At 60.0% G+C, this 56,472-nt stretch carries 53 protein-coding genes and 1 pseudogene (1 of these 54 running past the window's edge); 19 read left to right on the top strand and 35 right to left on the bottom strand.

Annotated features, from left to right (window positions below; translation table 11 throughout):
• Positions 1-157 precede the first annotated feature (157 nt).
• Both ACZ89R_RS04580 and ACZ89R_RS04575 read left to right on the top strand, forming a co-directional pair.
• A complete protein-coding gene (locus ACZ89R_RS04580) occupies positions 158-478 on the top strand; it encodes a hypothetical protein (protein ID WP_429546547.1) in 321 nt (106 codons plus the stop codon).
• A 6-nt stretch (positions 479-484) separates the two neighbouring features.
• Positions 485-1,681: a reverse transcriptase domain-containing protein gene (locus ACZ89R_RS04575; protein ID WP_429547907.1), complete on the top strand. Its 1,197-nt coding sequence runs from the start codon at positions 485-487 to the stop codon at positions 1,679-1,681.
• A gap of 287 nt (positions 1,682-1,968) precedes the next feature.
• On the opposite strand, the gene ACZ89R_RS04570 is transcribed toward ACZ89R_RS04575, so the two are convergent.
• Complete coding sequence (locus ACZ89R_RS04570) at positions 1,969-2,934, bottom strand: GlxA family transcriptional regulator (protein WP_429546548.1); 966 nt, start codon at positions 2,932-2,934, stop codon at positions 1,969-1,971.
• A gap of 108 nt (positions 2,935-3,042) precedes the next feature.
• Between ACZ89R_RS04570 and ACZ89R_RS04565 the strand changes: the two genes are divergently transcribed.
• The 4 genes from ACZ89R_RS04565 (at position 3,043) to ACZ89R_RS04550 (ending at position 6,335) form a co-directional block, all read left to right on the top strand.
• Positions 3,043-3,354, top strand: a complete 312-nt coding sequence (locus ACZ89R_RS04565) for a putative quinol monooxygenase (RefSeq protein WP_429546549.1) — start codon at positions 3,043-3,045, stop codon at positions 3,352-3,354.
• Positions 3,355-3,396: 42 nt separating this feature from the next.
• Entirely contained in the window at positions 3,397-4,026 is a 630-nt protein-coding gene (locus tag ACZ89R_RS04560) for a YbhB/YbcL family Raf kinase inhibitor-like protein (RefSeq protein ID WP_429546550.1), read from the top strand.
• 589 nt (positions 4,027-4,615) lie between these two features.
• The gene (locus ACZ89R_RS04555) at positions 4,616-5,635 is read left to right on the top strand and encodes an alpha/beta hydrolase (protein ID WP_429546551.1); all 1,020 of its coding nucleotides are present in this window, start codon (positions 4,616-4,618) and stop codon (positions 5,633-5,635) included.
• Positions 5,636-6,140: 505 nt separating this feature from the next.
• A complete protein-coding gene (locus ACZ89R_RS04550; RefSeq protein ID WP_429546552.1) occupies positions 6,141-6,335 on the top strand; it encodes a hypothetical protein in 195 nt (64 codons plus the stop codon).
• Positions 6,336-6,758: 423 nt separating this feature from the next.
• Here the strand turns inward: ACZ89R_RS04550 and ACZ89R_RS04545 are convergent, their stop codons facing one another.
• The 7 genes from ACZ89R_RS04545 to ACZ89R_RS04515 form a co-directional block, all read right to left on the bottom strand.
• Complete coding sequence (locus tag ACZ89R_RS04545) at positions 6,759-7,355, bottom strand: sarcosine oxidase subunit gamma (protein ID WP_429546553.1); 597 nt, start codon at positions 7,353-7,355, stop codon at positions 6,759-6,761.
• 3 nt (positions 7,356-7,358) lie between these two features.
• Positions 7,359-10,256 (bottom strand): 2Fe-2S iron-sulfur cluster-binding protein, encoded by a 2,898-nt coding sequence (locus ACZ89R_RS04540; protein WP_429546554.1) that lies wholly within the window; start codon positions 10,254-10,256, stop codon positions 7,359-7,361.
• Entirely contained in the window at positions 10,253-10,552 is a 300-nt protein-coding gene (locus ACZ89R_RS04535; RefSeq protein ID WP_201062395.1) for a sarcosine oxidase subunit delta, read from the bottom strand. Before ACZ89R_RS04535 ends, ACZ89R_RS04540 begins: the two co-directional genes overlap by 4 nt.
• Positions 10,553-10,565: 13 nt before the next feature.
• Positions 10,566-11,807, bottom strand: a complete 1,242-nt coding sequence (locus ACZ89R_RS04530; protein WP_429546555.1) for an FAD-dependent oxidoreductase — start codon at positions 11,805-11,807, stop codon at positions 10,566-10,568.
• Positions 11,789-12,694, bottom strand: a complete 906-nt coding sequence (gene folD / locus ACZ89R_RS04525) for a bifunctional methylenetetrahydrofolate dehydrogenase/methenyltetrahydrofolate cyclohydrolase FolD (protein ID WP_201062393.1) — start codon at positions 12,692-12,694, stop codon at positions 11,789-11,791. Before folD (ACZ89R_RS04525) ends, ACZ89R_RS04530 begins: the two co-directional genes overlap by 19 nt.
• Complete coding sequence (purU, locus tag ACZ89R_RS04520; RefSeq protein ID WP_123366043.1) at positions 12,691-13,557, bottom strand: formyltetrahydrofolate deformylase; 867 nt, start codon at positions 13,555-13,557, stop codon at positions 12,691-12,693. Before purU (ACZ89R_RS04520) ends, folD (ACZ89R_RS04525) begins: the two co-directional genes overlap by 4 nt.
• 241 nt (positions 13,558-13,798) lie before the next feature.
• A complete protein-coding gene (locus ACZ89R_RS04515) occupies positions 13,799-14,398 on the bottom strand; it encodes a helix-turn-helix domain-containing protein (RefSeq protein ID WP_003200568.1) in 600 nt (199 codons plus the stop codon).
• A 283-nt stretch (positions 14,399-14,681) separates the two neighbouring features.
• Between ACZ89R_RS04515 and glnT the strand changes: the two genes are divergently transcribed.
• The 5 genes from glnT to ACZ89R_RS04490 all read left to right on the top strand — a co-directional run bounded on the left by glnT (position 14,682) and on the right by ACZ89R_RS04490 (position 20,592).
• Positions 14,682-16,016, top strand: coding sequence for a type III glutamate--ammonia ligase (gene glnT, locus ACZ89R_RS04510; protein ID WP_429546556.1), 1,335 nt, complete (start codon positions 14,682-14,684; stop codon positions 16,014-16,016).
• A 72-nt stretch (positions 16,017-16,088) separates the two neighbouring features.
• Positions 16,089-16,994, top strand: a complete 906-nt coding sequence (locus ACZ89R_RS04505; RefSeq protein WP_201062391.1) for a class II glutamine amidotransferase — start codon at positions 16,089-16,091, stop codon at positions 16,992-16,994.
• Between the two features lie 11 nt (positions 16,995-17,005).
• Entirely contained in the window at positions 17,006-17,689 is a 684-nt protein-coding gene (locus ACZ89R_RS04500) for a GltB/FmdC/FwdC-like GXGXG domain-containing protein (protein ID WP_429543348.1), read from the top strand.
• Between the two features lie 20 nt (positions 17,690-17,709).
• Positions 17,710-19,038, top strand: coding sequence for an FMN-binding glutamate synthase family protein (locus ACZ89R_RS04495; RefSeq protein WP_429546557.1), 1,329 nt, complete (start codon positions 17,710-17,712; stop codon positions 19,036-19,038).
• A gap of 228 nt (positions 19,039-19,266) precedes the next feature.
• Complete coding sequence (locus tag ACZ89R_RS04490) at positions 19,267-20,592, top strand: ammonium transporter (protein WP_429546558.1); 1,326 nt, start codon at positions 19,267-19,269, stop codon at positions 20,590-20,592.
• A 53-nt stretch (positions 20,593-20,645) separates the two neighbouring features.
• On the opposite strand, the pseudogene folD (ACZ89R_RS04485) reads toward ACZ89R_RS04490, so the two are convergent.
• From folD (ACZ89R_RS04485) to ACZ89R_RS04445, 9 genes and pseudogenes are all read right to left on the bottom strand, one after another.
• Positions 20,646-21,576: pseudogene (gene folD, locus ACZ89R_RS04485) on the bottom strand (bifunctional methylenetetrahydrofolate dehydrogenase/methenyltetrahydrofolate cyclohydrolase FolD).
• 87 nt (positions 21,577-21,663) lie between these two features.
• Positions 21,664-23,343 carry an APC family permease gene (locus ACZ89R_RS04480; protein WP_429546559.1) on the bottom strand — a complete coding sequence of 560 codons (1,680 nt, stop codon included), beginning with the start codon at positions 23,341-23,343 and terminating at the stop codon, positions 21,664-21,666.
• 75 nt (positions 23,344-23,418) lie between these two features.
• Entirely contained in the window at positions 23,419-25,761 is a 2,343-nt protein-coding gene (locus ACZ89R_RS04475; RefSeq protein ID WP_429546560.1) for a DUF1989 domain-containing protein, read from the bottom strand.
• A gap of 15 nt (positions 25,762-25,776) precedes the next feature.
• On the bottom strand, positions 25,777-27,144 hold the full coding sequence (locus ACZ89R_RS04470) for an NAD(P)-binding domain-containing protein (protein ID WP_429546561.1): 1,368 nt from the start codon (positions 27,142-27,144) through the stop codon (positions 25,777-25,779).
• Positions 27,145-27,183: 39 nt separating this feature from the next.
• On the bottom strand, positions 27,184-28,050 hold the full coding sequence (gene purU / locus ACZ89R_RS04465) for a formyltetrahydrofolate deformylase (RefSeq protein WP_414883654.1): 867 nt from the start codon (positions 28,048-28,050) through the stop codon (positions 27,184-27,186).
• Between the two features lie 31 nt (positions 28,051-28,081).
• Complete coding sequence (locus ACZ89R_RS04460; protein ID WP_429546562.1) at positions 28,082-29,212, bottom strand: aminomethyl transferase family protein; 1,131 nt, start codon at positions 29,210-29,212, stop codon at positions 28,082-28,084.
• A gap of 34 nt (positions 29,213-29,246) precedes the next feature.
• Positions 29,247-30,263, bottom strand: a complete 1,017-nt coding sequence (locus ACZ89R_RS04455) for a heme-dependent oxidative N-demethylase family protein (RefSeq protein WP_429546563.1) — start codon at positions 30,261-30,263, stop codon at positions 29,247-29,249.
• Between the two features lie 9 nt (positions 30,264-30,272).
• Positions 30,273-31,202: a PDR/VanB family oxidoreductase gene (locus ACZ89R_RS04450; protein ID WP_429546564.1), complete on the bottom strand. Its 930-nt coding sequence runs from the start codon at positions 31,200-31,202 to the stop codon at positions 30,273-30,275.
• Positions 31,199-31,711, bottom strand: a complete 513-nt coding sequence (locus ACZ89R_RS04445) for a dimethylamine monooxygenase subunit DmmA family protein (RefSeq protein WP_201062380.1) — start codon at positions 31,709-31,711, stop codon at positions 31,199-31,201. The genes ACZ89R_RS04450 and ACZ89R_RS04445 overlap by 4 nt, the downstream gene beginning before the upstream one ends.
• Before the next feature lie 223 nt (positions 31,712-31,934).
• Between ACZ89R_RS04445 and ACZ89R_RS04440 the strand changes: the two genes are divergently transcribed.
• The 3 genes from ACZ89R_RS04440 to ACZ89R_RS04430 are packed head-to-tail and all read left to right on the top strand — an operon-like array spanning position 31,935 to position 34,467.
• Positions 31,935-33,080, top strand: coding sequence for an ATP-binding protein (locus ACZ89R_RS04440; protein ID WP_429546565.1), 1,146 nt, complete (start codon positions 31,935-31,937; stop codon positions 33,078-33,080).
• Positions 33,049-33,720, top strand: a complete 672-nt coding sequence (locus tag ACZ89R_RS04435) for a response regulator (protein WP_429546566.1) — start codon at positions 33,049-33,051, stop codon at positions 33,718-33,720. Before ACZ89R_RS04440 ends, ACZ89R_RS04435 begins: the two co-directional genes overlap by 32 nt.
• Positions 33,721-34,467, top strand: coding sequence for a PAS domain-containing protein (locus tag ACZ89R_RS04430; protein ID WP_429546567.1), 747 nt, complete (start codon positions 33,721-33,723; stop codon positions 34,465-34,467).
• Between the two features lie 115 nt (positions 34,468-34,582).
• On the opposite strand, the gene ACZ89R_RS04425 is transcribed toward ACZ89R_RS04430, so the two are convergent.
• The 5 genes from ACZ89R_RS04425 to ACZ89R_RS04405 all read right to left on the bottom strand — a co-directional run bounded on the left by ACZ89R_RS04425 (position 34,583) and on the right by ACZ89R_RS04405 (position 38,503).
• A complete protein-coding gene (locus ACZ89R_RS04425) occupies positions 34,583-35,218 on the bottom strand; it encodes a hypothetical protein (protein ID WP_429546568.1) in 636 nt (211 codons plus the stop codon).
• Between the two features lie 45 nt (positions 35,219-35,263).
• Positions 35,264-35,929, bottom strand: coding sequence for a hypothetical protein (locus tag ACZ89R_RS04420; protein ID WP_429546569.1), 666 nt, complete (start codon positions 35,927-35,929; stop codon positions 35,264-35,266).
• A gap of 69 nt (positions 35,930-35,998) precedes the next feature.
• Positions 35,999-36,709, bottom strand: coding sequence for a hypothetical protein (locus tag ACZ89R_RS04415; protein WP_429546570.1), 711 nt, complete (start codon positions 36,707-36,709; stop codon positions 35,999-36,001).
• Positions 36,710-36,862: 153 nt separating this feature from the next.
• Complete coding sequence (locus ACZ89R_RS04410) at positions 36,863-37,906, bottom strand: LLM class flavin-dependent oxidoreductase (protein ID WP_429546571.1); 1,044 nt, start codon at positions 37,904-37,906, stop codon at positions 36,863-36,865.
• 111 nt (positions 37,907-38,017) lie between these two features.
• Positions 38,018-38,503, bottom strand: a complete 486-nt coding sequence (locus ACZ89R_RS04405; RefSeq protein WP_208667910.1) for a flavin reductase family protein — start codon at positions 38,501-38,503, stop codon at positions 38,018-38,020.
• Positions 38,504-38,828: 325 nt separating this feature from the next.
• Here ACZ89R_RS04405 and ACZ89R_RS04400 point away from each other — a divergent pair, with 325 nt between their 5' ends.
• Positions 38,829-40,235, top strand: a complete 1,407-nt coding sequence (locus ACZ89R_RS04400) for a purine-cytosine permease family protein (protein WP_429546572.1) — start codon at positions 38,829-38,831, stop codon at positions 40,233-40,235.
• Between the two features lie 387 nt (positions 40,236-40,622).
• Here ACZ89R_RS04400 and ACZ89R_RS04395 read toward each other — a convergent pair whose 3' ends face one another.
• From ACZ89R_RS04395 to ribBA, 5 genes are all read right to left on the bottom strand, one after another.
• Positions 40,623-41,777: an ABC transporter ATP-binding protein gene (locus tag ACZ89R_RS04395; RefSeq protein WP_429546573.1), complete on the bottom strand. Its 1,155-nt coding sequence runs from the start codon at positions 41,775-41,777 to the stop codon at positions 40,623-40,625.
• A 17-nt stretch (positions 41,778-41,794) separates the two neighbouring features.
• Positions 41,795-42,604 carry an ABC transporter permease gene (locus ACZ89R_RS04390; RefSeq protein ID WP_429546574.1) on the bottom strand — a complete coding sequence of 270 codons (810 nt, stop codon included), beginning with the start codon at positions 42,602-42,604 and terminating at the stop codon, positions 41,795-41,797.
• Positions 42,605-42,610: 6 nt separating this feature from the next.
• A complete protein-coding gene (locus ACZ89R_RS04385; RefSeq protein ID WP_201121397.1) occupies positions 42,611-43,555 on the bottom strand; it encodes an ABC transporter permease in 945 nt (314 codons plus the stop codon).
• Positions 43,552-44,577, bottom strand: coding sequence for an ABC transporter substrate-binding protein (locus ACZ89R_RS04380; protein WP_123722589.1), 1,026 nt, complete (start codon positions 44,575-44,577; stop codon positions 43,552-43,554). Before ACZ89R_RS04380 ends, ACZ89R_RS04385 begins: the two co-directional genes overlap by 4 nt.
• Before the next feature lie 267 nt (positions 44,578-44,844).
• Positions 44,845-45,954 carry a bifunctional 3,4-dihydroxy-2-butanone-4-phosphate synthase/GTP cyclohydrolase II gene (gene ribBA / locus ACZ89R_RS04375; RefSeq protein ID WP_429546575.1) on the bottom strand — a complete coding sequence of 370 codons (1,110 nt, stop codon included), beginning with the start codon at positions 45,952-45,954 and terminating at the stop codon, positions 44,845-44,847.
• A gap of 71 nt (positions 45,955-46,025) precedes the next feature.
• Between ribBA and ACZ89R_RS04370 the strand changes: the two genes are divergently transcribed.
• The gene (locus ACZ89R_RS04370) at positions 46,026-46,319 is read left to right on the top strand and encodes a DUF1330 domain-containing protein (RefSeq protein ID WP_429546576.1); all 294 of its coding nucleotides are present in this window, start codon (positions 46,026-46,028) and stop codon (positions 46,317-46,319) included.
• A gap of 6 nt (positions 46,320-46,325) precedes the next feature.
• Here the strand turns inward: ACZ89R_RS04370 and ACZ89R_RS04365 are convergent, their stop codons facing one another.
• From ACZ89R_RS04365 to ACZ89R_RS04330, 8 genes are all read right to left on the bottom strand, one after another.
• The gene (locus tag ACZ89R_RS04365) at positions 46,326-46,889 is read right to left on the bottom strand and encodes an NUDIX hydrolase (RefSeq protein ID WP_429546577.1); all 564 of its coding nucleotides are present in this window, start codon (positions 46,887-46,889) and stop codon (positions 46,326-46,328) included.
• A 2-nt stretch (positions 46,890-46,891) separates the two neighbouring features.
• The gene (locus ACZ89R_RS04360; protein ID WP_095129270.1) at positions 46,892-47,644 is read right to left on the bottom strand and encodes a GntR family transcriptional regulator; all 753 of its coding nucleotides are present in this window, start codon (positions 47,642-47,644) and stop codon (positions 46,892-46,894) included.
• Positions 47,645-47,730: 86 nt separating this feature from the next.
• Entirely contained in the window at positions 47,731-48,120 is a 390-nt protein-coding gene (locus ACZ89R_RS04355; RefSeq protein ID WP_008059553.1) for a carboxymuconolactone decarboxylase family protein, read from the bottom strand.
• Positions 48,117-49,592, bottom strand: coding sequence for an NAD-dependent succinate-semialdehyde dehydrogenase (locus ACZ89R_RS04350; RefSeq protein ID WP_429546578.1), 1,476 nt, complete (start codon positions 49,590-49,592; stop codon positions 48,117-48,119). The genes ACZ89R_RS04355 and ACZ89R_RS04350 overlap by 4 nt, the downstream gene beginning before the upstream one ends.
• Positions 49,593-49,662: 70 nt before the next feature.
• The gene (locus tag ACZ89R_RS04345; protein WP_074877285.1) at positions 49,663-50,148 is read right to left on the bottom strand and encodes a flavin reductase family protein; all 486 of its coding nucleotides are present in this window, start codon (positions 50,146-50,148) and stop codon (positions 49,663-49,665) included.
• A 12-nt stretch (positions 50,149-50,160) separates the two neighbouring features.
• Complete coding sequence (locus ACZ89R_RS04340) at positions 50,161-51,642, bottom strand: aldehyde dehydrogenase (protein WP_305384323.1); 1,482 nt, start codon at positions 51,640-51,642, stop codon at positions 50,161-50,163.
• Complete coding sequence (locus ACZ89R_RS04335; protein ID WP_429546579.1) at positions 51,639-52,472, bottom strand: alpha/beta fold hydrolase; 834 nt, start codon at positions 52,470-52,472, stop codon at positions 51,639-51,641. The genes ACZ89R_RS04340 and ACZ89R_RS04335 overlap by 4 nt, the downstream gene beginning before the upstream one ends.
• Before the next feature lie 43 nt (positions 52,473-52,515).
• Positions 52,516-53,106 carry an amino acid synthesis family protein gene (locus tag ACZ89R_RS04330; protein ID WP_018927718.1) on the bottom strand — a complete coding sequence of 197 codons (591 nt, stop codon included), beginning with the start codon at positions 53,104-53,106 and terminating at the stop codon, positions 52,516-52,518.
• A gap of 999 nt (positions 53,107-54,105) precedes the next feature.
• Between ACZ89R_RS04330 and ACZ89R_RS04325 the strand changes: the two genes are divergently transcribed.
• The 3 genes from ACZ89R_RS04325 to ACZ89R_RS04315 form a co-directional block, all read left to right on the top strand.
• Positions 54,106-54,726, top strand: coding sequence for a TetR/AcrR family transcriptional regulator (locus ACZ89R_RS04325; RefSeq protein WP_123494982.1), 621 nt, complete (start codon positions 54,106-54,108; stop codon positions 54,724-54,726).
• Between the two features lie 482 nt (positions 54,727-55,208).
• The gene (locus tag ACZ89R_RS04320) at positions 55,209-55,799 is read left to right on the top strand and encodes a thioesterase family protein (protein ID WP_429546580.1); all 591 of its coding nucleotides are present in this window, start codon (positions 55,209-55,211) and stop codon (positions 55,797-55,799) included.
• A 2-nt stretch (positions 55,800-55,801) separates the two neighbouring features.
• Positions 55,802-56,472, top strand: the 5' portion of a protein-coding gene (locus ACZ89R_RS04315; protein WP_123494981.1) for an OmpP1/FadL family transporter. The gene runs 601 nt beyond the window's last position; 671 of the gene's 1,272 nt are visible here — the first part of the coding sequence; it begins with the start codon at positions 55,802-55,804; the stop codon falls past the right edge of the window.

Genomic DNA, 56,472 nt, shown 5'->3' with positions numbered 1-56,472 from the left:
GTCAATGACGGATGCCAAGGGGGCATGGCCCCGATGCCGCATTGACTGGCGGAGCTTCCGTAGTAGTCCGAGATGGGGAAAGCCCATTACATGGCGAAGGGGAGCAGTTTAAATGTGTTTGCCAAGCGAATTAACTGCCCTAACGAGGTGAAGACCTTTGATAATCAGCGAAATGCAACGCAAGCTGGCCACATGGGCAGCAACAGATCCGCCCCAACGGGTCGATCGGTTGCTGCGCCTGATAGCACAGCCGGACTGGCTGGCAGAGGCAGCGCGAATCACCCTGTCATCAAAAGGTGCCCGTACGCCTGGCGTTGATGGAGTGGACAAAGCAATGCTGCAAGCCAGACTGGCGGATGTATTGCAAAAGCTCAGGGAAGATCTTCTCTCAGGTAACTACCAGCCCCTGCCGGCCAGACGGATTTACATCCCCAAGGCCAATGGCAAGCAACGACCACTCGGTATCCCCACTCTGTGAAATCGTATTGTTCAACGGGCTATGCTGATGGCCATGGATCCCATTTGGGAGAGTAAGTTTCACACGCTCTCGTATGGTTTTCGGCCTGAACGCAGTGTCCACCATGCAATTCGTACTGTGAAGCTCCAACTCACAGACAATACAGAAACGAGGGGCCGCTGGGTTATTGAGGGTGACTTATCCAGCTACTTCGATACCGTGCATCATCGCCTGCTGATGAAAGCCGTACGCCGCAGAATCAGAGACACTCGTTTCATGGAGCTGCTGTGGAAAACAATCAAGGCTGGGCATATCGATATCGGACTCTTCCGGGCTGCCAGTGAAGGAGTGCCGCAGGGTGGAGTTATATCGCCGCTACTGTCGAATATTATGCTCAATGAATTCGATCAGTACCTGCATGAACATTACCTAAACCCGAAGGCCCGAAAAGATCGATGGTACTGGAACCATAGCATTCAGATTGGTCGAAGCACAGCGATCAGAGAGAACTGGCAATGGAAGCCAGCTGTTGCTTACTGCCGATACGCCGATGACTTTGTGATCATTGTCAAAGGCACTAAAGCACAGGCGCAAGCCATCAGAGAAGAATGCCGGAGTGTGCTCGAAGACAGCCTGAAACTAAGGGTGAACATGGAGAAGACCAAAATCACTCATGTGAACGACGGCTTTGTCTTTCTGGGCCATCGGATTATCCGCAAGCGTAGCCGCTACGGCGATATGCGCGTGGTAACGACGATACCGCGAGACAAAGCCAGAAGCTTTGCAGTATCACTGACGGCACTGCTATCAGGTAACTACAGTGAAAGCAAAATCGATATGGTTGAATCGATCAACCGAAAACTGAAAGGCTGGGCGACGTTTTATCAATTCGTTGACTTCAAAGCCAAAGTATTCAGTTATATCGACCGTGTCGTGTTCTGGAAACTGGCCCATTGGCTGGCTCACAAATACCGTTTCCATATCAAGTCCCTGATGCGCCAATGGTGCAAAGCACCTAAGCCTTGCCAAAGTAAGACCTGGGTTTTATTTGGCAAGACTAACAACGGCAAGCTCAGTGGTGAAACATTGTATCGGTTAGTTGGGCAAGGCAAGAAGCTGTTCCGGTGGCGCCTGCCCGAAGGTAATCCCTACCTGAGGTCGGAACCCAGGAACACATGGACCTCGCGCTTCACTGAAGTGGCTGTGGCGTTCGCCAGCGTTTAAGCGGAGAGCCGGATGCATTGTAAGGTGCACGTCCGGTTCGGTGAGGAGAGGCAGGGAAATAGCTCGACTACGCCCTGCCTCTTACTCAACTACGCACGGCCCAAGGCTGGCTGTACCTATAAACAATAGGAACCGCGGGTTCACCGTGTTTCCGAGCAGAGCAATCGTCTTTCGCGAAGACCGCTAAGACGATTCTTGGTCGGTGTTACGCCTGATTCAAAAAGCGAGCGGTGACGACAGGCAGAAAGCGGCCGAGACTGTGTAAAAAACCGTTGCCAGTGTAGTTCTCACCCCTTCGATTGCCGCAAGTCCCGCACGCCTCGTCCGAGCCTCCTGCGCAACAACGTACGAAGGGTCACGCCGTCCGAGTAGCCCACTTCAGCCGCGATCGTCTCAATGTCCTGTTGGCTGGTGCGCAATAGGTGCACGGCGCGTTCCACGCGCAGGTCCTGAACGTACGACAGCGGTGACTTGCCCAATACGGCTTCGATGCGCCGTTGTAGCGTCCTCTTGCTGGTGTGCATCGCCTCTGCCGCGGTGTCGAGCGAGAATCCTTCATGCAACCGATCGCGGACCCAGCGCTCGAATCGTTGCACTAGCGGATCAGCTTGCGCTAGGTGCACCGGGATCATGTATGGAGCCTGCGAAGGACGAGTGTCTACAAGAAGGTATCGCGCAGTCATGTCGGCCAATGCTGGGCTGGCTTGCCCGACCAGCCATAACGCCAATTCCAAGTGCCCCATCGCTGCACCCGCGGTGATTAGGTCACCGGACGGTGCTAGCATCCGAGTTTCGTCCAGCCGCACTTCAGGATAGCGCTGACGAAAAAGGGGGCCCAGCCACCATGCAGTCGTAGCATCGTGCCCATCGAGCAATCCGGATTCGGCAAGCAAGAATGTTCCGATACACGCCGCGCCGATACGAGCACCGCCAGAGTGCCAACGCCGCAACTGCTCCGCTGCGTCTTGTGCCTCCCGCCGCCCGAGCGCTTCTTGCAAGGGGCCGGCCATCTTGGTGCCAAGTGCCGGAACCACAACCCAGTCAGGTTGCCTGACACATGAAATGTCCTCCACTGGAACGCGCAAGCCTAGAGATGTGCGAACCCTCTTGCGCACTCCAACTATGTGGAAGTCGAACCGTGGTGATGGCATCTCCTGCAGTTCCGCCAGCTCGTTAGCAGTAGCGAGCGTATCCAGAACTGCGGCCAAGCCGGTGTCAAAGATGCCATCAATAGCGAGCACTACGAGCTTCATGGCGTAAATGATATCAATATTGTCATTTGCGGCAATGCCTTGAGAGTCGAGGGAAACCTATATTGGTCGCTGTCGGATGTTCGACATCAACCGAAGGAGTCTCCCAACATGATTCAGTTTGCACTTTTCGCGCGTCTCGAAGCCAAGGCAGGTAAGGAGGCCGAAGTTGCAGAGTTCCTGCAGGCCGGCCTGGCCATGGCACTCAACGAGCAGTCAACCCCAATTTGGTTTGCACTGCAACTTTCCCCCACGACCTTCGGCATCTTCGATGCGTTCCACGACGAAGAGGGGCGAAACAACCATTTGAGTGGCCCTATAGCCCAGGCTCTGAATGCCAAGGCGGAGGACTTGTTCGCGACGACGCCCACGATCGAATCGATTCAAGTCCTCGGACTGAAGAACGAATCGGCGCCAGCCTGACTAATCAACTGGTTTTCCCCCTTTAGCAAGAAAGAGAAAATTATGCGCCTGAATGTGTCCACCCGCTTGTCATTTTTCGCGACCTTTGCCGCCGGTCTTGTCTGCGTTGCCTCCATGCCGGTCGTCGCCCAGGAAGCCGAGAGGTTCACGCTCTCCAGCCCAGACATCGCCCCCGGCAGCAAGATTGACAATAAGTTCGTCCTGAACGGCTTCGGATGCTCGGGCCAAAACGTCTCTCCCGCGCTGGAGTGGAAGAACGCCCCGGCGGGCACCAAGTCGTTCGTGGTGCAGGTTTACGATCCGGACGCCCCCACGGGAAGCGGCTTCTGGCACTGGACTGTCTACAATATTCCGGCCTCGGTCACGCAGTTGGCCAGTGGCGCGGGCAACGGCGCTGCGAGTCTTCCGGCCGGCGCCTATGGAGGTACCAACGATTTCCTCGACACCGGGGCCACGGGCGGCAACGGCAACTATGGTGGCCCGTGCCCGCCGGAAGGCGAGAAGGCTCATCGATATGTGTTTACGGTGTACGCACTGGCCGTGGCGGACATCGATGCGGCCGCTGGCATTCCGAAGACCGGAACCGCGGGCTTGCACGGCTTTGTGCTGAACAAGGGCCTGGGCGACAAGATGCTCGGGAAGGTCTCGTTCACCGCGAAGTACGGGCGATAAAGCGTCGACATCGGAGCGCATTCTGCCCTATGGGGCCTTGGATCGAACTCGACGGCACGAAGACACTGTGCGCTTTTGGGCCAAGCGAAAAGATCCCTTTCATGGAGTATTCATCTCTGCCATGGAAGCCTTGTTGAAATCGCTGGCCCTGAAAAGCCCCCGACGTCGTGCACCAGGGCTCCCACCCAAGCAAAGCCGCGTATCAGGCCCGAGAGGACATACATGCGCATTGAGAAAGTTCTTACCATGCCACCGTCACCGGTAGGGCGGCCGGTCGATCTGCCTGACCATGCTGCGCGAGCAGGGGGCGCTGGCCACCCGGGCACGAATCCCGAGCAACTGTTCGCCAGCGACTACAACGCCTGTTTCCTGGGGCCATGAAGTTCATGGCCGCGCGCGACAGGCTTTAGATACCGGCGGATGTGAGCGTGTGTGCCATGGCGGGCATCGTCACGATTGCTAACGGCACCGACATCGAACGCCCTCATCCCGCTCCCCCGTAATCGAACGCGATCCGCAACAACATCGATGGGCGCCCTGACGCTCGGCCGAAACCTTTTTCCCATCCATCGCTCACAAAGGCCTCACTATGAAACTCATCCGAACCATCATCGCCAGCGCCGTCACCGTGGCCACGGCCACCGTCGCACTGGCTGCCGGCACCGGCAGCCCTGGCGTCGAACGCAACACGCAAGCCTTCCTGGAGGCTGTGGCCAAGGCCGGCGGCCAGCCCCTCGAGACGCTCGCACCCGCCGATGCGCGAGCAGTGCTGGCGGCCGCGCAGGCCGGCGCGAAGCTGGCGCCTGCCGACATCAGCGAGAAGACGATCACCGTCGACGGCAAGCCGCTGAAACTCACCATCGTGCGTCCAGCCGGCGCCAAGGGTGTACTGCCGGGCTTCATGTTCTTTCACGGGGGAGGCTGGATCCTCGGGGATTTTCCGACCAACGAGCGCTTCGTGCGCGACTTGGTCGCCGACTCCGGCGCAGCGGCTGTATTCGTCAACTACACACTGTCGCCCGAGGTGCGCTACCCGGTGGCGATCAACGAGGCCTATGCGGCCACGAAGTGGGTCGCCGAGAACGGCGCGCAGATCAACGTGGACGGCAAGCGCCTGGCCGTCGCGGGCAACAGTGTCGGCGGCAACATGGCGGCGGTGGTCGCGCTGATGGCCAAAGCGAAGGGCAGCCCGGCCCTGCGTGCGCAGGTGCTTTTCTGGCCCGTCACCAACGCGAACTTCGAGAACGCCTCGTACGACGAGTTTGCGACCGGCCACTTCCTCACCAAGGACATGATGAAGTGGTTCTGGAGTGCCTACACCACCGACGCCAAGCAGCGCCAGGAGATCTACGCCTCGCCGTTGCAGGCCACACCAGAGCAGTTGAAGGGGCTGCCGCCGGCCCTGGTGCAGACCGCAGAAATGGACGTGTTGCGTGATGAAGCCGAAGCCTATGCCCGTAAGCTCGATGCTGCCGGGGTCGAGGTGGTTGTCACCCGCTACAACGGCATGATCCACGACTTCGGGGCGATCAATGCGTTGACCGGCTTGTCCGCCACGCGCGCCGCGGTGCATCAGGCGAGTGAGGAACTCAAGGCGCGTCTGCGCTGAAGGCTGCTCGCGGGAACGGAGGGAGCCGTTCCCGCGACGCAGGCGCGGTGTACTGAGCGCGAACCAGAGCGAGGGGGCCACACTTCCTTGTCGGGTGGCTCCGGCACACCGTCCGTCATCGCGTTCAGCCCCTGCAGCACTTGCTCGCGCGACATCAACGTACCGCTACGGCTTGATGCCTGCGGCTCCGTCAGTAGCAGCAAGAATATCGGCGGGCCGCGACCATCCACTTCGATCCAAAACGACTTCCCGTCAATCTCTTCTGAGCGACATAGGATTGTCCAAAGATCCGATCAAGGGGTCGATGGCATCGAGACGGTGCTGGACGATATTTCGATCCTGCAAACTGAATCGCGGCACATCCTGCAGGCAGCTTGGTTACTTGCTATTGTCGCAACGACAACCACCTCGCTCGATCGTGTCCCAGCGGCCTAACCTGGCGAGTTTTTGCGCCGCAATACTGCTTGCGCTGGGACGGTAACAGCCCCTAACCTTTGGCGGCGAAATGCTCCGCGGCCGGGGTTTGTTGCGCGAGGCGAGCGCGATTGCCGGTTGTTCGTCGTCGCCATGCACCCAATTTTTCCCAGCCTCCAGGGCCTGGGCGGTGATGGCGTTCATTCCGTTGTGGGCCGCGTTCCTGCAATCTTTCCTCGGCCCTCGCGGGCTGGCCGCAGTGGGCGACCGCTGGGCGTGCCGTTGAGCATGCCTGGCGTCGACATGCTGCTGGATAACCCCGTAGGAACGGCGTTGTGGCTGCATGGAAAGACCCGCTTAAAAGGCTAGAAATGGTGTCCACTTTAGGTGGACACCATCGCCTTTGGTGTTGGGGTCAGGAAGGTGTGTTGCCCAGACGCTTACGATCAAGGTGCTGGGAGCACAAAAGTTGATAGCGCTGATGGGCTGAGAGGCCCTTTATTTTTCCGATTTCAGAAAAACAAATGCCCCGACAAGTCGGGGCATTTGTTTTTGATCTTGGCAGACCGCGTTTTCACACGGTCTGCAATGAGTGGCGTTTTTTTGTGCGTGACATTTGCAAGCGGCATTGTCATCACTGTCGGCATCTGCCCATGCATGTTTGGAACGGAATTTCGTCTCAGCATGCATGAGCAGTAGGGCGGCAGAGTCAGCGCGCTGTCACAGCCGTAGCCAGACCTGAATACTCCTGCATTGCATCCTCCAACGCCCCCCGAAAATACTCCTGTGATGCCCGGTCGCAGAGGATGTGCAAGCTCGCCTGCTGCACGGTGTCGGAATTGATGACGATCACGTTGATGCGTGCCGCCGACGTCTGGGCCACCGATCCCGGGCCGAACGTCTGCGGGCTCAGATCAACCCCGCAGAGCTTGGCCAACACTTCGCTCAGATGATCCCCCGTCAACTGAAAACAGGCATGGCTGTCCTGCCGAGGCAGCAGATAGTTGGCTTGATGGTCGAGTTCCCAACGGGCCTCTTCATCCGCCATTCGTTGGCCCTGATCCTCGGGACTGCCCAGCAGCAGGTATTCGGTCTGCGACAGCCGCGCCACCTGACTGCCATCGGCTTGAATCACCGCACGGTTGGGCGCATCCGGCAGGACGAAGCCGCGGCTGCGCAGGTACTCGGCACTGTGGGCGCCGCGGAAACCGACTCGCGGCAAGTCAGTCAGGTCCGCCAGGCGGCACCCCGGCATCGGTGCCAGGGCTTGCCGGGCGATGCTGTGTTGTTCTCTCAGACTGGTCATGACTCAAAGCTCCTGGCGTTGGTTGTCGGGATCGAAGAAGGGCAACTGCACCACCTCGGCCTGGACCACGATCCCGCCCTCGACGCGGATCGGAATCTGTTGGCCCGGCGCACTCTGGTCGATGCCGGCGTAGGCCAGGCCGATGATCTTGCCCAGGGAGGCGGAATACTCGCAGGAGGTGACGTTGCCGCTGATGTCCGGGCCGTTAAGCACCAGATGGCCTTCCAGCGGTTGCAGGCTGCCTTTGGGCAGGCTGAAACCCACCAGTTTGCGTTTCAGTGGCTGGGCTTCGAGGATGTCCACCGAGCGGCGGCCGACGAAGAACGGCTTGGTGCGACTGACCGCCCAACCCATGTCGATTTCTGCCGGGTGGGTCATGCCGTCGGTGTCCTGGCTGATGATCACGTGGCCTTTTTCCAGGCGCAGCAGGCGCTGGGTTTCGACGCCAAAGGGACGGATGTCGTGTACTTTGCCAGCCTCAATCAGCGCATCCCAAAGCTTGAGTCCATGACGTGCCGAGACGTGGATTTCATAACCCAGCTCGCCGACAAAGCCGACTCGCAACAGCCGTGCCTTGATGCCGGCCACGGTGCCTTGACGGACGCCCAGATAAGGGAAGGCTTCGGCGCTCAGATCGAGATCACTGCAGACTTTCTCAAGCACTTTGCGCGAGTCTGGCCCGGCGACGTTGACCGCGCAGATGGCTGCGGTGACGTTGGCGACGTCCACGTCCAGGCGCCATTGTGCATTCCACTTGAGCATCTGCTGATAGATCCGGTCGACGCCGCTGGTGGTGGCGGTGACGTAGAAATGGTTCTCGGCAAACCTCGCACAGACACCGTCGTCGATCACCACACCATGCTCATTGGTCATCAGCGCATAGCGAGAACGGCCGATCGGCTGTTTGAGGAAGGCAAAGGTGTACATCCGGTTAAGCAGCTCGGCGGCGTCCGGGCCGCGCACGTCCAGGCCGCCGAGGGTCGAGACGTCGATGAGGCCGACCTTGTTGCGCACGTGCAAGGCTTCGGCTTGCATGCAGCGTTCGCGATCCTTGGCGTTGCCGTAGTAGGCCGGGCGTTGCCAGATTCCGGCGGGCATCATCTTCGCCCCGGCTTGCAGGTGTCGGGCATGCATCGGCGTTTGCCGGTACGGGTCGAACGCGCGCCCGGCAACATGCGCCAGCTTCTCCGCAACAAACGGCGGTCGCGCGGTGGTCACGCCGGTTTCACTGATATTGCGTTGTGTGGCCCAGGCCACCAACCGCGCGGTCGGCAGCGCCGAGTGACGACCCTGAGACGGGCCCATGCCGACGGTGGAGTAGCGCTTGACCAGTTGCACGTCGCGATAACCGATGCGGGTGGCGTTGACGATGTCGGCTACTTGCAAATCCTCGTCGAAGTCGACGAAGTCCTTGCCTTTGGGGTGCGGGAAGATTGGCCAATTAAAGTTGACCCGAGCCTCACCGCTGAATGGCGCGCGTTGCGTGCCGACTGTCAGACCCAGCGCGAGGGCGGCTTCGGCACCGGCATTCACACCATCGGCAATCACGTTATCCAGCTGGTGACGACCGTTGACCGAGCCGGCGACATTTAGATTCTTTGGCAGGCCGCTGAGAGTGAACTCGGCACGCTGATCGTCGTAGGCCAGTTTGCCGCCGGCCTGGCACAGCAGTTGATAGACGGGCATGTAACCGGCGGACATGCACAGTAAATCGCACTCCAGGTGTTGCCCGCTATTGGCGACCTGGCCTTGTGCGGTGATCTTGCGCACGTCGACGCCGTTGATATGGCGCATGCCTTTCTCGTGCAGGGCTTCATAGACGGTGCTGTTGCTCTGATGGTAGATCTTGCGTTGCGCCAGTGCGCGCAGCAAGGATTCGTCCGAAGGACCATGGCGCAGGTCCACCACAGCGACGACCTCCACGCCCTGGTCATGCAGATCCAGCGCGGCGAGGTAACCGTCATCGTTGCCTGTCAGCACCACGGCGCGTTTACCGGGTTTGACCGCATACAGTTTCATCAGTCGTTGCGCGGCGCTGGTCAGCATCACGCCCGGCAGGTCGTTGTTGCGAAAGATCACCGGTTGATCGAAGGCCCCGCTGCACACCAGGCACTGGCGGGCGCGGACCTTGTACATTCGTTTGCCCTGAATCACCGGCAGGTAGTTGTCGGTGAACCAGGCGTTGCAATTGGCTTCGGTCAGGATCTGGATATTGGCGTGTTGCTCTACCGCCGCGAGCAGTTCGCGGCGTAGGTTTTCAGCCCTGTTGCCTTCGATATCGAAGCGGGCATAGGTTAGCGAACCGCCGAGAACCGGTTGTTGCTCGATGAGCAACACCTTCGCCCCCGCGTTGGCTGCCGTCAGCGCCGCATGGAGCCCGGCGGGACCCGCGCCGATGACTGCCAGGTCGGTGAAAAGGTAGGCCTTGTCGTAGTACTCAGGCTGGAACTTCAGGTCGAGCACACCGAGGCCGGCCTTCTTGCGAATGATCGGTTCCCAGACTTTCCACATGCCTTTGGGCTTGTAGAAAGAACGGTAGTAGAAACCCACCGGCATGAATTTGGAGAACTTGCCCAGGTAGGCGTCACGATCATTGTCCAATGAGCCGTTGACGTTCTGCGCCGTCACCTGCAACCCGGCGGACAAGGTGTGGGCATCGGCCAGTACGTTCGGTTCTTCGGGCAGTTGCACCAGGCTGTTGGCGTCCTGGCCGGCCATGGTCAGCGGGCCACGCGGGCGATGGTATTTGAACGAACGGGAGATCAGGTAACGCCCGTTGGCCAGCAGGGCGCTGGCGATACTGTCGCCTTGCAAGCCTTGGTAGCGCTGGCCGTCGAAGCTGAAATCCAGTGGTTGATCACGGTTGATCAGCAAGCCCATGGGGGCGGGTAGGCGATTCATCCTGCGATCTCCTTGGCGGCGCTAAAGTCGACACGGACGGTGAACAGCTCTTTGGGATCGAAGGTCCGCAGGATTTCGTCGGTTACGGTGTGCCGCTCCGCCAGAAACCAGTAGCTGGATGGAGTGTGCATCCACCACTCGCGCACCACGCCGGCGAGGTTGTCGGTGTTGAACACGTAGTCGGCCCATTCGGCATCGCTGCAACTGACCGGGTCAGGCATTGGCTTGAATTCGCCGCCATAAGTGAACTCGCTGATATTGCGCGGCCCGTTGAGCGGGCAATTCATGATTTTCATAGTCCGCTCTCCGTCAGTGACTGGCCGCCGTGGCGCCCATTTCGTTGACTTGTTGGAAGGTCGAGAAACGTTCGAGGCCGAAAGGTTTGATCAGATCCGGCACCTTGCCGCCGCTGGCGACCAACTCGGCCATGGTCTTGCCGCAGATCGGCGTGGCCTTGAAACCCCAAGTGCCCCAGCCGGCGTCGAGGTAGTAATTCTTCACCGGCGACAGGCCCATGATCGGGCTGTAGTCCGGGGTCATGTCGGTGATGCCGGCCCATTGGCGCATCAGCTTGGCGTTGGCCAGGAACGGGAACATCTCGATGGCGTGGGCCAGCAAGCTTTCCTTCAAATCGAGCGTGGAACGAGTATTGAACAATGGGTAAGGATCGGAGCCGCCGCCAAACACCACCTCGCCACGACTGGTTTGCTGCACGTAACAGTGCAGGGCGGAGGAACTCACCAGCGGATCGAGAAACGGTTTGAACGGCTGGGTGACCATCGCTTGCAACGGGAAGGTCTGGATCGGCGAACGAATTCCGGCCTTGGCCATCAGCAACGAACTGTGCCCGGCAATCGCCTGCACCGCGCAACCGCACTTGATGGTGCCGCGGTTGGTCTTGACCGCGGTGATGGCGCCGTTCTCGACGATCAAGTCCTGGACTTCGGTGAGCTGATGGATTTCCACACCACGCTTGGCCGCCTGTTTGGCGTAGCCCCAGGCCACGGCGTCGTGGCGCGCGGTGGCGCCGTCGATGTGCCAGAGCCCGGCGATCACCGGCAAGTGGCCGGGATCGAGGTTGAGGCTGGGCACCAGTTCGCGGATCTGCTGGCGGTCGATCATCTCGGTACGACCACCAAAGTGTTTGTTGACCTCGGCTCGCTGCCGGAACGAACGCACCGTGGCGTCGGTGTGGGCCAGGGTCAACTGGCCGCGCTCGGAGTACATGATGTTGAAATCGAATTCGTTGGACAGCGACTGGAACATCCGCACCGACTCGGCATAAAAACGTACGCCTTCACTGGTCAGGTAGTTGGAACGGATCACCGCGGTGTTGCGCGCGGTATTGCCGCCACCCAGGTAAGACTTTTCCAGCACCGCGATGTTGGTGATTCCGTGGCACTTGGCCAGGTAGTAAGCGGTGGCCAGGCCATGGCCGCCGGCACCGATGATCACTACGTCATAGCTCGATTTGAGTTCCTTCGGTGGCGGCAAATCCACTTCCACCGGGTACTCCGAACTCAGCCCGTATTTCAATAGATTGAATGGCATAGGGCCTCCGATTGGCTGCGTTGAGCCTGGTGTTGCGCAAGGGCTGCGGTCACGGTGTTCTTCATCAGAAAGGCGATGGTCATCGGCCCGACACCACCCGGTACCGGGGTGATCGCCGCGACGTGGGGCAGGGCGCTGTCGAAGTTGACGTCGCCCACCAGCCGGCTGCGGCCATCGTCTTCGATGCGGTTGATGCCGACGTCTATCACCACTGCGCCAGGCTTGAGCCAACTGGCGTCGATCAGTCTTGGGCGACCCACGGCGGCGATGACGATGTCTGCCTGCCGGCACAGGGCCTGCGGATCCGGGCTGCGCGAATGCAGGACGGTCACCGAGCAGTCGGCCTGCAGCAACAACGCTGCCATGGGTTTGCCGACGATATTCGAGCGGCCGATCACCACCGCATGCTTGCCGCGCAGATCGCCGCAGGTTTGTTCCAGCAAATACAAACAACCACTGGGGGTGCAGGGCGCGAGTACCGTGCGACCCTGGCTGAGGCCGCCGACGTTCTGACTGTGGAACCCATCTACGTCCTTGTCCGGTGCGATAGCCTCCAGTGCCCGTAATTCATCGATATGCGAAGGCAGCGGCAGCTGCAGAAGAATGCCGTGGATCGAGCGATCGGCATTCAGTCGGGCGATCAAGATGAGTAACTGTTCAGTGCTGGTGTCCGTGGACAGCCGATGTTCCAGCGAGCGGATACCCACCTCTTCGGCGCGCAGGATCTTGTTGCGCACGTAGACCTGGCTGGCCGGGTCGCTCCCCACCAGGATCACCGCCAGTGCCGGTTGAATGTCTTGCTCGCGCAGGTGCTCCACGTCCTCTCGGACCTGCACCAGGACGCGGGCGGCGGTGGCTTTGCCGTCGATCAGTTTGTGCGCGTTCACCGGAAGATCACCGTTCTGTCCTGGTTGAGGAAAACCCGGTGCTCCAGGTGGTATTTGACCGCCTTGGACAGGGCCACGGTTTCGGTGTCACGGCCGGTGGCGACTAGGTCGTCGGGCAGATAGACGTGATCGACACGCTGCACTTCCTGCTCAATGATAGGTCCCTCGTCGAGGTCGCTGGTGACGTAATGGGCGGTGGCGCCGATCAGTTTCACGCCACGCTGGTAGGCCTGGTGATAAGGCTTGGCGCCTTTGAAGCCGGGCAAGAACGAATGGTGAATGTTGATCGCCCGCCCCGAGAGTTGCTTGCACAGGTCATCGGAGAGGATTTGCATGTAGCGCGCCAACACCACCAGTTCGGTGCCGGTGTCGTCGACGATCTTCATCAGCTCGGCTTCCTGCCGGGCCTTCGTTTCCTTAGTCACCGGCAAGTAGATGAAGCGAATGCCCTCGCGTTCGGCCATGGGCCGCAGGTCGAGGTGGTTGGAGACGATGGCGGTGATGGTCATGTCCATCTCGCCCTTGTGGTAGCGGTAGAGCAGGTCGGTCAGGCAGTGGTCGAACTTGCTGACCATCAGCAGCACACGCATCGGCTCGCGGGTGTCGTGCAATTCCCAGGTCATCTCGAACGCCTTGGCGACGTCGGCGAAGCCGTCCTTGATCTGTTGAATGTCGCCCTGATGGCCGTCGTTGAAGCGGAACACCGCACGCATGAAAAAACGGCCGCTGAAGTCGTCGTCGAATTGCGCCATCTCCCCGATGTAGCAACTGTTGTCCGCCAGGTAGGTGGTGACGGCAGCGACGATGCCGGACACTGCGGGACAGGTGATCTTGATGATGAAATGGTTTTTTTCGTGTTGCATGACACGTCCTCGGGATGATGGCGGCAGCTCATCGCATAGCGAAAAAAGTGTCAGCGGACAGCAGGCTCATCCATGAGCGCGTTTTCTTGTGGGGAATAAATTATTCCTGTTGCTGGCTTTATAGGGGAATGGTCGCGCCGCGTCCAGATTTTTTGTGAAAGTTTTTTAACTGGCAGGAAAACATCTAAGGCCGACGTCGGTCGGCCTCAGGCTAAGGGCATAAGGGGGAGTGGAGAGGGCGTTACTCTTTGTCGTTACCGTAATTCATTATCGACAGCAGGCGGATCGGCACTTGCACCAGTTGCTCGGGGCCGTGGGGAATTTCGCCTTCGAACGTCAGGCTGTCACCCGCTTCCATGCGGTACAGCTGATTGCCGTGACGATAAATCAGCTCGCCTTCCAGCAGGTGCAGGAATTCGGTGCCAGGGTGGGAGAAGGTCGGAAACTCCTCACTCGCGTCATCCATGCTGACCATGTAGGCCTCGAAGCTCTTCTTCGGCCCGCGGGTGTGGTTGAGCAGATGGTACGTATGACCTTTCTCGGTGCCTCGGCGCACCACTTCCATGCCCTGATCGGCCTTGACCAGCAGCGCGCTGCCATCTTGCTGGTCGTATTCGCTGAACAACTTCGACAGTGGCAGGCCGAGCACGTCGCACAGACGGCTCAGGGTATCTAGGCTGGTGGACACCTGGGCGTTTTCGATCTTGCTCAACATGCCTTGACTGATATCGGCAATCTTGGCCACGTCAGACAATTTCAGATCCTGAGCCTGGCGCTGGCGCTTGATCTGCAATCCCAGATATTGCTCAAGCTTGAGGCGCGGGGCGGTTTCGGTCGACATAGTCATCAGATCCTGCACAATTTCCGTTCAGTAATATTAGTTTCGCACTAGGAAAGTGCAAGTTTGCAGCGCTCGGTGCGCGTCCACCGGGCAGTATTCCCACAGGGAAAAGAATTTTCCCATATATACAGCACAAAAGCGCTTTTCTCGGCGCATCACTGTTGCACTCGCGAATCTGGCAAGGCACTTGCATTCCTATAGGGAAACTAACTTTCTTTTTAGGAATAAAAAGACGGTCAAGGCCAATCCAGAATGTTTTGCCTTTCGCGAGGAGTGACGAGCAATGTTGCCAGCAGAAACCCAGCGCATCATCGACAAGCACGGGATCAAGTACGTGCTTGCGCAGTTTGTGGATATTCACGGTGCGGCCAAGACCAAGTCGGTGCCGATCTGTGGGCTCAAGACCGTCGCTGAAGAAGGAGCGGGTTTTGCCGGGTTCGCGATCAGCGGCATGGGCATGGAGCCCCACGGATCGGACTTCATGGCTCGCGGCGACTTGTCCACCCTGACCCCGGTGCCCTGGCAGCCGGGTTACGGACGGGTGGTGTGCGTCGGCCACGTCGACGGCAAGCCGCATCCGTATGACAGCCGTTATGTGCTGCAGCAACAAGTGCAACGCCTGGAAGAAAAGGGCTGGACCCTCAACACCGGCTTGGAACCCGAGTTCAACCTGATGCGGCGCGACGAGCAGGGCAAGCTGCAATTGGTCGACCCCAGCGACAACCTCGATAAGCCTTGCTACGACTATAAAGGCTTGTCGCGCTCCCGCGTTTTCCTTGAGCGGCTGACCGAAGCCCTGCAGGCAGTGGATTTCGAGGTCTATCAAATCGACCACGAGGACGCCAACGGCCAGTTCGAGATCAACTACACCTACAGCGACGTCATGACCTCGGCGGATCGCTTCACCTTCTTCCGCATGGCTGCCGGCGAGATCGCGAACGACCTGGGCATGATCTGTTCGTTCATGCCCAAGCCTGACCCGAAACGCGCCGGCAACGGCATGCACTTTCACCTGTCGATCAGCAGCGCCGAGAACAAAAACCTGTTCCATGACGCTAGCGACCCAAGCGGCATGGGCCTGTCGAAACTGGCCTATCACTTCGCCGCGGGCCTGCTTGCCCATGGCCCGGCGCTGTGTGCCTTCGCCGCGCCGACGGTCAATTCCTACAAGCGTCTGGTGGTGGGCAATTCGTTGTCCGGTGCGACCTGGGCGCCAGCCTTCATTGCGTTCGGCGCCAACAACCGTTCGGCCATGGTGCGGGTGCCTTACGGGCGCCTCGAATTCCGTCTGCCGGACGCCGGTTGCAACCCCTATCTGGTCAGCGCCGCGATCATCGCTGCCGGCCTGGATGGCATCGATCGCCAGCTGGAAATCGACCACGTCTGTAATGAAAACCTCTACAGCCTGAGCCTCGAACAGATCGCCGCGCGGGGCATCAAGACCCTGCCGCAATCGCTCAAGGAAGCCTGTGACGCCCTGGAAGCCGACCCGCTGTTCGCCGAGGTGCTGGGCCCGCAGATCGTAGGCGAGTTCATCAAGCTCAAGCGTATGGAATGGGTGGAATACAGCCGCCACGTCTCCGACTGGGAGATCCAGCGCTACACCGAATTTTTCTGACTGTGTGCTTTGACAACCATTCGGGCACCCGGCACGGCGTCGGGTGTTCACTGCCTCCGAAGGAGACTTGATATGTGTGGAATCGTAGGTCTTTACCTGAAAAACCCGCAGCTGGAATCCCAGCTCGGCAAGCTCTTTGAACCGATGTTGCAGGCCATGACCGATCGTGGCCCGGACAGTGCCGGTTTCGCCATTTACGGCGATGAAGTGGCGGACGGCTGGGTCAAGCTGACCTTGCAGGCGACCACCGAAGGCTTCGACTGGAAAACCCTGATGGGCGAACTGGAAGGGCGCCTCGGCTGCTCGCTGGACTGGTTCCAGAACGCCAGCGCCGCCGTGCTCAAGATCCATGCCGCAGAGGCGCCGGTGCGTCTGGCCCTCGCGGAACTGGCACCGAGCCTGCGCATTATGAGCGCCGGGCAAAGCATCGAAATCCTCAAGGGCATGGGCTTGCCCCAGGAGATTTCCCAACGCTTCGGCCTGGCCGGCATGAAGGGCAGCCACATCATTGGTCACACCCGCATGGCCACTGAAAGCGCGGTGACCATGGAAGGCAGCCACCCGTTCTCCACCGGTGCCGACCTGTGCCTGGTGCACAACGGCTCGCTGTCCAACCACTTCCGCCTGCGCCAGGAACTCAAACGTGAAGGCATCCACTTCGAAACCGACAACGACACCGAAGTGGCCGCCGGCTACCTGACCTGGCGCCTGCAGCAAGGCGACTCGCTGAAAGAAGCGCTGGATCATTCGCTGGAGGATCTCGACGGTTTCTTCACCTTCGCCATCGGCACCCGCAACGGCTTTGCGGTGATCCGTGATCCGATCGCCTGCAAGCCGGCGATCCTCGCCGAGACCGACGACTACGTCGCCATGGCTTCCGAATATCAGGCGCTGTCGAGCCTGCCGGGGATCGAACACGCGAGGGTCTGGGAGCCGGCACCGGCGACGATGTACATCTGGGAACGCGAGTCAGCTTAAGGAGCGCACACATGAAAACCATCGATCTTTCCATTGCCACCGTGCGTGACCTCAATCAGGCGCTGCACGACCAGGTCAACAACGTTGAGGACCGCGAGTGGGTAGTCACTCACTCCAACGGCAAGCACAACCTCGCCGTTGGCGTGAATGAAGCCGTGTCCATCGATATCCAGGGTCACGCCGGTTACTACTGCGCGGGGATGAATCAAAAGGCCTCGATCACCGTCCACGGCAACGTCGGTGTCGGTTGCGCCGAGAACATGATGTCCGGCTACGTCCGGGTCAAAGGCAGCGCCTCTCAGGCGGCCGGTGCTACGGCCCATGGCGGGTTGCTGGTGATTGAAGGCGACGCTGGGGCGCGTTGCGGGATTTCCATGAAGGGCATCGACATCGTTGTCGGTGGCAGCATCGGCCACATGAGCTGCTTCATGGGGCAGGCCGGTCGCCTGGTGGTCTGCGGCGACGCCGGCGATGCGCTGGGCGATTCATTGTACGAAACCCACATCTATGTGAAAGGCACCGTTGAATCCCTGGGCTCGGACTGCGTCGAGAAAGAGATGCGCGCCGAGCACCTGGAAGAACTGCAAATACTGCTCAACCGTGCCGGTTTCGAGCACAAGGCGGCTGACTTCAAGCGTTACGGCTCGGCCCGCCAGTTGTACAACTTCAAAGTCGATAACGCGTCCGCGTACTGATCCGCGCGAGGAGAATAGATATGACTGACAAAACCCCTCCGGTGCTGCGCGAGTCGGCCACCTTCGACCGCCTGACCATCCAGGAAATCCAGCGTGCCGCCGAGACTGGCATCTATGACATTCGTGGCGGTGGCACCAAGCGCAAATTGCCGCACTTCGATGACTTGCTGCTGCTCGGCGCCAGCGTTTCGCGTTACCCGCTGGAAGGCTATCGGGAGAAGTGCGGCACCGATGTGATCCTCGGCAACCGCTTCGCCAAGAAGCCGATCCACCTGAAGATTCCGGTGACCATCGCCGGCATGAGCTTCGGTGCTTTGTCGGCCAATGCCAAGGAAGCCCTAGGCCGTGGCGCGACCATCGCTGGCACCAGCACCACCACCGGTGACGGCGGCATGACCCCGGAAGAACGCGGCCAGTCGCAGCATTTGGTCTATCAGTATTTGCCGTCGCGCTACGGCATGAACCCGGACGACTTGCGCAAGGCCGACGCCATTGAAATCGTCCTGGGGCAGGGCGCCAAACCCGGTGGTGGCGGTATGTTGCTGGGGATGAAAGTCACCGAGCGGGTGGCCGGCATGCGCACCTTGCCGATCGGTGTTGACCAGCGCAGCGCCTGCCGTCACCCGGACTGGACCGGCCCGGATGACCTGGCGATCAAGATTGCCGAGATCCGCGAAATCACCGATTGGGAAAAACCGATCTACGTGAAAATCGGCGCGAGTCGGCCGTACTACGACGTCAAGTTGGCGGTAAAAGCCGGGGCTGACGTGATTGTGCTCGACGGCATGCAAGGCGGAACTGCAGCGACTCAGGAAGTGTTCATCGAACACGTCGGGATCCCGATTTTGTCGGCCATTCCGCAAGCGGTACAAGCTTTGCAGGAGATGGGCATGCATCGCAAGGTTCAGTTGATCGTTTCCGGAGGAATTCGCAACGGTGCCGACGTCGCCAAGGCGATGGCGTTGGGTGCGGATGCGGTGGCCATCGGGACGGCGGCGCTGATTGCCTTGGGCGATAACCATCCACGCCTGGACGAGGAACTGAAGAAAATCGGCTCGGCCGCCGGTTTCTACGATGACTGGCAGAACGGCCGCGACCCGGCCGGGATCACCACGCAGGACCCGGAGCTGTCCAAGCGTCTGGACCCGGTGGAAGGTGGTCGGCGTCTGGCCAACTACCTGCGTGTGTTGGTGCTGGAAGCCCAGACCATGGCCCGGGCTTGCGGCAAGTCGCACCTGCACAACCTCGATCCCGAGGATTTGGTGGCGCTGACGGTGGAGTCGGCTGCCATGGCGCGAGTGCCGCTGGTGGGAACCAGTTGGATTCCCGGTTCCGGTACCGGTTACTGACAAGCCCTGTGGCGAGCGAGCTTGCTCGCGCTGGGCTGCGAAGCGGCCCCAAGAATCTTTGCGAGTGCTACGCACTCGAGCGCGAGCAAGCTCGCTCGCCACAGTTATAAGCGGGTCTGAAAGACCGCGGCATGTACATTCAACGACCAAGAGGTCTCTCAAGAGGCCCGTGCACATTCACTTTGCTCGCTGCCAGACATCTACCATTCCTTTGCAGGAGCTTTGAACATGGTCAATCGTCTTCTCGGCAAATCCCTTCTGGTCTTATTGGCGGCCGGCGCACTCGCGCCGCTCGCCCAGGCGGCCGACGCCCCCACCTTGAACACCGGCAGCACCGCCTGGATGGTCACTGCCGCGGTGCTGGTGCTGTTCATGTGTCTGCCGGGCCTCGCATTGTTTTACGGCGGTCTGGTGCGGGCGAAAAACATGCTCTCGCTGTTTACCCAGTGCTTCGGCATCGCCGGTCTGGTCGGCGTGCTGTGGGTGATCTATGGCTACAGCATGGTGGTCGACAGCACTGGTCTGGTCGAGGGGCAGGTGACGTTCAACAGTTTCGTCGGCGGTTTGAACCGGGCGTTTCTGGCGGGCATGACCCCGGAAAGCCTGGTCGGCGACATCCCGGAAGGCGTGTTCGTGACCTTCCAGATGACCTTCGCGATCATCACCCCGGCGCTGATTGCCGGTGCATTCGCCGAGCGCATGAAGTTCTCGGCAGCGCTGTGGTTCATGGCGCTGTGGTTTACCCTGGTTTATGCGCCCGTCGCCCATATGGTCTGGGGTGGTTCGGGCGCTTTGATGCATAACTGGGGCGTTCTCGATTTTGCCGGTGGCACTGCGGTGCATATCAATGCCGGCGTCGCTGCATTGGCGGCGTGCCTGATTCTCGGCAAGCGCAAGGGCTATCAGAACACGCCGATGCCAGCCCACAACCTGAGCCTGACCATGGCCGGCGCGGCGATGCTCTGGGTGGGCTGGTTCGGCTTCAATATCGGTTCCGGTGGTGGTCTCAATGGCACTTCGGGCATTGTCATGCTCAATACGCAACTGGGTGCCTGCGCCGGGGTTCTCGGCTGGATGTTCACCGAGTGGTTCAAGGTCGGCAAGCCGAGTGCTTTGGGCCTGGCCAGCGGTGCCTTGGCCGGTTTGGTCGGCATTACTCCGGCGTGTGCGTATGTGGGCGTCGGCGGTGCGTTGGCCATCGGTCTGCTGTGCGGGGTGTTTTGCTACTTGAGCGTCACGGTGCTGAAACGCCGCTTCGGGTATGACGACAGCCTCGACGTGTTCGGCTTGCACGGCATCGGCGGAATGATTGGCGCGGTGTTGACCGGCGTGTTCTGCGTGCCGTCCCTGGGCGGGTTGGTGGAAGGCGTGAGCATGGGCGCTCAGGTCGTGGCGCAGATCAAGGGCGTGTTGCTGACGACGGTGTACTGCTTCGCCATCAGTTGGATCATTCTCAAGGTCATCAACGCGGTGATCGGCTTGCGCGCCGATGAGTCGGTGGAGGAGATGGGGCTGGACCTGGCCGAGCACAATGAGCGTGCCTACAACCACTGATCGTTACGGTTGAACGACACGGCCCACCTTCGAGTGGGTCGTTTTCGTGGTGCTCAGCTCAACGCTGCATTACCCATCGACTTTCGCTCGCGCGCTGCGGCGGCACGCTGCAAGTGACTGGCGATCAGGGTGTTCTTCAGCAGATACGCAATGGTCATGGGCCCCACGCCTCCCGGAACCGGTGTGATCGCACGGGCGACGGTGCGCGCACTGGCGTAGTCGACATCGCCCACCAGATGGCTGCCGGATTCGTCAGTAATACGATTGATCCCAATATCGATCACCACCGCTCCAGGCTTGAGCCAACTGGCATCGATCAGCCCAGGACGGCCCACTGCTGCGACTACGATATCGGCCAGTCGACACAACGCCGGGGCATCGACGCTGCGAGAGTGCACCACGCTGACCGAACAGTGAGCCTGCAGTAGCAAGGTCGCCATGGGTTTGCCGACGATGTTCGAGCGACCGATGACCACCGCGTGCAAGCCGCTCAAGTCACCGCAGGTTTCGTGCAGGAGGCGCATGCAGCCACTAGGTGTGCAGGGTGTCAGGACGTCGATGCCTTGCACCAGGCCGCCGACGTTTTCGCGATGAAAACCGTCCACGTCCTTGATCGGATCAATGGCATGGATCACCGCTCTTCGTCGACATGGACCGGCAATGGCAACTGCACCAGGATGCCGTTCACCGTGGCATCGGCATTGAGCTGCGCAATCAGTTCCAGTACTTGCACTTGGCTGGCGTCGTCCGGCAGACGGTATTCAAGGGAGCGAATGCCGACTTCCTTGGCCCGCAGCAATTTGTTGCGCACATAGACCTCGCTGGCCGGGTCTTCACCGACGAGCAGCACGGCCAGGGCGGGGTAAATCTGCTGTCCGGCCAGGACCAGAACCTCTTCTCGAACTTCGTCGAGAACCTGGGCAGAGATGGCTTTACCGTCGATAATGCGGGCAAGCGCAGGGGGGGGCTGATCAAAAGAGTCACCGTCGTCTTGATTGATTGGGGGGCGAAGTGATCATCGAGGCGTCGTTGCGCCCCGATGATCCATCAGAGACCAGCAGGCAAGGGCGCTCAGGCTACCAGTTGATGGCAACCGTACACCACCAGTACACCCGCGATCAGCGTGGCATAAGGCAACCAACCGGCGCGTTTTTGACCGGCATCGGCCTGAATGTACAGGTCGCTGAGCATCGCTTCCGGGAAGCGCCCTTTGTCCTGCACGTAGTGGCGGTAGCAGAACACCGGAAGAATGAACAACGCCAGCAGCAGGCCGGTCATCAGGGTTCCCGCGCCCCAGATATCGGCGCCCAGACCCATGCATGCCAGGTTGACGAAACTCAGTACGCCACCGGCTGCCAGGAGTACGGTAGGGGCTTTGTAGGGGCGGATCCAGTCGGGACGATCCAGGCGATGGATCCAGCCAGCGTTGAGGTTGAGGAAGTTGAAGATGATGTAGCTGACGTTGGACGCGGCGAGCACGAAGACATAGTCGGACATCAGCAACAGCAGCAGGTTGAATGACAGGTCGGTCCACATCGCGGCGGTGGGCGCGCCGTGTTCATTGGTGCGGCCCAGGTATTTCGGCAGCCAGCCATCGACCGACGCCTGATACAGGGTGCGCGAAGAGCCGGACATCGAGGTCATGATTGCCAGCAGCGTGGCCAGGACCAACATGATCAGCACGATGTTGGCCATCAGCTTGCCGCCGCCGATGCTGTCCGCCATAACCTGCCCGACGCCCATGCCGCTGTAGATTGCGGGTGACAGCAGACCGCTGTAGACCGCCGGTGTGACCACCGCGCCGCTGGCATCGAGCACCGCCGGGGTCACCAGTTGCCCGAGACCCAGGCTGCCTTGAAACGCCAGGGGCACCAGGGTGAACACCAGAATGCACAGCAGGCCGGCGTAAAAAATCGCCTTGAACGTGTCACGCTTGGGGTCCTTGAATTCACGGGTGTAGCACACCGCGGTTTCGAAGCCGTAAGTGGACCATGCGGCCATGAACAGGCCGCCGGCCATCAACGACCAACCGGACATGTCCCAAGGCCCGTCGATCACTTGCCCGGCCGCGTCGTGGGCCAGCGGGTACAGGGGAAGGAAGTTGGCCTGGGCCGCGTCCCCGGTGAACAAGGGCACCACACCCACCAGCAACAGAGGAATCAGCGAGGTCACGCCAAGCACCAGGGTCAGGCGTGCCGAGCGCAAGATGCCGCCATGCTGCACGGCAAACACCGTCAGTAAAATCAACAGGCCGATGGCGAATGTCGCGTTGATCCGTAGCGACAGGCCACTCTTGACCCAGCCCAGGTCAAGCAGGGTCAGTTGCCAGGTATTGATCAGCGCATCAGCGGGAAACAATGCGGTGAGGATGTAACCGGCTGCCAGCCCCGAGCCAATGGACAAAACCGGGGACCAGGCCAGCCAGTTGCACCACACCGAAACCGGTGCGATCAGCTTGCTGTAGCGCACCCAGGCGACTGCACCGTAGACCGAGGCGCCACCGGACTTGTGCGGGAACAGGCCGGCGATTTCGGCATAGGTGAAGGCCTGGATAAACCCGAACAGGATCGACACGATCCAGACGATCCAGGCCGGTTTGCCTACCGTGGCGGCAATCGCGCCGATAGAGAACAGCACCAGGGCGGGCACGCCACTGGCGACCCAGAACGCCCCGCGCCAATCGATCTTGCGGTGCAGGCTGCCCACTGAGCTGGCGGCCTGCGGTACGGCCTCGAATGTAGTCGCTTCCATCTTCGTATTCCCATGTCTGAGTAGAGTGGTAGTGGGGCAGTCAAAGTCGGGTGGCGCACAGGCTCGTGTGATCGATCAACTGCGTACCCGGCTCTTGTCCGGGTCGTAGAAAATCGCTGCGGTGACCGTGGCGCTGATGCGCTTCTGCAGGCCATCGACTTTGCCGATCTCCAACGCTGTGCCGACGTCGGCGCAGGCCACGTCGACCCGGCACAGCGCGATATTGCTGGCCAGCAGCGGCGAGCGGCAGGCACTGGTGATGACCCCGACCTGAGCCCGGCCGCGGTACACCGGGTCACCGTGGTGGGCGCCTTCGTTGCCACTCAGTTGCAGGCCCACCAGTTTGTGAGCGGGATGGGCGCTGCGCCGCAGCAGGGCGTCGCGGGCGATGAAGTCATCGGTTTTACTTTTCAGCGGTACGCAAAAGCCGATACCGGCCTCGAACGGATCGGTCTGGTCGCTGAATTCGTAGCCGGCAAAAATCAGCCCGGCTTCGATGCGCAGCATGTCCAGCGCTTCCAGGCCCAACGGCACCAGGCCCAAGGGTTGGCCCAGCGCCCAGATTCGGTCCCAGACCCGCTCGGCATCCTCAGGCTGGCACCAGACTTCGTAGCCCAGCTCGCCGGTGTAGCCGGTGCGCGAGATCATCAGCGGGCAGCCGTCGTAGCCGTCCAGACGGCCCACCAGAAAACGGAACCAGCCCAGGGTTTCCAAGCTCGGTTGGGTCGGCGCGGTCCAGACCATTTGTTTGAGCAGCTCGCGGCTCATCGGGCCTTGCACCGCCAGGTTGTGAATCTGCTCGCTGGCGGACTTGACCCAGACCTTCATGCCGAGCTTTTGCGCCTGTTCGCGCAGCCAGACTCCGGCGTAATCCTCGCCGCAGATCCAGCGGAAGTTGTCCGGGCCCAGGCGCAGCAAGGTGCCGTCATCGAGCATGCCGCCGTGCTCGTGGCACATGGCCGAGTACACCACTTGACCCACCCCCAGGCGCCGCACATCCCGGGTCAGGCAGTACTGCAACAAGGCTTCCGCGTCGGGGCCGATGATTTCGAATTTGCGCAGGGCGGTCAGGTCCATAACCGCCACCCGCTCGCGGCAACCGAGGTATTCCTCGATCGCGCCATAGCCGTCATAGCGCAGCGGCAGCCACCAGTTGCGGTAGTCGACGAAGCTGCCGGTCAAGGCGCTGGTGCGTGAATGGAACGCGGACTCACGGGTAAGAATCGGGTCGGCATCGGCCGTGGTTCGAGTGCTCATGGCGATGGAAAAACGCTCCTTTTCGCTGTAGATGCGGACATGGATATCGGTCGGGTTCCAGCCGTTGGCCGGGTCGATGTCGTCCGGGCATGAGGTGCTGCCACACAACAGATCGGTCATGGCCCTCAGCAGCACGTAATCGCCGGGACGCGACCAGGGCTCGTCCAGCGTCATCTGCTGGTGGGCGTCGATCCCGGTATTGAAAAATAAATTGATCGCCGGCCAGCCATTGCGGGCATTGACCCCATGGGGCGCGAGCACTCGGCTGAGGTTGTCGCTGCAGTTGTCGTGCCCGAAGTAGCCATGGCTTTCGTAGTAGCGCGCGGCGCAGGCCAGGGCGAAGGAGTCGTGGCGGCCGACGGTGTCACGCACCACCTCCAGCATCGGTTGCATCTGCCGGTCGAAAAACTTTGAGAACAGTCCCGGTGCCGGGTAGGCGCTGCCGTTCAGGGTGCGGGTCACGGTCTGGTCCAGGTCCAGCTCCAGACCGCGATCCAGTGCCCGTCGATCCAGAGCGACGAAGTCCGAGCATTGGCGGCCGGCGACGTCCAGCACCTGCACGTACTGCCCTTTGCCGACGGTGTAACTGTGGGCGGTGCCGGCGCTAATGGTGAATTCGTCAATTAACTCGCCCAACGGTTCGGGCAACACCGGGAGCAGCAGCGGCGAAGGATTGGCCCGTGTCACCCACAACCTCAGTTCGCTGGGCCGATACTGCCGGTCGACGGCTGTTGGCCCGGCGGGCGCAGCGACAATCACCAGCAGTTCATCGCTGGTGACAAAGTGGCGACTGAAGTCGGCAGGGCTGTCCTCGTCCCAGAGTGAAGCCGCGCTGGGCAGGTGGTACGGATCAATGCCGCGTCGGCTCAAAGCCTGGTTGATACGCCGAGCCTGCAAGGTCGGTTCGGCGAGCCGTGCGCCGATAAATCCGCAGGCCGTCGAACCGCTCAGTGCCCAGGCCGCCAGGGCGCTGCGACCGAGTATATCCACGGCCAGCAATTCGCAAGGTTGCCGGCCTTCGAGGTCGATCACTTGCAGGCTGTCGCCGGGCTGCAGAGCGACAAGGGTCAGGCCGCGGGCGGCCACCCGATAGCGCTCCAGGGCCGGGACCCGGGCAAAGAGACCGGGCTCCCGCGGGCGGGAAACACGAGGTGCGTTCATGGTGAGGCTCCCGGGTCAACCGATCGACTTGACGGACATCGGCGGTTCAGCGAGGTACGCCGCCATGGAGTCGTCAAGGGCATGCAGCCAAGGCGTGTGGTGGGGTGGTGACTGGGTGCCAGTCATCAGCGATCGGTAGGACTTGTCGCGGTAACCCATGATGTTGTGGGCCTTGTCGTGCTTCCAGTGCAGGAAGGTGTCGTTGACCGCGGCGATATCGAAGTTCGGGTAGTCGGTGGCGTCCACCAGTTGCTGGATATAGGCACCTTGGTATTCGAACATCTGCTGGTTGGTTTCAAGCTGCTGTTCACGGGCATGCCATTCCTGACTATCGGCGGCCCTTTGTGCCTGGTCGGGTAGGGCGATGCGTTGCAGGATCACGTCGCGGGCGTACCAGGCCTGGGCGTCGAACATGTTGAACGAGTACCACTGGTCCTGCATGCCGAGGTAGATCAGTTGCGGGTTGGGCTCCCAGAAAATGCCCTTGTACAGGTTCATCGGCCATAGCCGGTTGTCGGTCTTGAGGCACAGTTCGTCCGGCAGGAAGGGGAAGTGATGTTTGTAGCCGGTGCACAGGATCACCGCATCGATGTGCTTGTGGGTGCCGTCGATAAAGTACGCGCGGTTTTTTTCCAGGCGCTGCAACAGCGGTTTTTCTTCCCAGTTGGCGGGCCAGTCATAGCCCATGGGCGCGGTGCGGTAGCAGCTGGTGATACTGCGTGCGCCGTATTTGTAGCATTGGGAACCGATGTCTTCGGCCGAATAGCTGCTACCGACGATCAGCAGATCCTTGCCCTTGAACTCCAGCGCCTCGCGGAAATCATGGGCGTGCAGGATGCGCCCGCCGAACTGCTCGAATCCGGGGAAGTACGGCATTTTCGGCGTCGAAAAGTGCCCGCAGGCGTTGATCACATAGTCGAACTCTTCCGAGGTCTGGGTATCGCTGCCGTGGTCGTGGGCGACCACCGTGAAGCGGCGAGTCTCTTCGTTAAAGGTGACCTGGCGCACCACATTGTTGAAACGGATGTAGTCGCGAACCCCGGCTTTTTCGACGCGGCCCTTGATGTAGTCCCAGAGCACTTCCCGTGGCGGGTAGGAGCCGATGGGGCGGCCAAAATGTTCTTCGAAGGTGTAGTCGGCGAACTCCAGGCATTCCTTCGGGCCGTTCGACCACAAATAGCGGTACATGCTGCCGTGCACCGGTTCGCCGTTTTCATCCAGGCCGGTGCGCCAGGTGTAATTCCACATGCCACCCCAGTCTTGCTGTTTTTCATAGCAGACCAGCTCCGGGATGGGCGTTCCCTGGTCCCTGGCCGATTGAAATGCCCGCAGTTGAGCCATGCCGCAAGGGCCGGCGCCGATGATTGCTACGCGTGTGGTCATGGTCGTTTCTCGTGGCTGTGAATCGGAAAAAAGGCTCGCTCAGCGAAAAATCACCGTCTTGTCCTGGTTGATGAACACCCGGTGTTCCAGGTGGTATTTCAGGGCTTTGGAAAGGGCGACGGTTTCGGTGTCGCGGCCGATGGCAACCAGCGAATCGGGCAGGTGGGTATGGTCGACCCGCTGGATTTCCTGCTCGATGATTGGCCCCTCGTCGAGGTCGCTGGTGACGTAGTGGGCAGTGGCGCCGATCAGCTTCACGCCACGGTCATAGGCCTGGTGATAGGGCTTGGCGCCCTTGAAACCGGGCAGGAACGAGTGATGGATGTTGATGGCCCGGCCGGACAGCTGCTGGCACAGTCCGTCGGACAGAATCTGCATGTAGCGGGCGAGCACCACCAGGTCGGTCTGTGTGTCCTCGACGATGCGCATCAACTCGGCTTCCTGGCTGGCCTTGCTGTCCTTGGTGATCGGCAGGTAGATGAAGCGAATGCCTTCGCGTTCGGCCATGGCTCGCAGGTCCAGGTGGTTGGAGACCACTGCGGTGATGTGCATGTCCATCTCGCCTTTGCGGTGGCGATACAGCAGGTCGGTCAGGCAATGGTCGAACTTGCTGACCATCAGCAGCACTCGGGTCGGCTGGCTTGAGCAGAACAGCTGCCACTGCATGTCGAAGCCGCCGGCCAGGTCGCCCAGATCCTCGCGCAGCGCACCGATATCGCCGGTCACGCCGGTGTTGAAGCGGAACACCGCGCGCATGAAGAACTGCCCGGTGAACTCGTCGTCGAATTGCGCCAGCTCGCTGATGTAGCACTGCTGTCCGGCCAGGCAGGTGGTGATCGCGGCAACGATGCCGGACGCTGCCGGGCAATTGATCTTGAGAATGTAATGTTCGTTGGAAGTGTCCATCGAAGGTCCCTTGGATAAAGTGGTTGGAGGCTCAGCCCTTGGCCGTGCGCTTGGTTTTTTCCGGGTCGTCGAAGGGCAGGGCGTGGGTCACAGCGGCGCTTTCCTGGCTGCCGCGCACCTGCAGGGCGATGCCTGGATTCGAGCAGGCGACGCTCATCCGGGCGATGGCCATGGAGCGCTTGCTCAGGCGCGAATACATGCCGCAGGTGATCACCCCGACTTGCTGGTTGCCTTGCCACAAGGTGTCGCCGGCCTCCGCGGCGCGGACGCCTTCGAGCAACACGCCGGTGATCTTGAAGCGCTCCTGACCGCGCAACCGAAAGTGCTCTTCGGCGCCACGGAATTCGCGCTTGTCCGGGGATACGGTGAAATCCAGGCCCATTTCCCACAGGGTGTCGCCAGCCTTCTGATTGGCGAAGGGGTACATCTGCGAGTTGTCGTAGGGGAAAAACATCAGCGAGCTTTCCACCCGCAACCAGTCCAGGGCGGTAAAGGCGCAAGGGATGATGCCCAGGCCCGCGCCTTGTTCAAGGATCGTGTCCCACAGCGCTGGGGCATCGGCGGCCTTGCAGAAAATCTCGTAGCCGCGCTCGCCGGTGTAGCCGGTGCGAGAGATCATCACCGGGCGATCGAACAGGCGGGTTTGCAGGTGATGGAAATAGGGCAGCTGACGAATCCCGGGGACGTGCTCGGCGAGAAAATCCACTGCCAGCGGCCCTTGCAGTGACAGGTCGTGCAGGTCGTCGTCGAACAGCACCGCCACCTGGCGACCCTGAGATGAACGCACGAGCATTTCGTGGCCGCTGCCGGCACCGTGCACCACCATGAACGCGTTGGGGCCGGTGCGGTAGACGATGCAGTCATCGACGAACTTGCCGTCCTCGTCGAGCATCGAGGCGTACACCGACTTGCCGGGGTAGAGCTTGGCGATGTCGCGGGTAGTCGCCCATTGCAGCAGGCTCTCGGCGTGGGGGCCGACGTAGTGGACTTTTTTCAGTCCGGATACGTCCATCAGCCCGGCCCGGGTGCGGATCGCCTGATGGTGATCGGCCAAGTCGCTGTCGTAGGTCCAGGCAGTGCCCATGCCGTTCCAGTCTTCCAGGTTCGAGCCGAGTGCGCGGTGCCGTTCGGCCAGTGCAGAAATACGCCATGAATGCGCCATGTGAAGATCCTTGTCGGTGAAAGTGGGTCAGGGTTCAGGCTTGCGGGTCGAAGCGGCTCAGCCACTCGACCAGGGTCTGTCGGTAGCGGCTCATGCCTTTGTAGTCGGCGATCGGCTCGGGCAGGTCGCGCAGCACACGGTGCAGGCGGCAGCCCCAGCCGGGCTGGGTGACCAGTTCGTCCATGCTGATCAGGTAGGTGCGGATGCTGAACATCACCGCGTTGCTGCGCGGCAGACGGGCCATCACTTGCAGCTCGACGCGCAGGTGAACCTGTTGCCCGACGTTCTCGGCGGTGATGCGGCCGCGGTCGGCGCCCCATTCATGGAAAGTCTCGGGGGAGGAGTCCAGGCGCGGATTGATGGTCAGTGTCCAGTTCAGGCGCCGCACCGGCTGGCCCGTTTGCAGGTTGAGCAGGTATTTCAGCGCGCGGTCGAAGATGCCCATCTGGTGGGCCATGGGCACCGGCGAATGCCATTGCTTGAAACTCATGCCGGCGTCAAAGGCCAGGGACCAGTCGGCCGGGCTGGTGACCAGGCCGGCGTCCATGTACAGATCGCCGTCGCGTTGATCGAGCAGGGCGAAATCCCCCTGAACCTGTCGGCCAATGAACTCCAACGGTTCGCAGGGCAGGCTGGTGGCATCACCGAACACAAAGTGCTGATCGATATTCAGCAGCGTGTTGCGCCAATGCCAGCGATCACCGTCACGCGCAAGCGAGAACCACTGCGGATAATCAGTGGCGAGGTGTTCCATGAGCATTTGCAGCGCATCCCAGGCGGCCACCTGCATGTGCGGCATCACCAGGTAGCGGCGCGGATCCTTGTCCAGTACCAGGGCGCGTTCGGCCATTTCCGAACGGTAGTGTTCGTCGATGTCGAACCCGTGCTGGTAAATCGAGCCGGGATCCCGGGAGATCGCCGGTTCGATGTTCACCGAATACAGGTAGCTGTCCTCGGTGAAGGGGAAGGGAAAACGGCGGATGGCCGTGGGGCTATTGCGGAAACTGAAGTCGTCTCGGTAGCTCTGCACGGGGCTTGATTGAATGGTCATCGTCGACTCCTAAAGATCCAGCGAAACGCAAGGGCCGCAGCCGCGGGAGACACAGGGCATGAGAAAGTCAGCCTGCTCGGTGGGGCTCAGGAAACTGTCGCGGTGTTCGATGTCGCCGCCCACGTGGCGGGTCATGCATTGGCCACAGACTCCGCCACGGCACAGGTTGGGGATCTGCAGTCCGGCGGATTCCAGGGCTTCGAGCAGGCTTTGTTCGGCGCCGACCCGCAAGCGCTGGCCGCTGCGCAGCAGTTCCAGGTCGAAGGGGTGGCCCGGTTGTGCGGCATTGAAGGCTTCCCAGTGCACCCGACCGGGCGGCCAGCCAAGGGCCCTGGCCTGTTGCCGAACCGCATCGAGCAACGGTTGCGGGCCGCAGGTGTAAAGGTGGCTGCCCAGCGGTCGATCACGCAGGATCCGGCTCAGGTCCGGGCGGCTGGCGTAGGTGTGCAGGCGTGATCCCAGCCGCTGTTGCAACGCCTCGACATAGGCATCGCTCAGGCCCGGACGACAGAGGTAGTGCAATTCGAAGTGAGCCTGGCTTTGTTCAAGGGCCGCGATGTAGGCCATGAACGGCGTGATGCCAATGCCTCCGGCGATCAGGATGTGCAGGCTGGCGGTCGAGTGCAGGGCGAACAGATTGGCCGGCGGCGAAATCTGCAGCGTGTCCCCGACCTGGACCTGCCGATGCAGGTAGAGCGAGCCGCCGCGGGAGGCCTCCTGCAGGCGTACGGCGATGCGGTAATGCTGGCTCTCCGCCGGGTCGCTGGTGAGTGAATAGGCATTGCGCAGCTTGCCCTCGGCCAGTGGCAGGTGAACCTGCACATGACTGCCGGGGGAGAAAGCCGGCAGGGGCCCGGCGCACGCCTGCAGGGTGAATTCGCGCACCACTGGGGTAAGCATTCTCGCCGCGCTGACCCGCACTTCGATTGCGGCGCTCATGACCGGACTCCGGCGTAAGGCTGATCGGGGTTGGTGCAGACGCCGAGGTACGCCCCCAGGCGGCGGGAAAAGTGTTTGCGGACTTCCAGCCCTACGTCGCAACCGATGCAGGTCAGCAGCGGCTCCGGCCCGGCGGCCTGAGTCAGGCCGCAGTGCACGCAATACACCAGGCGCGCACCGGCAATCGTGCGGGTGATGTCGATCTCATCATCTTCCAGTCCGGCGCTGCGGGCCTCGCCGTGGATGCGCCAGATAAAGGCCTCGTCGCCCATGATGTAGAGATGGCTGCCGACGGTGGCGCTGACCAGCGCCTGATGCAGGCGCAGGGAAAAGTCGGCGCTCTCGCCATTCAGTACCAAGGGCTGTTCCAGTTCCCCGACAAAGGGCGAGCAGGCGGCCGCCGATTGCATGACCACGATGTGCCGGGTGACGCTTTCACGAGGCAGCGGCTGGCGATAGCGCGGGAGACTGTGAAGTCGGTCCGGGGCGGCGCTGTGTCTATCCGTCATGTGGGCTTTCCTGGCTGATCCGCGCCTGTCGAAGGGCGAGAAAGGTGGCGTTGGACTGGGGATTTGTTTCCTGTTGGGGAAGATACTTTCCTATGGGGAAAATCTTCTCAATCCGGAAAAAGGGCTATGTCTTTGGAGATAAGTCCTGCGCAACGCCTGTCCGGGGCATGGAAGTTGCTGGTCTTTGCTTATGGCTGAGCAACCGGACGGGGAGTTATCGAGAGTGCGAACACGACCGCAGTGGTGGCCGCTCTGGTTGGGGCGTATCCGCCCCGACCAGGCGCGCAGCGTGCGCAAACTGCTGGCCGGATTGCCTTTGTGTCAGGTGCACGCTGACGGTGCCTTGTCGGGTTTTCTGGATCGTTTCGAAGCATTGTTGCCGGCCTGCAAACTGAATCTGATCCTGGACGGCGAAGACCTGGGGCCGGCACGGCGTGGATTGCTCGAGGGCTGTCAGGACGTTGCGCGTTGCCCTTGGCGTGACTCGGCACTGCCTGATGCGGCTCAGGCCTGTGGCCCTTGCCGGCAACGGGGCGTACATCGCCTGCTGTGTGCCTTGCCGCACAGCGACGATTCGAGCAAAGGGGTGTTGTTGCTCGATACCCCACAACCAGTCCACTCAAGCTGGCGCCAGTTGCTGGAAGAGGCGGCGCAGGCGGTCGGCGTCACCGTGCGCTTGCGCTGCTACACCCGTGAACAACAGCGCAAACAGGCCACGTTCCGGCACGGCGTCCTGGCCCGTGAGCTGCACGATTCGGTGGCTCAGCAGTTGGGTTACCTGTCGTTCCAGGCGCGTTTGCTGCAGTCGCAGTTGGGCGAGCCTGCACAGGCCAGCACCGCGTTGCAGGAACTGTGCGGCGGCTTGAGCCAGTTGCAGCGCCAGGTGCGCGAGCTGATCACCAGCGCTCGTCTGACCATGGACGGGCGCTCACTGCGCCAGGCCCTGGCCGACTCTGTCGCCGAGTTCTCGCGGCGCTGCATCATCGTTTTTGAACTGGACAATCGCCTGGCTGATGACGCTTTGAGCCCGGAAACCGAATTGCAGATTCTGCAGATCATTCGCGAGGCACTGGCCAACGCGGTACGCCATTCCCATGCACGGCATGTGCGCATCGAGTTGCGGCAAAACCAGGACGGTGATGCTTCTGTTTCGGTGGAGGATGACGGCATCGGACTGAGCCCGGCATCAGGGGAAGAAAACCATTTCGGCCTGGCGATTATCCGCGAGCGCGCCGCGAGCATTGGCGCCCGACTGACCATTGAGGCGATCCGCCCGCACGGGGTCCGTGTACACCTTGGCCTTCGCCGTCACCAAGACCTGCCACAGGGGAGTTTCGATGGACTGCACGACCTTATTACTGATCGATGATCACCCGTTGTTTCGCAAAGGACTGGCACAGCTGTTCGGCGCCAGCGACGACTTCGAAGTGGTGGGGCAGGCCGTCAGTGGCCGCGAAGGTATCAACCTGGCCGTGAGCCTGGCGCCGCAGCAGGTTTTGCTTGATCTGCACATGCCCGGCTTGAGCGGTTTGCAGGTGCTCGACGAACTGCGTCAGTTGCGCCTCGACTGCCAGGTGGTGGTGCTCACCGCATCGATGGATCGCGCCGAGCTGTTGACCGCCCTGCGCCTGGGGGCCAGTGGTTATGTGCTCAAGGAAACCGAGCCTGATGCGTTGTTGGACTACATGCGCAATTGCCACAAGGGCGCGATCGTTCTGGATTCAACCCTGATTGCGCTGCTGGCCGATCAGGGCGAATCGGTGACCCGGCCTGTACACGATTCGGATCTGCTCGACACCGGCAACCTGACCGAGCGCGAGGGGCAGACCCTGGCCCTGATCGCTGCTGGCATGAGCAATAAACAGATCGGCCGGGAACTGGGGATCAGCGATGGCACGGTCAAAATCTATGTGAGGAATCTGTTGCAGAAACTCAGCCTGCACTCGCGCCTGGAGCTGGCGGCGTGGGTGCACAACGCCGCGTCGGTGAGACACGAGGAGCGTCACTAGATGATGGAACGGCCAGAGGCATTTGTGCAGGCACTGCCCTTGCACCTGATGGATCGCTTTCCGGCGGCGTTGCTCGAACTGCGCGATAACGGTCAGATCGCCCACTTCAACCTGGCCTGGCTCGAGCTGATGGATCTGCCGGGCACGGAACGCAACCTCATCGACTATGTGCACCACGAAGACCGTTCGTTGTGGCGTCAGGCCCTGCATGAACTGCGTCGGCGCCCCGAAACTTCCTTCAACCAGCGGCTGCGTTTTGTTCACCCTTCGGGGGAACTGCGCTGGTTCGACGTCAGCCTGAAGCGCGGGCCGCAGGGTTTCTATCTGGTGGCAGGCGACATCACTGCGCACAAGCGGCGCGAAATTGCCTTGCAGGCCAGTCAGCGCAGCAGCATGAGCTTGCTCGACAGCATGCCGGGGCTGATCTATCGCGGTCGCAACAACCGCGACTGGACTATGGAATTCGTCAGTGCCGGTTGCCTGCAACTGACCGGGTATCCACCGGAGCGGTTGGTGGACAACCATGAATTCACCTACAACAGCCTGATCCTGGCGCAGGATGCCGATTACGTCTGGCGCGAGGTGCAATATGCCTTGTCGCGGCAGGAGCCTTTCGAACTCAATTACCGGATACGCTGTGCCGATCAGTCGATCAAGCATGTTTGGGAAAAGGGCGTGGGGATTTATGCCGATACGCGTGAAGTGCTGGGTATCGAGGGGGCGATTTTTGAGCGAACGGCGGGCTAGACCCGCCTCGCTGAATCGCCGTGGGACACTGCCCAGATGCAGCTTGCATACCGGTGGCGGGGGTAGGCACTGACTTGGTAGAGCACGATCAGCGGTTTGCCAGGTCCGTCCCGCATCAGACTTCCTGAACGTACATGAATTGTCTGAATTCCTGTTCGACAGCCTTTCTGGCTTCATGCATTTCGTACTCCACTTTCTCGAACAGTTTTTGCAGATTAGGCGTTTCACCTTGCCCCAGTGACTCACCTGAACGCATAGCTATTCTGGACTGATCCAGCGTCTTTGCTGCAGAGACATAAAAGTTGGAGATTTTTTCTGAGGTCTTTTTTGAGAAATAGATTTTGTTTTTTTCATAGCTTTCAACAAAGGCATCAAATTTGGGTAATGCGCTTTCATAGGCCTGTTGAATTGACGGTCGTTTCCTTCCGAAATAATCCGGGCGGATTGTGTCGTATATCGCTTCGTGAAGATCGACAAGCAGCTTGTAGCTTTCGTCGATGAACATGGCTCTTTTCTCGATGAGCTTGGCATGGCTAAGCTGAACCGTGTGGCGTTCAATTTGTAATGCGTGCTCGAGGCTTTGTGTCTGACGAGTGTGTTCGGTTTTGAGCTGCTGTATAAAAATCTCGTTACGGGCCTTATCTTTCGAATTGATCCGGTCTCTCCACACATTACCCAGCCATGCGGATAAACCGGCAATGGTGACACCACTACTGATCTGGCCCATTAAAGAGTTAAAAAATCCATCCATGCTGCACTGCTCTCCTGCGAAAACGGTTGAAAAAAGTAGGGCTCATCAGACCTTCTTCGGTCCCAAAGCCATATCGTGGATACGTCCGGCGGGAAGATCGATTCCGGAGGCAAGTTGTAAGGTGGTCTTATTGTTTTTTTCAAAAGTGCTGATGTCTATCGCCGCAGCATGCAAAGCCTCGATCCAGTCGCCAGCACTTTCAATCTTGCCTTTGAGTTGCAATTCATCGCGGACTTTTGAGTCAAAGGCGGGGCCGACGCGGCCATTGGTGACCAGCATGACGGCCTTGGAAATTCCGACGACTCCAGCAAGACCTTGACGTGGAGCCCTTTTCTTACGATTCGGATTGTTGCGTTCATAGGACAATCTTTCAAAGGTATTCCAAAGCTCATGCAGGGCCTGAATGGTTCGCGGGTTGAAAGAGTTTTCAACCGCCATGTCGAATCTGCTTAAGATTTGGACATAGGGTAGTGCCTGAGCAAACAGATCATCTATGTAAGGGGCGGGGTGTACCGCCGTGCCTATGGTTGCAAGGTGCCTCATGGGGTTGCCCCGGCAGGCTTGCCAACGACCTAATGTCAGTTTCAGTTCATGAGGGCGAAGCTGACTCGGAGTGTTCAGCCAGTCGCTCCAATGCTGCATGTAGACAGGATTGAACTGAGCGATTCTTTGCTGGAGTTCGGCAATGGTTTCCATGGCAATGCCTGGCATGTGATCTCACCTTGCATGTTTAAAAAAAACGATCAATAGGGGGCAGGAGCAGTTCTGAATTCGGTGCCGTCAATTTGGTTGCAGTGAAGCGAAAGCTGTCTGTCTGGGTTTGACCAGTGCCAGATATACTCCCGCACCATTGCCAGGAACAATGTAGTTGGCGTCGCATAGATCTGTCACCAGGGTCGGTGCCATGGCCAGCTCAAGTTGGGGAGCCGATGCGTATCGGGAAGTGCTATCGCTCAGGCTTTCGCTAAAGGTGTTTAAAAACTCTTCGCAGGTCGCGAATTTTCCATAGCTGTAGCCACCTTGCTGGTCCTGGTAAAAGCGTGAGTAGACCAGCAATACAATGCCCCAACGTTCGATGACCTCGTTGGGCTTAGTTGAGGGAATGGGCTTGATCAGATCTTCACGAATGCCCTTGATTTTCTCGTAAGCGTTCTTGTTGTTGTGAACGATCTTGAATTCGATAGCCTTCGACGGTGCTTCACCGTAGCTGTCCTCGACCCAGATATCGACTTTGCGCCGTTCGGCGGCGATCAGCCAACGGGGAACATTGATGCGGTCAGACAGTGTGCAGTCCGGTTTGAACGCTTCATGATCATCCAACTGGCCGCCAAGACCGAACCGATTCCGGTAGATGTCAAGTAGCGCCGCGGACTCCAGACTCAGCCACAGCTCCGGCGCTACGGTGACCACGATTGATTTGAGGATGCGTTTGCGTTCTTCCTGTTGCAGGTGAGTCAACAGAAAATCGGTAAAGGCGGGAACAAAGGACATGGGATCTCCGTATCAGGTCCGAGAGCTGGTGCAAGGCGGATCTGCTGCCCGACATCATAAAGCGGGGCAACGGAAAAAACCGTTGCCCCGAAGGACTTTCTGACGCTACGGAGATTGCGTTCGCTAATAGGCCGATTGCAGTTTGCGGTCAACTCAGCGAAACGCTGGTACCACGTGTTTGATAAACAGCTCCAGAGATTTTTTCTTCTCCGCGTGGGGCAAGCTGTTGTCGCACCAGAAGCTGAACTCATCGACCCCGAGTTCCTGGTAATACTTGATGCGGGGGATGATTTCTTCCGCGGTGCCGATCATGGCGGTCTTGTGCAGGCTCTCCAGTTCGAACTCCGGACGTTCGGCGAACTTCTTTTCCGGGCTCGGCGCCAGGAAGCCGTTGACCGGCACTTCCTTGTTGCCGAACCAGGCATCGAACGTGCGATAGAACTTTGAGATCGCCTTGGCCCCGACTTTCCAGCCTTCCGGGTCATCGGCCGCGTGGACGTGGGTGTGACGCAGCACCATCAGTTGCGGGCGTGGTACGTCCGGGTTGTTATCGAGAGCGGCCTGGAACTTGTTCTTCAGGTCTAGGACTTCTTCGTCGCCCTTCATCAGCGGCGTGACCATGACGTTGCAGCCGTTGGCCACGGCGAAGTTGTGCGAGTCCGGGTCGCGGGCGGCGATCCACATTGGCGGATTGGGTTTCTGGATCGGCTTCGGCACGCTGGTGGACGTCGGGAATTTCCAGATATCGCCATCGTGAGCGTAATCGCCTTGCCACAGGGCGCGCACCACCGGAACCATCTCGCGCAGCGCCTGGCCGCCGGAGGAGGCGGGCATGCCGCCGGCCATGCGGTCGAACTCCACCTGATAGGCGCCACGGGCCAGACCGACTTCCATGCGACCGTTACTGATCACGTCCAGCAATGCGCATTCGCCGGCGACCCGCAACGGGTGCCAGAACGGCGCGATGATGGTGCCGGCGCCGAGGTGAATGGTGGTGGTTTTGGCCGCCAGGTAGGCCAGCAGTGGCATCGGGCTTGGCGAGATGGTGTATTCCATGGCGTGGTGTTCGCCGATCCAGACGGTGCTGAAGCCACCGGCCTCGGCCATCAGGGTCAGTTCGGTCAGGTCTTCGAACAACTGGCGGTGGCTGACGCTTTCGTCCCAACGTTCCATGTGCACGAACAGGGAAAACTTCATGACGCTTACCTCGGATCTTTTGTTGTTGGCCGGTCGATCGGGAGCCGACTGGCTGATTATTGGAGTGTCGACATTCGCAATGTGCGCAATCTATCTCTGAGTATTGTCGAATCAGGCGAACACGGGCAGGGCGCCCATCTTGCCGTGGCAATACACCAGTGGCCCGGCGTTCTGCTGGGGCACAATCAGGTTCTTCACCGCACCGACCATGATCGCGTGGTCGCCCCCTTCGTATTCGCGCCACAGCTCGCATTCGATCACCGCCGTGGCGTTAGCCAGAATCGGGTTGCCCAGCTCGCTCAAGGTCCATTCGATGCCTTGCGCCTTGTCTTTGCCTTTGCGCGCGAAGGCATAGGCTTCGCTCTGCTGGCCACCGGACAGGACGTGAATGGCAAAGCGTTTGTTCTTGATCAGTACCGGATAGGAATCGGAGCTGTAGTTGGGGCAGAACAGCACCAGGGCCGGGTCCATGGACAGCGAGCTGAAGGCGCTGGCGGTCAGGCCGACGATTTGGCCGTCGTCATCCAGCGTGGTGATCACAGTCACCCCGGAAGGAAACGAACCCATCACTTGTTTGTAGATGGCGGCATCGATCATGGGACGGTCCTCTGGGAGTGTAATGCGGGTTTTTATGTGTTTGTAGGTCTGATGGTATACCGTAATACATAGTTTGCAAGGGCTTTTTTTTTGGCCTGATAAACGTACGTGTTCGGCCTTTGAGTCAACGTTTACAGGGCTTTTAGCTAGGTAGTGGGCGCGTTTTGCGGTGTGATTGCGGATCAGATGGGTTCTAAAAGACCGGATCAGTCTTGTTTAAAAGATGGAATACCATAATATGGCCGGCATCTGAGGGGTGGCCAAAGAGCTCCCCCGGTTTGGCTGCATACAACTATAAGATCAGACAAACTAGAGTTCATTGCACATGTCCCAGATGTCCCGGCAAGACCCCCTGATCGAGAATCATACGGTCGATTACGTCCCACTCGCGGAACGCCACGGGAAGGCCCGCGACCTTTTCACTTTATGGTTCAGTACCAACATCGCGCCGTTGCCCATCGTGACCGGCGCCATGGTGGTCCAAGTGTTCCACCTCGACCTGTTTTGGGGGCTGCTGGCGATTGCGCTCGGGCACATGGTTGGCGGTCTGGTGATTGCCCTCGCGTCGGCCCAGGGCCCGCGCATGGGGATTCCGCAGATGGTGCAGAGCCGCGGCCAGTTCGGCCGTTACGGTGCGCTGCTGATCGTGTTTTTCGCTGCGCTGATCTACATCGGTTTCTTCATCTCCAACATCGTCCTGGCCGGAAAGTCGATTGTCGGAATTGTGCCTTCGGTTCCGGTGCCGGCGAGCATCCTCATCGGCGCCCTGAGCGCCACCGCGATCGGGGTGATCGGCTACCGCTTCATTCACACCCTCAATCGCATCGGCACCTGGGTCATGGGCAGTGCCTTGCTTGCCGGTTTCCTTTACATCTTCGCCCACGACCTGCCGGCAGACTTCTTCACTCGTGGCGGTTTCAACCTGTCGGGCTGGCTGGCTACGGTGTCGTTGGGAATCATCTGGCAGATCAGCTTCTCGCCTTATGTGTCGGACTACTCCCGTTACCTGCCGGCGGATATCGGTATTGCCAAGCCGTTCTGGGCCACTTATCTGGGCGCGACCCTGGGCACCATTCTCTCGTTCACCTTCGGTGCGGTGGCGGTGCTGGCGACGCCGGAAGGCACCGAGGCGATGGCAGCGGTGAAGCAATCCACCGGCTGGCTGGGGCCGATTCTGATGGTGCTGTTTTTGCTCAACATCATCAGCCACAACGCCTTGAATCTGTATGGCGCGGTGCTGTCGATCATCACCTCGATCCAGACCTTCGCCAGCCAATGGACGCCGAGTATCAAGGTGCGCGTGGTGTTGTCGAGTGGGGTGCTGGCGGGGTGCTGCTTCGTCGCATTGGGCGCTTCCGCAGACTTCATCTCGCAGTTCATCGGCCTGATTTTGGCGCTGTTGCTGGTACTGGTGCCTTGGGCGTCGATCAACCTGATTGATTTCTATCTGATCAAGCGTGGCAGCTATGACATTGCCTCGATCTTCCGTGCGGATGGCGGGATTTACGGGTGTTTCAATCTGCATGCGATCGTTGCGTATTTCATCGGGATTATTGTGCAGCTGCCGTTTGCCAATACGTCGTTGTATGTCGGGCCGTATGCCAATTTGGTGGAAGGGGCTGATCTGTCGTGGCTGGTGGGGTTGGTGGTGACTTGCCCGTTGTATTATTGCCTGGCTACCCGCAGTCAAGCGCAAGAGCGCAAAGCTTCCAGACTCGGTTATGCCGATTAATCAAACCCGTTTTCTGTTCGTCTGAGATGCCCGGCCTGTGCCGGGCATTTTCGTTTGGATGGCGAACAGAGGGGAGAGCTGAAGGCGCACATTTGATCGGTACCAAGCTCGGATGCTGTGCCCACTCAAGATTCACTGTGTGAGCTTGCTGGAGGAAGCGGTTGGTCAGGGGCGACGGCGTTGTTGGCTGTCGAGAGGGAGATACACATCCGCTCGGAGCAGGACACGGATGCTGTGTTCGTGGCGATCCCGGGGCCTTTGCTCGTGAAAGCGATGAGTCAGGCAGAGGGGATAGTGAGATCAAAAAAAGGCCGCTGCAACCCGACGTTGCAGCGACCAGAGGGTGACAGATAACGTGCGGTCCACTGGCATGGGACCGCTTGAGGATCAATGCGCGCCAGCAGCCTTGTTCAGATCGCTTTCAGCCCATTCGGTATAAACGCAGGCATCCGCAGTGGCCCAGCGCACGCGCACCGGGTCGCCAGCCTTGAGCGGCATGCCGGCGGCAGAGAGGGCCTTGACGGTCATCGACGTGCCGCCCGAGGTCACCACGCTGCAAGTCTGGCTTTCACCGAGGAACAGCACTTCAGTGACCACGGCCGAAACTTCATTCCAGCCCGCTGCCAACGGTTCCTGTGCAGCTTGCTCGACACTCAAGGCCAAGGCTTTTTCCGGACGCACCATCAGCAAAACATCCTGATCAGTCTGCAACCCGGCGGTCAGGCGAATCGACAGAGACTGACCTTCAAACGAAGCCGCCGCATTACCCTGGGCCTTGAGCTTGAGGAAGTTGGAGTTGCCAAGAAACGAGGCAACGAAGGCATTTGGCGGGTTCTGATACAGATTAAAACCGCTGCCCAACCCAACGATTTTGCCGTGACTGAAAATCGCGATGCGCTGAGACAGACGCATGGCTTCTTCCTGGTCGTGGGTCACGTAGATAATGGTGATACCCAGACGCCGATGCAGCTGACGCAGTTCGTCCTGCAAATCTTCGCGCAGCTTTTTGTCCAAAGCGCCGAGAGGTTCGTCCATCAGCAGGATGCGTGGCTCGTAGACCAGCGCCCGAGCGATCGCCACTCGTTGCTGCTGACCACCGGAAAGTTGTGAAGGGCGGCGATGGGCGAATTGTTCCAGTTGCACCAGTTTGAGCATGGCGTCGACCCGGCGCTCACGCTCGCTGGCGGCCAGCTTGCGGATGGCCAGCGGAAACGCGATGTTGTCGCGCACCGACAGGTGCGGAAACAGCGAATAACGCTGGAACACCATGCCGATGTCACGCTTGTGCGGCGGTACGTTGACCAGCGACTGGCCATTGACCTGGATCTCGCCGCTGCTCGGGGTTTCGAAGCCGGCGAGCATCGACAGGGTGGTGCTTTTGCCGGAGCCGCTGGAGCCGAGGAAGGTCAGGAATTCGCCGTCCTTGATGTCCAGCGAGATGTCGTCCACGGCAGCGAAGTCGCCGTAGTACTTGTTCAGGTTGCGCAGGCTGACCAGCGGTTTGTCGTTCTGCTGCGCGGAATCTTTGATCACGGCACTCATGTCGTACTCCTGTGCGCTCAGGCGCTGATTTGATTGCGCCGGCGAACGGCGGTGGCGATGACCATGACCAATACCGAGAGGCCGATCAGCAGCGTCGAGGCGACGGCGATCACGGGCGTCAGGTCCTGGCGCAGGGTGGTCCACATTTTCACGGGAAGGGTTTGCAGGGTCGGGCTGGCCATCATCACGCTCAGCACCACTTCATCCCACGACACCAGGAACGCGAACAGCGCACCGGCGACCATGCCCGGGCGGATTGCCGGAAAGGTCACCTTGAACACCGCTTGCAGTCGCGAGGCGCCACAGATCACCGCGGCATCCTCGATGGACTGATCGAACAGCTTCAGCGAGTTGATGATCGAGATGATGGTGAACGGTAGCGCCACGATGACGTGGCTGACCACGAAAGCGAACATCGTTCCGGTGTAGCCGAGTTTGAGAAACAGCGCGTACACCGCCACCGCGATGATCACCAGCGGCACGATCATCGGTAGGGTGAACAGACCGTAGAGCATTTCCCGTCCTGGAAAGCGCCCGCGTACCAAGGCAAAAGCGGTCGGCAAACCCAGGGCTACCGCGCAGATCGTGGTCAGCACGGCGACCTTGAGGCTGGCCATGGCTGCGTTCATCCAATCGGGATTGGAGAAGAACTGGCCGTACCATTTCAGCGTCCAGCCCGGCGGCGGAAACACCAGCCACTGGGAGGAACCGAAGGACAGCAGCACGATGAACACGATCGGCAAAAGCAGGAACAGCGAGATCAAACCGGTGGTGAAATACAGGCCGAAACGCATGCGCCGGCTCATGGCATTGGGGGTCAGGAGCATGACGGCTTACCTCGAGTTGCTGGCGCCAACCGGGGATTCCGGCTGGAGCTTCAGGTAGAAGTAGAACAACACCAGCGTGATCACGATCAGCAAGGCTGCACCGGCGCTGGCCAGTCCCCAATTGAGGAACGACTGCACCTGCTGAATGATGAATTCCGGCAGCATCATGTTCTGCGCGCCGCCCAGCAGTGCCGGGGTCACGTAGTAACCGAGGGACATCACAAACACCATCAGGCCGCCGGAGAACAGCCCCGGCCGGCACAGCGGCAGGAATACCCGGAAGAAGTTGGTCCAGGGGCTGGCGCCGCAAATCGAACCGGCCTGCAGAATCATCGGGTCGATGGCCTGCATGGTTGCCTGCAACGGCAGCACGATGAACGGGATCATGATGTAACTCATGCCGATCACCACGCCGGTCAGGTTGTGCACCATTTCCAGTGGCTGATCGATGATGCCCATTGCCATCAGCGCTTTGTTGATTACACCGGACGCCTGCAACAGCACCAGCCAGGAATAGGTCCGCGCCAACAGGCTGGTCCACATCGACAGCAGCACAATGTTGAGGACCCAGCGGCCCCAGCCACGAGGCACCAGCGTGATCGCCCACGCTAGAGGAAAGCCCAGCAGCAGGCTGAACAGGGTCACCAGCCCGGCCACCGAGAAGGTGTTGAGCAAGACCCGGGCGTAAGCCGAGTTGGCGAACAGTTGTTCGTAGTTACCCAGGCCCGGCACTGGTTCCAGTACGCCCCGCAGCAGCAGACCAATCAGCGGCGCCAGAAAGAACAGGCCGAGAAACAGCAGGGCGGGGATCAGGTTGCTTGAACCGCGCCAGCGCTGTGCCAGGGAAGGGGATTGGTTCATCACAGCCGCCTTGCCGGAAACCGCCCCGGCAGCGCCAGCGGCGCTCCCGGTCTGCGTAGGTTGACGGGACGCTGTTGCCGTCATTTTCATTTGACCAGCCATTCGTTCCACCGTGTCGCGATGGCCGGACCGTTCTTGGCCCAGTACGCGAAATCAAGAGTGATCTGATCCTTAGCGTAGGCAGTCGGCAGGTTAGGGGCGAGCACCGAATCCAGGCGCGCCACGCTGTCGACGTTGACTGGCGCATAGGCGGTCAGGTTGGAGAAGTCAGCTTGTCCTTTGGCGCTGCTGGCGTTGGCCAAAAACTTCATGGCGGCGGCCTTGTTTTTCGAGCCTTTAGGGATGACCAGAATGTCGGCCATGACCAGGTTCTGTTTCCAGCTCACGCCCACCGGTGCGCCATCCTGTTGCAGGGCGTAGATGCGGCCGTTCCAGAACTGCCCGAGGCTCGCTTCACCTGAGGCCAGCAACTGTTGCGACTGCGCGCCGCCGCCCCACCAGACGATGTCTTTCTTGATGGTGTCGAGTTTTTTGAAGGCGCGATCCAGGTCCAGCGGATACAGCTTGTCGGCGGGTACACCGTCGGCCAGCAGAGCCAGTTCGAGCACGCCGGGGCTTGGCCATTTGTAGAGGGCGCGTTTGCCAGGGTAGGTCTTGGTGTCGAACAGCGCGGACCAATCTTGAGGTTTGCCGGCACCGAGCTTGCCTTCGTTGTAACCGAGGACGAAGGAGAAGTAGAACGAGCCGACGCCATGGTCAGAGACGAAGCGCGGGTCGATTTTGTCGCGCTGGATCACCGAGAAGTCGAGGGGTTCGAGCAAGCCTTCAGCTGCCGCGCGCAAGGCAAAGTCCGCCTCGACGTCGACCACGTCCCATTGCACGTTGCCGCTTTCGACCATGGCTTTGAGTTTGCCATAGTCGGTAGGACCATCCTGGACCACGGTGATGCCGCTGGCCTTGCTGAACGGATCGGCCCAGGCCTGCTTCTGTGCATCCTGGGTGCTGCCGCCCCAGCTGACGAAGTTGACGCTTTCAGCCGCCATCAGCGCCTGGCTGGTCATGCTCAACAAACCCGCAAAAAGCATTGCGGTTACACCTTTGTTCAACACCATTTTTACGCCCTCATTTGTTGTGTTTGTGAGCGGGCTGTTGATGCCCGCCTATCGGGAGCAGTAGGTCCATCTGGCCTCTAAAGGCGACCGTGCCAAGGGCTGTTGTTGGTGCTTTCCCTGTCGGGGGCCCTTGGTTGGAATGTTCGGTCTATGGAATATCATATTATGGTATTCCAAACTTTGTGCAAGCACTTTGCCTTACCGGCTATCAGCCAAAAGCGGTTTTTGTGGCGAAGCGAAAGAACCGCTTTCGTAGGAGCCAGGGGATCATCCGGTGAACGGGATACTCTCGACCACTTCCAGGTCGTAACCGGTCAAGCCTGCGTATTTCAGCGGTGGGCCGAGATGACGCAACTTGCCCACGCCGAGATCCTGCAGAATCTGCGCCCCGGTCCCTACTTCAGAATAGATGCGCGATTGCGAACGGCTGAATTGTCGTGGCGGCTGAGTGAGTTGGGGCACGCGTTCCAGCAGCGCTTGCGACGACTCATGATTGGCCAGCACGACCACCACGCCGCGACCTTCTTCAGCCACCCGTTGCAGCGCGGCCCACAACGTCCAGTTGGACGGGCCGCTGTACTGCGCGCCGACCAGATCGCGCAGCGGATCGATCACATGCACCCGCACCAGGGTGGGTTCTTCTCGACGAATGTCACCCATGACCATCGCCATGTGCACGCCACCTTCGATGCGGTCCTCGAAGGTGATCAGGCGGAAGGTGCCATGCACCGTCGGCAGCTCGCGTTCGCCTATGCGCACCACGGTGTGTTCGGTGCTGAGCCGGTAGTGGATCAGATCGGCGATGGTGCCGATCTTGATCCCGTGTTTACGGGCGAACACTTCCAGATCCGGGCGGCGGGCCATGGTGCCGTCGTCGTTCATCACTTCGACGATCACCGAGGCGGGAGTGAAACCCGCCAGGCGAGCGAGGTCGCAACCGGCTTCGGTGTGGCCGGCACGGGTCAGCACGCCGCCTTCCTTGGCGCGTAGCGGGAAGATATGGCCGGGCTGCACAATGTCCGTGGGACCTGCGTTGGCGGCTACGGCGGCGGCAACGGTACACGTCCGATCGGCGGCGGAAATACCGGTGGTCACACCCACAGCGGCCTCGATGGATACGGTGAACGCGGTGCTGAACACACTGCCATTGCTCGGCACCATCTGCTCCAGACCCAGGCGCTGGCAGTGCTCGTCGGTCAGGGTCAGGCAAATCAATCCGCGCGCTTCACGAGCCATGAAGCTGATGGCCTCGGCGGTGCAATGGTCGGCGGCGATCAGCAGGTCGCCTTCGTTTTCCCGGTCCTCGTCATCGACCAGCAGCACCATCTTGCCTTGCCGGTAATCTTCGATGATTTCTTCGATGCTGTTGAAGGCCATGCTGGAACTCTCAGTGTTTGGTGGGTATATTTATTGGTATACCATAATACAAAATAAACCAAGAGGTCACTATGAAGGCGTACTGGATTGCTCACGTGGATGTCACCGACCCCGATCAATACAGCCAATACACCCAGCGCGCCCCGGCGGCGTTCGCTTTATATGGCGGGCGGATGCTGGCCCGGGGCGGGCGCAGCGAAGCGATGGAAGGTCGGCCGACACCGCAACGCAGTGTGGTCATCGAGTTCGATTCTTACGAGCAGGCGCTGGCCTGTTATCACAGCGAGCAATATCAGGAGGCGAAACGGCACCGCGAGGGTGTGGCCCGGGCCGAGGTAATCATTGTCGAGGGCGTGACGCCCTAGGATATGTCAGCGAATGAAGTGGATCTTGCCGGTATCGTCGTTGCCGATGTAGATGCCGTAGACCCCGGCCTGGCGTTCCTCGATATAGCGTTCGAGGATCTGCCGGATTGCCGGGTAATAGATGCTGTCCCAGGGAATGTCCTCGGGCGCGAAGAATTTGTAGTCCAGGGTTTCCGGGCCGTATTGGCCGGTGATCTCCAGCGCGATGGCGCGGAAAATGATGTACACCTCGCTGATCTTCGGCACGCTGAAGATCGAGTAGGGCGAGAGAATTTCCGCGCGCACGCCGCTCTCTTCCCAGACTTCGCGCAGCGCCGCCTGCTCGGTGGTCTCGCCGCCTTCCATGAAGCCCGCCGGCAGCGTCCAGGTACCGGGGCGCGGCGGGATCGCGCGTTGGCACAGCAGGTACTTGCCGTCCTGCTCGATGATGCAGCCGGCAATGATTTTCGGATTGACGTAATGGATGTAGCCGCAACCACGGCACATCAGACGCTCGTGCGTATCGCCCGGTGGCAGCTGGTGACTGAGATCACCGCCGCCGCACTTTGGACAAAAGCTCGGGCTGAACATGGTTAGCGACCTATGCGAGGTTCTTTGAGCGCGATGGGCAGGGTGATCTCGGGTATTTTTCCAGTCTCTTCCTGTTTGCGCTTGAGGTAATCGAGTGCGACGGTTGCGGCGGCGCGCACGTGGTCGACACAAGCCTGGTGGGCTGCCAGAGGATCGCCGCTCTTGATCGCTTCGACCATGCGTTCCATTTCCTGGTTGCTCACGCCACGGCGATTCTCCTGGGACACCGAAGTCGCCCGCAAGTAACTGATCCGTGCCTGCAACTGACGCAGTTGAGTGGCCGCCACATGATTGCCCGAGCCTTCGAGCAGGACGTCGTAGAAACCTTGAACCGAATCGATCACCTGTTGCAGTTCGCCTTCCTTGAGGGCCTTGCGGTTTTCCTCGAGGGCTTTTTCCAGGGCCTTGATGTCCTTGGCCTTGGCACGCAGGGTGAACAGCTGGACGATCAGGCCTTCGAGCACACAACGCAGCTCATAGATATCCACGGCATCGGCCAGGGTGATGATCGCGACCCGTGGGCCCTTGGCGTCGGCGAATTCCACCAGGCCTTCGGATTCCAGGTGGCGCAAGGCTTCGCGTACGGATGTGCGGCTGACGCCCAGGCGATCGCACAGATCGCGTTCGACCAGACGATCTCCCGGCAAGAGCTGGAAGTTCATGATGGCGCTTCGCAGCTTATCCAGCACGATTTCGCGCAGGGTAACGGGGTTGCGATTGACCTTGAAGCTGTCGTCGAGTGGCAGGCGTTTCATGGGGTCCGCTCTGAGTGTGGCTGTCCATGCAAAAAGAGCACTTCGATCCAGGATCATCGTGCTCACGTCATCAAAACAGCCAAGGGTTAACTGGAGGCCTCGGCATCGGCTTCGGCGAAGGCTTCACGGGCGAGCCGGAAACTGTCTACGGCAGCGGGAACACCGCAATAAATACCGACCTGAAGCAGAATTTCGCGTATTTGTTCACGACTCAGCCCGTTACGCAAGGCGCCGCGTACATGCAGCTTGAGTTCGTGCGGCCGATTGAGGGCCGAAATCATCGCCAAGTTTATCATGCTGCGCTCTTTAAGCGACAAACCCTCACGACCCCAGACGTGGCCCCAGCAGTACTCGGTGACCATCTCCTGAAGAGGCCGGGTGAAGTCGTCGGCGTTTTCGATGGAGCGGTTCACGTAGGCCTCACCCAGTACCTGGGTGCGAATTTTCAGGCCTTTTTCATATTTTTCGTTGCTCATCGCGGTGTGCTCCCAAAATCGTCGAGCCCGCCCATCAGGGTGTATTTGAGTTCGAGGTAATCTTCGATGCCGTACTTGGACCCTTCACGGCCCAGCCCCGAGGATTTGATCCCGCCAAAGGGCGCGACTTCGGTGGAAATCAGCCCTTCGTTGATCCCGACCATGCCGTATTCCAGGGCTTCGCTCATGCGCCAGGCCCGGCCCAGGTCGCGGGTGTAGCAGTAAGCTGCGAGGCCGAATTCGGTGTCATTGGCCAAGTGCACAGCCTCGGCTTCGGTGTCGAAGCGGAACACCGCAGCCAGCGGGCCAAAGGTTTCCTCTTGAGCGACTTTCATGTCACCGGTCACGCCAGCCAGCACGGTTGGCTGGAAGAAGCCGTGCCCCAGTGCATGCCGTTCACCACCGCAAAGCAGTCGGGCGCCTTGGGAGAGGGCGTCCTGAACGTGGTCTTCGACTTTGGCCACGGCGCGTTCGTTGATCAGCGGGCCTTGGGTGACGCCTGCCTCGAAACCACTGCCAACATTCAGTTGAGCCACTCGTTCGGCCAACCGCGCAACAAAAGCTTCATGGATGCCGCTCTGCACCAGGAAGCGATTGGCACAGACACAGGTTTGCCCGGCATTGCGAAACTTGGCGATCAGTGCACCTTCTACGGCTCGCTCCAGATCAGCATCGTCGAACACGATGAAGGGCGCGTTGCCCCCCAGTTCCAGTGAGACTTTTTTCAGCGTTGGCGCGCACTGCGCCATGAGCAATTTGCCGATGGCGGTGGAGCCAGTGAACGACAGTTTGCGCACCAGCGGGCTGGCGGTCAGCTCACCGCCGATGGCCACGGCGTCGCCGGTGATCACGTTGAAAATGCCCGGTGGAATCCCTGCCTGTTCCGCCAACGCGGCCATGGCCAGCGCCGAGAACGGCGTCTCCGGTGCCGGTTTGACGATGCATGGGCAACCGGCCGCGAGCGCCGGGCCGGCCTTGCGGGTGATCATCGCCGCCGGGAAGTTCCATGGGGTGATGGCCGCGACCACGCCGATCGGTTCCTTACTGACCACGATGCGCGCATCGCCTTTGTGGCTGGGAATGGTGTCTCCGTAGATGCGCTTGGCTTCTTCGGCGAACCACTCGATGAAACTCGCGGCGTAAAGGATTTCACCCTTGGCCTCGGCCAGTGGCTTGCCTTGTTCCAGAGTGAGGATTTCTGCCAGGGCGTCGGCGTGCTCTAGCATCAGCGCGTGCCAGCGTTTGAGCGTCTGGCTGCGCTCTTTGGCGGTCAGTGCGCGCCAGGCCGGCCAGGCCTTGTTGGCGGCGGCGATAACCTGACGAGCTTCTGCGGCGCCAAGGTTCGGCACCTGGCCGATCAGTTCGCCGGTGGCCGGGTTGAAAATGTCCTGACAGACGCCATCGGGTGCATTCAGCCACTGGCCGTCGATGTAGGCCTGCTGGCGGAACAGTTGCAAGGCTGCTGGGCTCATGCCGGCTCCCATAGTAGAAGTAAAAAAGGGCCGCACCGGGGGGTGGTTAGACGCAGCCCAAATGTAGACGTCAGGCCAGGGTGGGCAGCGGGCCCAGCTTGCCTTTGTGATAGATCATTGGTGTGACCGGTTGCTCGGGCAGAATCAGGTTCTTCACCGCGCCGACGATAATCGCGTGATCGCCGCCGTCGTATTCACGCCACAGTTCGCACTCGATGATCGCCGTGGCTTTGCGCAGCAACGGGTTGCCCAACTCACTGAGGTGCCAGTCGATGCCTTTGGCCTTGTCCTTGCCTTTCCCTGCAAACGCATAGGCTTCGGCAGTCTGGTCGGCGGACAGCAGATGAATCGCGAATTGCTTGCTGTCACGCAGAATCGGGTACGTGTCCGAGGCATAGTTGGGGCAGAACAGTACCAGTGCCGGATCAATCGACAGCGCACTGAAGGCGCTGGCGGTGATGCCGACGATGCCACCGTCCGGGTCCAGGGTGGTGACCACCGTGACCCCGGAAGGGAACGAGCTCATGACGTCTTTGTAAATGCCAGGTTCGATCATGTCGGCGGTCTCCTAGCGCATCACGAAGGGATCAGGCATGGGTGCCTGAGAGAGGTTGATCCACACCGTTTTCAGCTCGGTGTAGGCCAGCACCGAATCGATGCCGCTCTCGCGTCCATAGCCGCTGTTCTTGAAACCGCCGATCGGCGCCATGGCCGAGACAGCACGGTAGGTGTTGACCCAGATAATCCCCGAGCGAACGTCCCGGGCCAGGCGATGGGCTCGCCCCAGGTCGCGGGTCCAGATGCCGGCGGCGAGGCCGAACTGCGAGTCGTTGGCAATCGCCAGCGCTTCGGCTTCATCTTTGAAACGGATGACCGAGGCCACCGGACCGAACACCTCTTCCTGCATGATCTTCATCGAGTTGCGGTCGCATTCGAACAGGGTTGGCTCATAGAACCAGCCATCCCCCAGATTCTCTGGACGCTTGCCGCCCAGACGCAGACGCGCACCCTCGGCCACGGCATCGGCTACCAAGCCTTCGACCACGGCCAGTTGTTGCGCAGTGGCCATCGGGCCCATTTCGCTACTGTCTTCCTGCGGGTTGCCGATGCGGATGCGCTTGGCGCGTTCGACCAGACGATCAACGAACTCATCGTAGATTTCGTCCTGCACCAACAACCGCGAGCCGGAAACGCAGCTCTGGCCTGATGCCGCATAGATCCCGGCAATCGCACCATTGATAGCGCTGTCGAGGTCAGCGTCGGCAAAGATAATGTTCGGTGATTTGCCGCCCAGTTCCAGCGACAGCTTGGCGAAGTTCTCGGCGCTGCTGCGCACCACATGCCGGGCCGTGGCAGCGCCGCCGGTGAAGGCGATCTTGCGCACCAGCGGATGGCGGGTGAGGGCGGCGCCGGTGCTTGGGCCGTAACCGGTGACCACGTTGACCACGCCCGGCGGGATGCCGGCTTCCAGCGCCAGGCGAGCCAGCTCGAGAATGGTTGCCGAGGCGTGCTCCGACGGTTTGATCACAATGGTGTTGCCTGCCGCGAGGGCCGGCGCCAGTTTGATCGCGGTCAGATAAAGAGGGCTGTTCCACGGAATGATCGCTGCGACCACACCCATGGCTTCGTGCACTGTGTAGGCAAACAGGTCCGGCTTGTCCAGCGGCAAGGTGCCGCCTTCGAGCTTGTCGGCCAGGCCCGCGGTGTAGTGGAAGAACTCCGGCAGGTAGCCGACCTGACCGCGGGTTTCGCGAATCAGTTTGCCATTGTCGCGGCTTTCCAGCTGTGCCAGTTGTTCCTTGTTTTCAGCGATCAGGTCACCGAGGCGCCGCAGCAGTTTGCCCCGAGCGGTGGCGGTGAGGCCTCGCCAGGCCGGGCTGTCGAAAGCCGTCTGCGCAGACTGCACGGCGCGCTCGACATCGGCTTCGTCGGCATCGGGCAATTCAGCCCAGGCTTGAGCCAGAGCCGGGTTCAAACTTTCAAAAGTCTTGCCGGAGAGGGCATCGACCCATTCACCGCCGATGCACATCTGGAAGCGTGCGAGTGTCATGCAACGATCCCCTTTATTTGATTTTGTCGGGTGTTTGCCGTGTCGAGAAACTCCAGCAGCAGCTGGTTGACCAGGCGCGGCGATTCTACGGGCATCATATGCCGCTGCTCGGCGAGCACGGCAACGGTCGCGCCGGGAATGCGTGCGGCCAATTGCTCGGCCATTTCCGGTGTCGAGCCCGGGTCCAGTTCACCGGTGGCGATCAGTGTCGGCACCTGAATGCTGCCCAAGTCGTCGGCGCGGTACATGTCCTGGGTCGCAAACAGTTCGTAGGTGGTCAGGTAACCCTGCGGGTCATTGTCTGCCAGGGTTTGGCGCAAGGCCGCGATCTGTGCCGGATTGGCCGCCTGATATTCGCGGCTGAACCAGCGCGACAGGGCGGCTTCGGCGTTGGCATCCGGTCCGTGCTCGGCCGCTTGAGCGGTGCGGGCGATGACGCCGGCACGCTGTTCGGGACTGCGATTGAACACGCTGTTGAGCACCACCAGGCCTTGCAAGCGTTGCGGGTAATGCAAGGCAAACGCCCGCGCCACCAGCCCGCCCATGGAAAAGCCGATCACGGTTGCCTGAGGCAGTTGCAGGTGGTCGAGCAGTTCCAGCAACTGGTCGGCATAGCCCAGCAGAGGCGTGCCGCTGTCCGGGCGCGGGCTGGCGCCGTGGCCGAGCATGTCGTAGGCAATCACACGGTACTTCGTGGCCAAGCCAACGACCTGGCCGCCCCACATTTCTTTGTTCAGGCCCACGCCGTGGATCAAAACCACGGGCTGGCCTTGGCCGGTCGCCAGGTAACTGGTGCCAGCCGGGGTGCGTTCAGCGGTGAGCCGAATCATGGAGCGCTCCTGCATGCCTTTTTGTTGTTCTTATCGACCTTGATTACTGGGCGTTTTCAGCGGCCAGCTCTTCGAGATCGATGTAACGGTTGCCGATGCGTGGGTGCAGGCGGCCGCCATCGGCGCAACCCAGAACCACCACGATTTCGTCGGCACGCGGTGCATCTTCGATCTGCATTTCCAGGGTGATGTAGTGCGAACGCAGGCCTTCGTCGTCCTTGTGCATCATCGGGATCTGGATCGAGGTGCCTGGGCCGCCGCGCTTGTTGGTGAAGCTGAGGTAGCTCTTGGCTTTCACCGCTTCGCGGTAATGGTTGCCGAAGCGCAGGGTATGGATGACGGCGGAGGCGTGTTCGATTTCACCGTCGGCGCCCACTACGGCGGCCTTGCCATAAGCCTCGATCTTCTCGGCGCCGCCGATGATGCCCACCAGACGCTCGACCATCAGCGCACCGAGGTCGGAGCAGTTGGCGCGAATTTCCGGCTTCAGGTCTTCGACAAAGCCGCGACCCAGCCAAGGGTTTTTCATCACGACGGCCAGCCCGACCATGGTCACGGGCTTGTCAGCAGCCTTGCCGCCTTCGATAAAGGTTTCTTCGACGTAGCTGACGATCTTGCGGATTTCGAAACTCATGAGCTGCTCCGTGTAGGGTAAGAGTGTCTGTGCGTCTGATGGTATACCATAATACCGGAAGCACAAGTCCCTGAAACGGGTTTCTGGTCGGAAGGCGATAAAAGGGGGGGGGATGGCTGCTGCGATGGTTGCTCGGAGTTCATCGCTTGCAGCAGGATTGGTTCTATTCGTGGCAAGGTAGGCGTTGATCACGCTGGACGCACCACTCTGACCTTCGTATGGGGTTGGTTGTCGGGCGCAACTGGAGGAGGGGAATCTAGCTACGTCGAGCTTGCCGCATAGCGGCTATTTAGATTACAGGTCGAAGAACTTGCGAGCCATGCAGCCAATCTCGATGACGCCGAGTGAAAAGCTGGCTTTGTAGCCGCCAAAATCGTCAATTGTCTATAGGTAGAATCCAGTAGCGTTGCTTGGAATTACTCCATTTTTTCGCTCTTGAAACACCCCAAAAACAAGTCCAGAATTGAGTCTTTTCCTGCTTCGGCAAGAAAATAAACCCCTTAGATTTCAATGGGTCGGACGCTAGATGCGAGTCTCGTTTCCCGCTCCAAAAATTGCGCTACAGAGTTCCACTGAATTCTGTAAGCGATTGAAATCAGGACCTTCGGGTCCTTTTTTCGTTCCGGCGGGAACCACTGAAATCCAGCACCATCCAGTGCGTTTAAGTCCAGGATTAAGTCCAGGATTCTGATGCGTACGGAGTCGGTTTGTTGCTGGAGCAGTTTGTGTACCGAGATGAGTGTCCGGCCCTGACTCTGTTCAGGAGCTCGCGATGGCGCTCTCAGAAATGTCGATTCGGCACGCCCAAATCACTGGTATTGACTACATGCTCGGTGACAGTGACGGCCTCACGCTCAATGTGACGGCCAGCGGTGGTGTACCCTATCCATATGCCGACATAGCAAGGCCAGCATGCTTACGTCTGGCATGGTGGCGTGTGACTATGCTATAAATAAGTCACAAGTTGTCAACCACCTTTGGGGTGCGTAAGCTACAGGAATGAACCATCCACCAATTTCTTCGCCCGGCGCCCGGGGCCCAGCTGATCACGACATTCGAGACCAGATTGTCGCGGCGGCCAATGAGCACTTCAGCCAATACGGTTACAGCAAAACCACGGTTTCCGACTTGGCCAAAGCCATCGGGTTTTCCAAGGCTTACATCTACAAGTTCTTCGATTCCAAGCAAGCGATTGGTGAGGCCATTTGCTCAAGCTGCCTGGCACAAATCGTCGCAGCCGTGGAGCAGGCTATCAGCGAAGAGGGGATTTCTTCGACAGAACGCTTTCGTCGCTTGGTCAAGACCCTTATCACTACGGGCTTGGACCTGTTTTTCAACGACCGCAAGCTCTATGATATCGCTGCATTCGCCGCCTCGGAGCGTTGGCCCAGCTCGCTGGTGTATGACGCACGGATCAAGCAGTTTGTAGTACAGGTTGTGCGCGAAGGGCGCGAAAGTGGAGAGTTTGAGCGCAAGACTCCCCTGGATGAAACCGTAGAAGCGATACACCTGACCCTTCGGCCTTTCGTCAATCCTCTGTTGCTCCAGCATAGCCTTGATCACGTCGAGGTCGCGCCGACGCTTACCTCGAACCTCATCCTGCGTAGCCTTATGCCCTGAGTGTGGCTGCAGTGATGCAGCCACACCAATCTAAATAACTTTTTTGCATTTGGTTTGCATCTGGCTTTCTAGTTTCCATTTGCTCAAATTGTGACTATTGACACAAAAGGTCACATGAATAAATATGGCGCATCGGCTTTTGAGGGATTGCCATGAACATGCGTCGGCATCGACATTTTTCCGATTCCATTCCATTCCGATTCCGTCTTCGAGTACGCGTTCAGTGCGCAGGGTGGGCGTTGATATGACGAGCTTTGCTTAGGTGCTGGCGCAATTTGATCCGGGCGTGCCGTTTGTTCTCCGTCCAATTGGCAGCAGGGCCGGACGATTTTTGGCGGCCTGTCGGCGGCGTTGTCGTTGGAGGCGGTTCTTCGCGAGCGCCCGCAGGGCTTTCCTCCATCAAGTCGGCGCAAGTGTCATTCATAGGGCCGGTCACGCAGCCCCAGGTGTTCAATACAAGCGTGTTGCGCCAAGGGCGATCCGTGACTTCGGTATCGGTCGACTGCAAGTCGGGCGATGAACTGGCGTTGCGCACGACCTTGCTGTTCGCTCAACCACGAGCCAGCAAAATTACCCATGAGGCGTGGGGATGCCCGTTGGTAGAGGGGTCGTCGCGGTACAGCACGCTGGAGCTGGACAACAGCTTTGCGCCTGCCTGCGCGTTCAACTTCGAGATGCGTCCCGTGGGCGGCTCACTGCCGGTATCCGGTGCGGAAAATCCCGAGTTGCTGATGTGGGTCCGTCACCTCGATGCCCAGGGGGTTGACCCGGCGGTGGCCCTGATCGCCCTCGCTGACAGTCTGCCGCCTGCCACTATGACGTGCTTTATAGAGCCTGCGGCCATCAGCTCGGCTTCCTGGACAATCGATCTGCCGCAGCCCCGCCGTGGCCGGCGAATGGTTTCTCATCAGTTCCTTCAGCCAACAGGCCTTGGAGGGCTACTCGTTACAGGATATGGAGATCTGGGACGAAAGCGGTCGGCGGGTGCTTTGGGCGCGCCAGACCGTGGCGATTTTTGCCTAGTACAAAAACAAACTGTTCCACCACCTCTGCAATTGTTCCTCGAGTCCTAATAATGAAAAGAATCTTGCTCAAGACCCCCGTGAGTCTCGCCGTTGCGCTTGCATCATCCCAAGTGTTTGCCAGCGGCTTTGCGCTGAACGAACAAAGCATCAGCGGGATGGGGTCGGGATTCGCCGGCCGCTCTTCCTCGGCTGAAGATGCGAGCACCGTCTTCGGCAATCCGGCGGGCATGTCTCGCTTGAAGAAAGAGCAGGTCAGCCTCGGCGCTGCGACGCTGTTTGCCAAGAGCGATATCAGCCAGACACGCAGCACTTTCGGCGGCCAGGAAGACGGTGACATGGTGCCGACCACCACGGTGCCGATGGGTTACTACGTCAAGCCGGTGGATGAGCACTGGGCCGTCGGCGTTGGCTTTTATGTGCCGTTCGGTCTGATCACCGATTACGGCAGCGACTTTGCCGGGCGTTACTACGGCAACAAAAGCGAAGTGACGACGCTGACCTTCCAGCCCACCGTCAGCTATGCCTTCAACGACAAGGTGTCGATTGGGTTCGGTCCGACCATCAACCGGATCAGCGGTGAGATCTCCGGGATGGTGCCCAATCCTCTGAGCCCCGGCAGCAACGATGGGAAGCTGAAAAGCAACGGCGATGACACGGCGCTCGGCTTCAATGCCGGCATCCTGGTGCAGGCCACGGACCAGACCCGCCTGGGGCTGACTTA

Source organism: Pseudomonas sp. TE3728, from assembly GCF_056279145.1.
The sequence above is the reverse complement of the archived record's forward strand: the minus strand, read 5'-3'. Positions and strand labels throughout refer to the sequence as shown.

Excerpts from the sequence above, each read along its gene's own strand:
- ACZ89R_RS04570 (WP_429546548.1), bottom strand. The coding sequence starts at position 2,934 with ATGAAGCTCGTAGTGCTCGCTATTGATGGCATCTTTGACACCGGCTTG.
- ACZ89R_RS04565 (WP_429546549.1), top strand. The coding sequence starts at position 3,043 with ATGATTCAGTTTGCACTTTTCGCGCGTCTCGAAGCCAAGGCAGGTAAG.
- ACZ89R_RS04560 (WP_429546550.1), top strand. The coding sequence starts at position 3,397 with ATGCGCCTGAATGTGTCCACCCGCTTGTCATTTTTCGCGACCTTTGCC.
- ACZ89R_RS04555 (WP_429546551.1), top strand. The coding sequence starts at position 4,616 with ATGAAACTCATCCGAACCATCATCGCCAGCGCCGTCACCGTGGCCACG.
- ACZ89R_RS04550 (WP_429546552.1), top strand. The coding sequence starts at position 6,141 with ATGCTCCGCGGCCGGGGTTTGTTGCGCGAGGCGAGCGCGATTGCCGGT.
- ACZ89R_RS04545 (WP_429546553.1), bottom strand. The coding sequence starts at position 7,355 with ATGACCAGTCTGAGAGAACAACACAGCATCGCCCGGCAAGCCCTGGCA.
- ACZ89R_RS04540 (WP_429546554.1), bottom strand. The coding sequence starts at position 10,256 with ATGAATCGCCTACCCGCCCCCATGGGCTTGCTGATCAACCGTGATCAA.
- ACZ89R_RS04535 (WP_201062395.1), bottom strand. The coding sequence starts at position 10,552 with ATGAAAATCATGAATTGCCCGCTCAACGGGCCGCGCAATATCAGCGAG.
- ACZ89R_RS04530 (WP_429546555.1), bottom strand. The coding sequence starts at position 11,807 with ATGCCATTCAATCTATTGAAATACGGGCTGAGTTCGGAGTACCCGGTG.
- purU (WP_123366043.1), bottom strand. The coding sequence starts at position 13,557 with ATGCAACACGAAAAAAACCATTTCATCATCAAGATCACCTGTCCCGCA.
- ACZ89R_RS04515 (WP_003200568.1), bottom strand. The coding sequence starts at position 14,398 with ATGTCGACCGAAACCGCCCCGCGCCTCAAGCTTGAGCAATATCTGGGA.
- glnT (WP_429546556.1), top strand. The coding sequence starts at position 14,682 with ATGTTGCCAGCAGAAACCCAGCGCATCATCGACAAGCACGGGATCAAG.
- ACZ89R_RS04505 (WP_201062391.1), top strand. The coding sequence starts at position 16,089 with ATGTGTGGAATCGTAGGTCTTTACCTGAAAAACCCGCAGCTGGAATCC.
- ACZ89R_RS04500 (WP_429543348.1), top strand. The coding sequence starts at position 17,006 with ATGAAAACCATCGATCTTTCCATTGCCACCGTGCGTGACCTCAATCAG.
- ACZ89R_RS04495 (WP_429546557.1), top strand. The coding sequence starts at position 17,710 with ATGACTGACAAAACCCCTCCGGTGCTGCGCGAGTCGGCCACCTTCGAC.
- ACZ89R_RS04490 (WP_429546558.1), top strand. The coding sequence starts at position 19,267 with ATGGTCAATCGTCTTCTCGGCAAATCCCTTCTGGTCTTATTGGCGGCC.
- ACZ89R_RS04480 (WP_429546559.1), bottom strand. The coding sequence starts at position 23,343 with ATGGAAGCGACTACATTCGAGGCCGTACCGCAGGCCGCCAGCTCAGTG.
- ACZ89R_RS04475 (WP_429546560.1), bottom strand. The coding sequence starts at position 25,761 with ATGAACGCACCTCGTGTTTCCCGCCCGCGGGAGCCCGGTCTCTTTGCC.
- ACZ89R_RS04470 (WP_429546561.1), bottom strand. The coding sequence starts at position 27,144 with ATGACCACACGCGTAGCAATCATCGGCGCCGGCCCTTGCGGCATGGCT.
- purU (WP_414883654.1), bottom strand. The coding sequence starts at position 28,050 with ATGGACACTTCCAACGAACATTACATTCTCAAGATCAATTGCCCGGCA.
- ACZ89R_RS04460 (WP_429546562.1), bottom strand. The coding sequence starts at position 29,212 with ATGGCGCATTCATGGCGTATTTCTGCACTGGCCGAACGGCACCGCGCA.
- ACZ89R_RS04455 (WP_429546563.1), bottom strand. The coding sequence starts at position 30,263 with ATGACCATTCAATCAAGCCCCGTGCAGAGCTACCGAGACGACTTCAGT.
- ACZ89R_RS04450 (WP_429546564.1), bottom strand. The coding sequence starts at position 31,202 with ATGAGCGCCGCAATCGAAGTGCGGGTCAGCGCGGCGAGAATGCTTACC.
- ACZ89R_RS04445 (WP_201062380.1), bottom strand. The coding sequence starts at position 31,711 with ATGACGGATAGACACAGCGCCGCCCCGGACCGACTTCACAGTCTCCCG.
- ACZ89R_RS04435 (WP_429546566.1), top strand. The coding sequence starts at position 33,049 with ATGGACTGCACGACCTTATTACTGATCGATGATCACCCGTTGTTTCGC.
- ACZ89R_RS04430 (WP_429546567.1), top strand. The coding sequence starts at position 33,721 with ATGATGGAACGGCCAGAGGCATTTGTGCAGGCACTGCCCTTGCACCTG.
- ACZ89R_RS04425 (WP_429546568.1), bottom strand. The coding sequence starts at position 35,218 with ATGGATGGATTTTTTAACTCTTTAATGGGCCAGATCAGTAGTGGTGTC.
- ACZ89R_RS04420 (WP_429546569.1), bottom strand. The coding sequence starts at position 35,929 with ATGCCAGGCATTGCCATGGAAACCATTGCCGAACTCCAGCAAAGAATC.
- ACZ89R_RS04415 (WP_429546570.1), bottom strand. The coding sequence starts at position 36,709 with ATGTCCTTTGTTCCCGCCTTTACCGATTTTCTGTTGACTCACCTGCAA.
- ACZ89R_RS04410 (WP_429546571.1), bottom strand. The coding sequence starts at position 37,906 with ATGAAGTTTTCCCTGTTCGTGCACATGGAACGTTGGGACGAAAGCGTC.
- ACZ89R_RS04405 (WP_208667910.1), bottom strand. The coding sequence starts at position 38,503 with ATGATCGATGCCGCCATCTACAAACAAGTGATGGGTTCGTTTCCTTCC.
- ACZ89R_RS04400 (WP_429546572.1), top strand. The coding sequence starts at position 38,829 with ATGTCCCAGATGTCCCGGCAAGACCCCCTGATCGAGAATCATACGGTC.
- ACZ89R_RS04395 (WP_429546573.1), bottom strand. The coding sequence starts at position 41,777 with ATGAGTGCCGTGATCAAAGATTCCGCGCAGCAGAACGACAAACCGCTG.
- ACZ89R_RS04390 (WP_429546574.1), bottom strand. The coding sequence starts at position 42,604 with ATGCTCCTGACCCCCAATGCCATGAGCCGGCGCATGCGTTTCGGCCTG.
- ACZ89R_RS04385 (WP_201121397.1), bottom strand. The coding sequence starts at position 43,555 with ATGAAAATGACGGCAACAGCGTCCCGTCAACCTACGCAGACCGGGAGC.
- ACZ89R_RS04380 (WP_123722589.1), bottom strand. The coding sequence starts at position 44,577 with ATGGTGTTGAACAAAGGTGTAACCGCAATGCTTTTTGCGGGTTTGTTG.
- ribBA (WP_429546575.1), bottom strand. The coding sequence starts at position 45,954 with ATGGCCTTCAACAGCATCGAAGAAATCATCGAAGATTACCGGCAAGGC.
- ACZ89R_RS04370 (WP_429546576.1), top strand. The coding sequence starts at position 46,026 with ATGAAGGCGTACTGGATTGCTCACGTGGATGTCACCGACCCCGATCAA.
- ACZ89R_RS04365 (WP_429546577.1), bottom strand. The coding sequence starts at position 46,889 with ATGTTCAGCCCGAGCTTTTGTCCAAAGTGCGGCGGCGGTGATCTCAGT.
- ACZ89R_RS04360 (WP_095129270.1), bottom strand. The coding sequence starts at position 47,644 with ATGAAACGCCTGCCACTCGACGACAGCTTCAAGGTCAATCGCAACCCC.
- ACZ89R_RS04355 (WP_008059553.1), bottom strand. The coding sequence starts at position 48,120 with ATGAGCAACGAAAAATATGAAAAAGGCCTGAAAATTCGCACCCAGGTA.
- ACZ89R_RS04350 (WP_429546578.1), bottom strand. The coding sequence starts at position 49,592 with ATGAGCCCAGCAGCCTTGCAACTGTTCCGCCAGCAGGCCTACATCGAC.
- ACZ89R_RS04345 (WP_074877285.1), bottom strand. The coding sequence starts at position 50,148 with ATGATCGAACCTGGCATTTACAAAGACGTCATGAGCTCGTTCCCTTCC.
- ACZ89R_RS04340 (WP_305384323.1), bottom strand. The coding sequence starts at position 51,642 with ATGACACTCGCACGCTTCCAGATGTGCATCGGCGGTGAATGGGTCGAT.
- ACZ89R_RS04335 (WP_429546579.1), bottom strand. The coding sequence starts at position 52,472 with ATGATTCGGCTCACCGCTGAACGCACCCCGGCTGGCACCAGTTACCTG.
- ACZ89R_RS04330 (WP_018927718.1), bottom strand. The coding sequence starts at position 53,106 with ATGAGTTTCGAAATCCGCAAGATCGTCAGCTACGTCGAAGAAACCTTT.
- ACZ89R_RS04325 (WP_123494982.1), top strand. The coding sequence starts at position 54,106 with ATGAACCATCCACCAATTTCTTCGCCCGGCGCCCGGGGCCCAGCTGAT.